The sequence below is a fragment of the Flavilitoribacter nigricans DSM 23189 = NBRC 102662 genome (assembly GCF_002646595.1).
Taxonomy (GTDB): Bacteria; Bacteroidota; Bacteroidia; order Chitinophagales; family Saprospiraceae; genus Flavilitoribacter; species Flavilitoribacter nigricans.
Map to the genome: position 1 here is coordinate 230,686 of NZ_PDUD01000022.1, position 57,671 is coordinate 288,356.

At 50.1% G+C, this 57,671-nt stretch carries 51 protein-coding genes (2 of these 51 only partly in view); 23 read left to right on the forward strand and 28 right to left on the reverse strand.

What is annotated here, in order from left to right; genetic code table 11:
• The 7 genes from CRP01_RS17520 to CRP01_RS17555 all read left to right on the forward strand — a co-directional run.
• Window positions 1-62, forward strand: partial view of a S8 family peptidase gene (locus CRP01_RS17520; RefSeq protein WP_099151375.1) — the 3' end only. 1,111 nt of this gene lie to the left of the window's left edge; 62 of the gene's 1,173 nt are visible here — the last part of the coding sequence; its start codon lies beyond the left edge, outside the window; it ends in the stop codon at window positions 60-62.
• Between the two features lie 12 nt (window positions 63-74).
• Entirely contained in the window at window positions 75-2,009 is a 1,935-nt protein-coding gene (locus CRP01_RS17525) for a hypothetical protein (protein ID WP_099151376.1), read from the forward strand.
• Window positions 2,010-2,098: 89 nt separating this feature from the next.
• Window positions 2,099-3,229: a pyridoxal phosphate-dependent aminotransferase gene (locus tag CRP01_RS17530; protein WP_099151377.1), complete on the forward strand. Its 1,131-nt coding sequence runs from the start codon at window positions 2,099-2,101 to the stop codon at window positions 3,227-3,229.
• A 79-nt stretch (window positions 3,230-3,308) separates the two neighbouring features.
• On the forward strand, window positions 3,309-3,605 hold the full coding sequence (locus tag CRP01_RS17535) for a hypothetical protein (protein WP_099151378.1): 297 nt from the start codon (window positions 3,309-3,311) through the stop codon (window positions 3,603-3,605).
• Window positions 3,606-3,802: 197 nt separating this feature from the next.
• Window positions 3,803-5,326: a hypothetical protein gene (locus tag CRP01_RS17540; protein ID WP_143473425.1), complete on the forward strand. Its 1,524-nt coding sequence runs from the start codon at window positions 3,803-3,805 to the stop codon at window positions 5,324-5,326.
• Window positions 5,327-5,567: 241 nt separating this feature from the next.
• On the forward strand, window positions 5,568-6,491 hold the full coding sequence (locus tag CRP01_RS17550) for a hydrogen peroxide-inducible genes activator (protein WP_099151381.1): 924 nt from the start codon (window positions 5,568-5,570) through the stop codon (window positions 6,489-6,491).
• Between the two features lie 591 nt (window positions 6,492-7,082).
• The gene (locus CRP01_RS17555; protein WP_143473426.1) at window positions 7,083-7,745 is read left to right on the forward strand and encodes an SRPBCC family protein; all 663 of its coding nucleotides are present in this window, start codon (window positions 7,083-7,085) and stop codon (window positions 7,743-7,745) included.
• 43 nt (window positions 7,746-7,788) lie between these two features.
• Here the strand turns inward: CRP01_RS17555 and CRP01_RS17560 are convergent, their stop codons facing one another.
• The 3 genes from CRP01_RS17560 to CRP01_RS17570 form a co-directional block, all read right to left on the reverse strand.
• Window positions 7,789-8,664: an alpha/beta fold hydrolase gene (locus CRP01_RS17560; protein ID WP_099151383.1), complete on the reverse strand. Its 876-nt coding sequence runs from the start codon at window positions 8,662-8,664 to the stop codon at window positions 7,789-7,791.
• Between the two features lie 273 nt (window positions 8,665-8,937).
• Entirely contained in the window at window positions 8,938-10,074 is a 1,137-nt protein-coding gene (locus CRP01_RS17565) for a DUF2911 domain-containing protein (RefSeq protein WP_099151384.1), read from the reverse strand.
• Between the two features lie 256 nt (window positions 10,075-10,330).
• A complete protein-coding gene (locus tag CRP01_RS17570; protein ID WP_099151385.1) occupies window positions 10,331-11,476 on the reverse strand; it encodes an ankyrin repeat domain-containing protein in 1,146 nt (381 codons plus the stop codon).
• Between the two features lie 863 nt (window positions 11,477-12,339).
• Between CRP01_RS17570 and CRP01_RS17575 the strand changes: the two genes are divergently transcribed.
• Window positions 12,340-15,294, forward strand: a complete 2,955-nt coding sequence (locus CRP01_RS17575) for a CBM96 family carbohydrate-binding protein (protein WP_099151386.1) — start codon at window positions 12,340-12,342, stop codon at window positions 15,292-15,294.
• A gap of 188 nt (window positions 15,295-15,482) precedes the next feature.
• Here CRP01_RS17575 and CRP01_RS17580 read toward each other — a convergent pair whose 3' ends face one another.
• The gene (locus CRP01_RS17580) at window positions 15,483-16,658 is read right to left on the reverse strand and encodes an ankyrin repeat domain-containing protein (protein ID WP_170110417.1); all 1,176 of its coding nucleotides are present in this window, start codon (window positions 16,656-16,658) and stop codon (window positions 15,483-15,485) included.
• 396 nt (window positions 16,659-17,054) lie between these two features.
• On the opposite strand from CRP01_RS17580, the gene CRP01_RS17585 reads away from it, so the two are divergent.
• A complete protein-coding gene (locus CRP01_RS17585; protein ID WP_099151388.1) occupies window positions 17,055-17,720 on the forward strand; it encodes an SPOR domain-containing protein in 666 nt (221 codons plus the stop codon).
• 99 nt (window positions 17,721-17,819) lie between these two features.
• Here the strand turns inward: CRP01_RS17585 and CRP01_RS17590 are convergent, their stop codons facing one another.
• The 4 genes from CRP01_RS17590 to mazG all read right to left on the reverse strand — a co-directional run bounded on the left by CRP01_RS17590 (window position 17,820) and on the right by mazG (window position 22,423).
• The gene (locus CRP01_RS17590; RefSeq protein WP_099151389.1) at window positions 17,820-18,122 is read right to left on the reverse strand and encodes a rhodanese-like domain-containing protein; all 303 of its coding nucleotides are present in this window, start codon (window positions 18,120-18,122) and stop codon (window positions 17,820-17,822) included.
• A 39-nt stretch (window positions 18,123-18,161) separates the two neighbouring features.
• On the reverse strand, window positions 18,162-20,696 hold the full coding sequence (locus CRP01_RS17595; protein WP_099151390.1) for a T9SS type A sorting domain-containing protein: 2,535 nt from the start codon (window positions 20,694-20,696) through the stop codon (window positions 18,162-18,164).
• Window positions 20,697-20,907: 211 nt separating this feature from the next.
• Window positions 20,908-21,504, reverse strand: coding sequence for a bifunctional nuclease family protein (locus CRP01_RS17600; RefSeq protein WP_099151391.1), 597 nt, complete (start codon window positions 21,502-21,504; stop codon window positions 20,908-20,910).
• 145 nt (window positions 21,505-21,649) lie between these two features.
• Window positions 21,650-22,423 carry a nucleoside triphosphate pyrophosphohydrolase gene (mazG, locus tag CRP01_RS17605; protein ID WP_233752704.1) on the reverse strand — a complete coding sequence of 258 codons (774 nt, stop codon included), beginning with the start codon at window positions 22,421-22,423 and terminating at the stop codon, window positions 21,650-21,652.
• Window positions 22,424-22,619: 196 nt separating this feature from the next.
• Here mazG and CRP01_RS17610 point away from each other — a divergent pair, with 196 nt between their 5' ends.
• Window positions 22,620-22,829, forward strand: coding sequence for a hypothetical protein (locus CRP01_RS17610; RefSeq protein ID WP_099151392.1), 210 nt, complete (start codon window positions 22,620-22,622; stop codon window positions 22,827-22,829).
• An 88-nt stretch (window positions 22,830-22,917) separates the two neighbouring features.
• On the opposite strand, the gene CRP01_RS17615 is transcribed toward CRP01_RS17610, so the two are convergent.
• Together CRP01_RS17615 and CRP01_RS17620 are read right to left on the reverse strand one after the other, a co-directional pair.
• Entirely contained in the window at window positions 22,918-23,313 is a 396-nt protein-coding gene (locus CRP01_RS17615) for a CoA-binding protein (protein ID WP_099151393.1), read from the reverse strand.
• A gap of 283 nt (window positions 23,314-23,596) precedes the next feature.
• Window positions 23,597-24,922 (reverse strand): pyruvate dehydrogenase complex dihydrolipoamide acetyltransferase, encoded by a 1,326-nt coding sequence (locus CRP01_RS17620; RefSeq protein ID WP_099151394.1) that lies wholly within the window; start codon window positions 24,920-24,922, stop codon window positions 23,597-23,599.
• A gap of 458 nt (window positions 24,923-25,380) precedes the next feature.
• Here CRP01_RS17620 and recR point away from each other — a divergent pair, with 458 nt between their 5' ends.
• On the forward strand, window positions 25,381-25,998 hold the full coding sequence (recR, locus tag CRP01_RS17625; RefSeq protein WP_099151451.1) for a recombination mediator RecR: 618 nt from the start codon (window positions 25,381-25,383) through the stop codon (window positions 25,996-25,998).
• A gap of 11 nt (window positions 25,999-26,009) precedes the next feature.
• Window positions 26,010-27,971, forward strand: a complete 1,962-nt coding sequence (locus tag CRP01_RS17630; protein WP_099151395.1) for a glycosyltransferase family 2 protein — start codon at window positions 26,010-26,012, stop codon at window positions 27,969-27,971.
• 819 nt (window positions 27,972-28,790) lie between these two features.
• Here CRP01_RS17630 and CRP01_RS17635 read toward each other — a convergent pair.
• Entirely contained in the window at window positions 28,791-29,132 is a 342-nt protein-coding gene (locus tag CRP01_RS17635) for a thioredoxin family protein (protein ID WP_099151396.1), read from the reverse strand.
• A gap of 133 nt (window positions 29,133-29,265) precedes the next feature.
• Window positions 29,266-29,874 carry a nitroreductase family protein gene (locus tag CRP01_RS17640; RefSeq protein WP_099151397.1) on the reverse strand — a complete coding sequence of 203 codons (609 nt, stop codon included), beginning with the start codon at window positions 29,872-29,874 and terminating at the stop codon, window positions 29,266-29,268.
• A 214-nt stretch (window positions 29,875-30,088) separates the two neighbouring features.
• Between CRP01_RS17640 and CRP01_RS17645 the strand changes: the two genes are divergently transcribed.
• The 3 genes from CRP01_RS17645 to CRP01_RS17655 all read left to right on the forward strand — a co-directional run bounded on the left by CRP01_RS17645 (window position 30,089) and on the right by CRP01_RS17655 (window position 31,715).
• Complete coding sequence (locus CRP01_RS17645; protein ID WP_099151398.1) at window positions 30,089-30,559, forward strand: Hsp20/alpha crystallin family protein; 471 nt, start codon at window positions 30,089-30,091, stop codon at window positions 30,557-30,559.
• An 87-nt stretch (window positions 30,560-30,646) separates the two neighbouring features.
• Window positions 30,647-30,847 carry a hypothetical protein gene (locus CRP01_RS17650; RefSeq protein ID WP_099151399.1) on the forward strand — a complete coding sequence of 67 codons (201 nt, stop codon included), beginning with the start codon at window positions 30,647-30,649 and terminating at the stop codon, window positions 30,845-30,847.
• 415 nt (window positions 30,848-31,262) lie between these two features.
• Entirely contained in the window at window positions 31,263-31,715 is a 453-nt protein-coding gene (locus CRP01_RS17655) for a hypothetical protein (RefSeq protein ID WP_099151400.1), read from the forward strand.
• Between the two features lie 163 nt (window positions 31,716-31,878).
• On the opposite strand, the gene CRP01_RS17660 is transcribed toward CRP01_RS17655, so the two are convergent.
• A complete protein-coding gene (locus tag CRP01_RS17660) occupies window positions 31,879-32,919 on the reverse strand; it encodes a helix-turn-helix transcriptional regulator (RefSeq protein ID WP_099151401.1) in 1,041 nt (346 codons plus the stop codon).
• 245 nt (window positions 32,920-33,164) lie between these two features.
• On the opposite strand from CRP01_RS17660, the gene CRP01_RS17665 reads away from it, so the two are divergent.
• The 4 genes from CRP01_RS17665 (at window position 33,165) to CRP01_RS17680 (ending at window position 38,527) form a co-directional block, all read left to right on the forward strand.
• Entirely contained in the window at window positions 33,165-34,322 is a 1,158-nt protein-coding gene (locus CRP01_RS17665; RefSeq protein ID WP_099151402.1) for a baeRF7 domain-containing protein, read from the forward strand.
• A 542-nt stretch (window positions 34,323-34,864) separates the two neighbouring features.
• Complete coding sequence (locus tag CRP01_RS17670; RefSeq protein ID WP_170110418.1) at window positions 34,865-37,135, forward strand: ATP-binding protein; 2,271 nt, start codon at window positions 34,865-34,867, stop codon at window positions 37,133-37,135.
• 272 nt (window positions 37,136-37,407) lie between these two features.
• Entirely contained in the window at window positions 37,408-37,923 is a 516-nt protein-coding gene (locus CRP01_RS17675; RefSeq protein ID WP_170110419.1) for a response regulator, read from the forward strand.
• A gap of 16 nt (window positions 37,924-37,939) precedes the next feature.
• A complete protein-coding gene (locus CRP01_RS17680; RefSeq protein ID WP_099151405.1) occupies window positions 37,940-38,527 on the forward strand; it encodes a biliverdin-producing heme oxygenase in 588 nt (195 codons plus the stop codon).
• Window positions 38,528-38,629: 102 nt separating this feature from the next.
• Here the strand turns inward: CRP01_RS17680 and CRP01_RS17685 are convergent, their stop codons facing one another.
• A complete protein-coding gene (locus CRP01_RS17685) occupies window positions 38,630-39,130 on the reverse strand; it encodes a hypothetical protein (protein ID WP_099151406.1) in 501 nt (166 codons plus the stop codon).
• Between the two features lie 179 nt (window positions 39,131-39,309).
• Here CRP01_RS17685 and CRP01_RS17690 point away from each other — a divergent pair, with 179 nt between their 5' ends.
• From CRP01_RS17690 to CRP01_RS17705, 4 genes are all read left to right on the forward strand, one after another.
• A complete protein-coding gene (locus CRP01_RS17690) occupies window positions 39,310-39,996 on the forward strand; it encodes a succinate dehydrogenase cytochrome b subunit (protein ID WP_099151407.1) in 687 nt (228 codons plus the stop codon).
• A 50-nt stretch (window positions 39,997-40,046) separates the two neighbouring features.
• The gene (locus tag CRP01_RS17695; RefSeq protein ID WP_099151408.1) at window positions 40,047-42,047 is read left to right on the forward strand and encodes a fumarate reductase/succinate dehydrogenase flavoprotein subunit; all 2,001 of its coding nucleotides are present in this window, start codon (window positions 40,047-40,049) and stop codon (window positions 42,045-42,047) included.
• A 73-nt stretch (window positions 42,048-42,120) separates the two neighbouring features.
• Complete coding sequence (locus CRP01_RS17700) at window positions 42,121-42,876, forward strand: succinate dehydrogenase/fumarate reductase iron-sulfur subunit (RefSeq protein ID WP_099151409.1); 756 nt, start codon at window positions 42,121-42,123, stop codon at window positions 42,874-42,876.
• 95 nt (window positions 42,877-42,971) lie between these two features.
• On the forward strand, window positions 42,972-43,604 hold the full coding sequence (locus tag CRP01_RS17705; RefSeq protein ID WP_099151410.1) for a MarC family NAAT transporter: 633 nt from the start codon (window positions 42,972-42,974) through the stop codon (window positions 43,602-43,604).
• Window positions 43,605-43,673: 69 nt separating this feature from the next.
• Here the strand turns inward: CRP01_RS17705 and CRP01_RS17710 are convergent, their stop codons facing one another.
• The 14 genes from CRP01_RS17710 to CRP01_RS17775 all read right to left on the reverse strand — a co-directional run.
• Window positions 43,674-44,351 (reverse strand): SCO family protein, encoded by a 678-nt coding sequence (locus tag CRP01_RS17710; RefSeq protein WP_099151411.1) that lies wholly within the window; start codon window positions 44,349-44,351, stop codon window positions 43,674-43,676.
• Window positions 44,314-44,919, reverse strand: coding sequence for a toxin-antitoxin system YwqK family antitoxin (locus CRP01_RS17715; protein ID WP_222845760.1), 606 nt, complete (start codon window positions 44,917-44,919; stop codon window positions 44,314-44,316). The genes CRP01_RS17710 and CRP01_RS17715 overlap by 38 nt, the downstream gene beginning before the upstream one ends.
• The gene (locus CRP01_RS17720; RefSeq protein WP_099151412.1) at window positions 44,906-45,724 is read right to left on the reverse strand and encodes a YHYH protein; all 819 of its coding nucleotides are present in this window, start codon (window positions 45,722-45,724) and stop codon (window positions 44,906-44,908) included. Before CRP01_RS17720 ends, CRP01_RS17715 begins: the two co-directional genes overlap by 14 nt.
• A gap of 45 nt (window positions 45,725-45,769) precedes the next feature.
• Complete coding sequence (locus tag CRP01_RS17725) at window positions 45,770-46,234, reverse strand: hypothetical protein (RefSeq protein ID WP_099151413.1); 465 nt, start codon at window positions 46,232-46,234, stop codon at window positions 45,770-45,772.
• Window positions 46,231-46,533, reverse strand: coding sequence for a hypothetical protein (locus tag CRP01_RS17730; RefSeq protein WP_099151414.1), 303 nt, complete (start codon window positions 46,531-46,533; stop codon window positions 46,231-46,233). Before CRP01_RS17730 ends, CRP01_RS17725 begins: the two co-directional genes overlap by 4 nt.
• Before the next feature lie 29 nt (window positions 46,534-46,562).
• Window positions 46,563-47,123 carry an RNA polymerase sigma factor gene (locus CRP01_RS17735; protein WP_099151415.1) on the reverse strand — a complete coding sequence of 187 codons (561 nt, stop codon included), beginning with the start codon at window positions 47,121-47,123 and terminating at the stop codon, window positions 46,563-46,565.
• Between the two features lie 49 nt (window positions 47,124-47,172).
• Entirely contained in the window at window positions 47,173-49,977 is a 2,805-nt protein-coding gene (locus CRP01_RS17740) for a heparinase II/III domain-containing protein (protein ID WP_222845761.1), read from the reverse strand.
• Between the two features lie 80 nt (window positions 49,978-50,057).
• Window positions 50,058-51,254 (reverse strand): alanine racemase, encoded by a 1,197-nt coding sequence (locus CRP01_RS17745; RefSeq protein ID WP_099151417.1) that lies wholly within the window; start codon window positions 51,252-51,254, stop codon window positions 50,058-50,060.
• 45 nt (window positions 51,255-51,299) lie between these two features.
• Window positions 51,300-52,490, reverse strand: a complete 1,191-nt coding sequence (locus CRP01_RS17750) for an aspartyl protease family protein (protein WP_170110420.1) — start codon at window positions 52,488-52,490, stop codon at window positions 51,300-51,302.
• Between the two features lie 58 nt (window positions 52,491-52,548).
• Window positions 52,549-52,950 (reverse strand): hypothetical protein, encoded by a 402-nt coding sequence (locus tag CRP01_RS17755; protein ID WP_233752706.1) that lies wholly within the window; start codon window positions 52,948-52,950, stop codon window positions 52,549-52,551.
• Between the two features lie 107 nt (window positions 52,951-53,057).
• Complete coding sequence (locus tag CRP01_RS17760) at window positions 53,058-54,656, reverse strand: alpha/beta hydrolase (protein ID WP_099151419.1); 1,599 nt, start codon at window positions 54,654-54,656, stop codon at window positions 53,058-53,060.
• A gap of 130 nt (window positions 54,657-54,786) precedes the next feature.
• Window positions 54,787-55,584 (reverse strand): TlpA family protein disulfide reductase, encoded by a 798-nt coding sequence (locus CRP01_RS17765; RefSeq protein ID WP_099151420.1) that lies wholly within the window; start codon window positions 55,582-55,584, stop codon window positions 54,787-54,789.
• An 89-nt stretch (window positions 55,585-55,673) separates the two neighbouring features.
• Complete coding sequence (locus tag CRP01_RS17770) at window positions 55,674-57,242, reverse strand: alpha/beta fold hydrolase (protein ID WP_099151421.1); 1,569 nt, start codon at window positions 57,240-57,242, stop codon at window positions 55,674-55,676.
• A gap of 69 nt (window positions 57,243-57,311) precedes the next feature.
• Window positions 57,312-57,671, reverse strand: the 3' portion of a protein-coding gene (locus CRP01_RS17775) for a Crp/Fnr family transcriptional regulator (protein ID WP_099151422.1). The gene runs 198 nt beyond the window's last position; only the last 360 of its 558 coding nucleotides appear in the window; its start codon lies off the right edge, out of view — the gene reads right to left on this strand; the stop codon is at window positions 57,312-57,314.

The following is a 57,671-nucleotide window of genomic DNA, read 5'->3' on the forward strand; positions in this document are numbered from 1 at the left end:
TCGAAGGGCTACCGACATCACGACTATTCAACCCTTTATTATTGGAAATAAATCATATGTAAAATTACAATTTCATGAAATATCAACACTTAATCTATTTGGTAACGCTTTTTCAAAGTCTTGCTCTATTTTCCGTTCAGGCTCAAACCTTACTGGATGATGCTATTTTTATCGGCAAATTTATTGATGGAGATGGCTTTCTGAATGGAGATCCGGATACCCTTAAGGAGTACGCGCCGCGTTTGGCTAAATACATAAGTTCGAAGGATCAAGATACCATTAACAGAGCGCAGCTACACGATGCTCTAAAAGAAAATCCTTTTCTGGAAAGCATCTTATTCGACAGAACGCTTGCTTTGGCGAGCTCACCTAATGCCAATATTTTCCAGGTAGAAAAATCGAATCCGCGTGTGCCTTTTGGCACTGGCATCCCTATAACTACTATTGCCGATGGACTCGCTAAATTTTTGGTCACTAGTGTTCAGGCAGAACTCAATATTGCCTTTTTCCGACATTTTCGAAAAGCTTTAGACAACCAACCGATATTAGGTCAACTTTTTCCTACAACTACCGAAGAGCTTATGCTAATTGGAGAAAATATCTACCGTTACCAAAGTTTTTTGGAAAACCTTCGCAGTAAATTCTTCTATGACCTTGAACGTTTAGATAGCAATCTCTCTACTGTATTAAGTAATCATCAAATTTTTAAGGAACAGAAAGTTAATGCAATAATAGCCGACCTCCTTTTTGTAAGTGGTGAGATCCGTCAGGGTAAATCCCCGCGTGATCTTATCAAATATCTAGCAACGGATGCTAATCTGCTAGATCCTGGAATCTCTGAATTTACTAATCTGCGTGCTAGTTTTAAAACTCTTCATATTTTTTCCGAAGCATTTGCGGATACTTCGTCCAAAAATGGTTTTTGGAAAGACCCCCAGACAATTAGGGAGGTACTTTTCACCCCAGCAAACACCATGACATTACGCATTTTTCATGGCCTTATTTACCAGAAATTCATACAGGATAATATCATCATAAAAAACAAGGAACTTGTCTCACTGACTCGATATTATCAACCTGCAGAAGTAAAAAAGATCGAAAACATTGTTCGCAATATTACTGCGGAAGCCCAAGCTGCCTCCACTGCAATAAGAACCATCAAGAAAAAAAATCCGGATAGCTTAAGTTTTCAAGACTACTATTCGTTTCTTAACCCATGTCTCAACCTTTTGGAAACCGGAAATGATATATTCATTGAACTAGGGATAAAACCCGATGATAAAATAACCGGATTTCAAAAGTTTACCCAAGGGTTACGCCATCTCAATGAGATGATCCTTAATGTTTCCACCAATCAATACAATGCGGCAGTCGCTGATGCATCACGCTTTCTAGGATTACTTGAACTTAAAAACAAAAAAGTAGCCATTAAAGCACTTCAGTACGGTAGCTTTATGGCATCTATAGTTGAAGCTGAGAGCTCAGACCAAATCGCTCAAATCATAGATGCTGTTACCCTTCCACCAGGAAGTTCTGCAATTAAGAAATATTCTTCTTGGAATATGGCAGTCAACGCTTATGTTGGTTTTGCCTATGGCTGGGAAGAATTGCAGATGTTAAACAGTGATCAAAGTGATAATAGGATTTTTGGCCTTTCTGCGCCCATCGGACTTACTCTGAGTAAAGGCTTAGGTAAGGGTGGGTCTTTAAGTCTTTTCGGAACAGCTATTGATATAGGAGCCTTGACCGCGTTTCGATTCAGTGATAATCAAACTAAAGACTTGCCGGAATTGGAACTCGTTAACATCCTTGCTCCCGGAGGGTACATCATATATGGTTTTCCCGCAGATCTACCGCTATCCCTAGGATTTGGTGTTCAGGATGGTCCATATCTTCGAAAAATAAGTGGGACGGGTACAGAAAGCTGGCGGGGAAAACGGTGGGGTTTCTTCCTCGCCGTTGATATCCCCATGTTCAACATCTTCTCCGGCACCAGGAAATACAAATAATTCCACAGGGCATTTCCATTGCCGCACGCAAATGGCTATATTTACTAGTGATCCATATTCATTTAAAAAGCACTCCAAGACTAGTAAATATGAAAAAACTCGATCGTCGTCAATGGCTACGCACTGCCGGAATGGGTAGTGCCTTGACCCTACTCAGTAGCCCGGCAGCCCTCGCCGGAAATATGCCGCTCAAAGATCCCTATCGCCCGCTCGGCCAGAAGGTAGATGACTTGGTGCGGCTAAGTTCGAATGAAAATCCCTACGGGCCGTCTCCTAAAGTAAGAAAGGCGCTGACCGAAGCTTTCGATCTGGCCTGCCGCTATCCCTTTGGATACGAGCAAAAGCTGCGGGAAGCCCTGAGTGAGAAGCACGGCGTACCGGCGGATCACATTATGATCGCCGCCGGTTCGACGGAAGGACTCAAAGTGACCGGTATGGTTTACGGGGGCGATGGGGAAGTGATTGCCGCCGAGCCGACTTATCTGTCGCTGCTGAACTACGCCGAAGACGTCGGCGGCTACATCCATATGGTGCCCGTTGACGATCAGATGGGGCACGATCTGGAAGAAATGGAAAAGCGGATCACCGCCAAGACCGGACTGGTATTCGTCTGTAATCCCAACAATCCGACGGGTACCTTACTGCCGGCCCAGAAGATGCGCGATTTCTGCCACTCGGTATCGAACAAAACGATGGTCTTTGCCGATGAGGCGTATTTCGATTACATCACCGAACCGGACTATCCATCGATGGTGGAACTGGTAAAAGAAGGGGCCAACGTGATCGTATCCCGCACGTTCTCCAAAGTATTTGGCCTGGCCGGCATCCGGATCGGTTACCTTATCGCCCGGCCGGATATTATCGATCGGCTGCAAAGTCTACGGATGGCCGGGCCCAGCGTGCTCGCCATTTTTGCGGCCTTGGAAGCTCTGAAGGATAAAGAGTTCTATCAGTACAGCCTGGATCAGAACATGCAGGGCAAAAAGGTGATCTACCAGGCGCTGAAGGACCTGAACCTGGAATACGTTCCATCGCATTCCAATTTCGTATTTTTTCACTCCGGGCAGGAGATCGGCAAGCTGAATGCGGCCATGCGCCAGGAAGGCGTGCTCGTTGGGCGTCCGTTCCCGCCGTTTACAGACTGGTGCCGCATCAGCACGGGTACCGTGGAAGAGACCGAAAAATTTGCCATGGCGCTGAAAAAGGTCATGAAGGCCTAGCAAATTTCCTTTATTTATACCAACCTTTAAGGCAGGAGCAACATCCGTGCTCCTGCCCTATTACGCAAAACTCGCTCTTATGAATGACCAAACCATCCACCAAAATCCGGACCGCTATATCTTACCGTCCGCATTCTCCTACGCGGCCCTACTGAATGCTTTATTATGGTCCCGGGAAGGTATCGACTCTTTTGACTTTTTGCTTTCCGGTGAGGTATTCCTCTTCGGTTTTCTCACTGCAGCCTGCGCGGCAATGATGATCGGTGCTTTTTACAGCCTGAATCGTTTTCGCCTGGAGCCGATTCTGCAGTACAGCCTGGGCCTGTTCATCGGCGGCATCCCGATCATGGCGCTGATCATATGGACTTTTAGCTAGTTCCGCTACAACCCATTTTTATTCATCGATTCGGTAAGCGGGGATCACTTCTAATGGGAAGATTTCCCCTGGAGGTGTTTGCTATTCCATTTAGTTGCTTGCAAAAAAATTCAGGGATTTGGGTACGTGTTGGGTACTTCTTTTTTAGTGCTGACACATTAAGCCGTACAATTTATTTTACCCTAAAAACCCAAATCATGAATTTTGTTAAAATCTTCCCCCAGTACCTTTTGACGTGCATGGTACTCTTTCTTTTTTCTTCAGTTAACGCCCAGATCGCTACCGTTGGCGGTTACGCACCTAACCCCGGTGCTCCCAAAGTAGCGAAAGTCTATGCCGGTAACGACGGTGGCGCCTATTACTGCACCGAATCCGGCAACAAAGTCTACTGCTTCGCCGAACACCCGGGACGGAATTATTCCTACGTGATCGAAGGAACCCGCAGCGGCAACGTGATCAACGCCAAATTTTGGGGCGTTCCCAAAGAAGGCGCTACCAAAACGGGTACGATCAAACTGCAGATCCTGCCGAATGCCAGTATGAAACTCATTTACCAGAGCGGTGGATTTCCTTCTTCAACCTTTAGTATCAAGACCATCAGCCAGATCAAGAATCTGCTGCCGCGCCCCTCTAAAACCCCGGCTTTCAGTACGCTTAAATTGAGTGACCTGGACGGCGGATTTAAAGACGCCAATGGATACTACTACTATTTCCGCCAGGTAGGCACCAAAGTGGTCATGTTCTGTGAGCGCGATTTCCAGAAAGGTCAGCAACCCGCCGGTGCATTCGTATTCATCGGTAGCCGCCAGGGCAATGGTGTACAGGGTACAGTAGTGTCCGTTCCCAAAGGCATCAAGCAGGGCAAAGGCAACTTCGGTGTCCAGGTGATGTCCAACGGCAGCCTGAAAAAATTCTCTGCCATCAATTTCGGTAGTGATCTGCTGAGCATGATCCTCGATATCAAGGACATTCCCATCCCCATCAACCACGCGGTGGATGTGCTGGACAGTCAGCTGAAATATACCAAGATCAAACTCGATGGTTACGATGAAGGTGGTAAGGCACTCACAGACGGATCCTACGTACAACTCAAAGGTATGCCGGCATTCAAATTCTCTCTGCCTTATCTGCAGGTAACGACCGGTTCCAGCCGGTTCCCAAGACTGCAAACGCATCGCCGCAGTTTCATCAACGATATGTCCAGTGACATTATTCAGCTCAAATCTCTGGGCGGTAACAAAATGCGCCTGACCGTGATCTTTGAAAACGGCGGCCGGGAGATCAAACGCTACTGCCGTCAGTGTGCCGGAAAACCCGGAGACGGTGGTCCGCAGGACAACATTATGCAGGACTGGGATCTCCAGAACCCACGGGTGGACATCGAGATCGAACTGATCAATAAGAAGACCTCAGGTGGTAAGAACAGTATCAGTTTCAAAACTACCAATGTGAAGCTGCACGCCTGGATCGACGCTCCGGCCCTGTGGGATAAGATCGAGCAGTGGATCATGAACAAAGTGCGCCCGGAAGCCGAACAACGGATCATGAACTACCTGAACGATCCTAAACTGCAGACGATGGTAGCCGATAAGATGTACCAGGGCCTGCTGTCTGCCTCCGCTTACGTCAATCAATACGAATTGCTGGGTTACAATCTGCTTAATATCCAGCCGAAAGGAATTGTGGTGAGCAACGGAAAGGTCGTTTTCCAGTTCAAATAAGGAACCGACTATCTCCTAAAAATTAGCCATAAAAAGCGCGTCCTTGCGAGTCCAGATTCGCAAGGACGCTTCCTTCATAATAAACATCAAAACCATATTATTGTAACATACTAATCCAGGCGCACAGCCAATGGGAATGGATTTCTTTAAGTTTTTCCGGTAACCGATCACAAAGATGACGCTAAAATCACAATAGATCAAACTGATAATATTTATCTTTATATAGATAAAATCTATCAGCATGAATTTACAACAGCTTGAATATCTCCTGGCCGTCAACAAATACCGCCATTTTGCCCGGGCAGCCGAACACTGCCACGTTACGCAGCCCACCCTAAGCATGATGATCAAAAAACTGGAAGAAGAATTGAATGTGCTCATTTTTGATCGTTCCATTCAACCGGTCGAACCCACCAATATCGGTCGGAAGCTCATCGAACAGGCCCAGACGGTGCTCAGTGAAGCGGCCGGTATGAAGGATCTGGTACGCGAAGAACAGGTGACCGTTTCCGGCCCGCTGAAGATCGGAGTTATACCAACCCTGGCGCCCTATCTGATACCCTCCTTCCTGCCAAGGTTCCTGCATACCCACCCCGGTCTGCAGCTGAAAATATCCGAACACACTACAGAAGATCTCATCAAACAACTGAAAGTACGCCACATCGATATCGGTATCCTCGTCACTCCGCTTAACGACCGGTCCGTCCGGGAAATCCCTCTTTTTTACGAATCTTTCCTGGTCTATACTTCCGATCCTTCCGAAAAGGCCTACATCATTCCGGAAGAGATTGATCCGAATGATCTCTGGCTCCTGGAAGAAGGGCACTGCTTCCGATCCCAGGTCGTGAACCTCTGCGAGCTGAAGGATCAGCGCCAGGTGGCCATGCAATACCAGGCCGGCAGCTTCGAAACCCTGAAAAGGCTGGTGGAAGAAGAAAAAGGCATTACCATTCTTCCGGAACTGGCCACCCTACATCTGAATGGCCGTCAAAAAAAATTGCTGAAACCTTTTGCTCCGCCGCAGCCGGTGAGAGAGGTAAGTCTGGTCATCCGCAAGAATTTTGTGCGGCAGCGCCTGGTCGAGATCCTCAGCACTGCCATCCTGGACAACCTACCGGCCCAGATCCAACGCGAAAACCCCGGACAACGGGTGGACATCTATTGATGGGAAGGTTTAAATTTCCGGGTGTTTGGTTGGAAATAGGACGGTGCGCTGCACCTTAACACATCACAACATTCATACTTTAGCACATTCAAACGTTTCCACATTCATTTTAATTGATGATTTTCCGGTCTGGAAATAGAACGGTGCGCTGCACCCAACGCATTCAAACATTCATACTTTAGTCTGGAAATAGGACGGTGCGCTGCACCTAAACACATTCAAACATTCATACTTTAGCACATTCAAACGTTTCCACCTTAGCCCATTCAAACGTTTCCACGTTCATTTTTAATCGATGATTTTTCGGTTTGAAAATAGAACGGTCCGCTGCACCTTTACGCATTCCGACATTCATACCTTAGCCCATTTACACGTTCACACCTTTGCTAATTCACAAATATTGATTTTCACTAATACCTCGAAATTTTAATCACCCCGTTCAATTTTAATTGATAATTTTTAGTTAGTATTAGGTGTTTATATTGAAATGAAATTTTGCCACATTGAATTCGCGCGTATCCCTTTGATGCAGATCATATCCGCTTTGACCATGATCTGTGCTGACCACGGAGCGAGTCCAATATTCACCAGATGATAAAATTCGTTCCCATGCAGGTCCTCCGCATTTCGTACTATGACTACCGCTATCTGTTACTTTCTTTATCGGTTTTGGTTTTATCTTCCCTTTCCGCCAACGGCCAGGCCACCAACTGGGAATTGCAGATCGATAAAGAAGGCATCAAGATCTTTTCCCGCTGGAAAGAAAAAACCGGAGATCATAAGGTAAGGGAGATCAAAGCTACCTTTACGGTAGCCGCCCAGCCCGAAAAACTGATCGCTATTTTGAAGGATGCCGATAAAGCTTCCGATTGGATGGTGGGCGCCAAAACTTCGGCCATGCTGGCCGTCCACAGCCCCAAAAGCTGGTACGCTTATACGGAATTTGACCTGCCCTGGCCTCTGCAAAACCAGGATCTGGTAGCGCTCTACAAGATCGAACCGGTCGGCAGTCAATCCACGCGGGTAAACATCAACGCCCATCCCGATTACCGTCCCGAATACGATAAGATCGAACGCATGCAGCACTTTGAAGCCAGCTGGACCTTTGAACTTCTCGGCGAAGGAAAAACCCGCGTCAGCTACAGCGCTTTTACCTACCGGAAACCTTCGGCTCCCCGCTGGATATCCGATCCCGTAGTGCAAAACAGCCTCTGGAAAACGATGAGTGGTTTCCGGGAAGTTGCCGAGGATTGATGATGGTGAGTAGACAGAATACGAGAAATATGCCGGCAAATGCCTAGTGCCGGTATTGCTCCAGGTACTGCATCACCTCCCGCACTACCCCGTCACCCGGCAGACTGTGCCCCAGGCCGCTGGTCGAAAACAGAGAGGAACCCGACCAGTTCCGGTGGATCTCCAGGCTACCGGCATAAGGAGCAATGGTATCGTCACGATCGTGCACGATCAGCCCCGGCAGCTGTAATTCCCGCGCAAATTTAGGAATGGAAAAATCCGACATCGGGAAGCCGAAATGCTGATTGAACGCATCTTTCAGCCCCGTAAATACCAGCTCGTTCATTCCCACGATCTTCCGGAAGGTATTCATCAGATCTTCCAGTTCGTAAGGAACCGCCATCACCACCATCGATCGGAAAGCCCCCGGATCTTTTTTTGCCAGATGGTAAATACCCGCCATGGCTCCGGCCGAGTGCCCGATAAAAATATCCGGAGGAAAACGCTGAAAGGCTTCCTGAAAAACTCCTGCGTAGAGCGGTACATTAAAAACCGCTCCACCGGAATAACCGTGAGCCGGTGCATCCACTCCAATGATCCGAAAACCGGTGTCGCGCAGCCCCCGGATCAGCAATTGCCAGCGACTGGTATTGCTCTCCCAGCCGTGTGCGAGGAATACCGTCGGCCCGTCTCCCGGCCAGTGAAAAAGACTTACCTGGTCCTGCCCGTCCGGCGTTGGATAATAGATCAGTTCTGCGGTATCGAGAATTTCGGGATGGTGGGTGCTGCTTTTACTGGACCGGGGTCTGGAAAATAACTTCAGTGCTAATTCGCCGGCCATGGGTGGTGAGATCCGGGCCACCGTATTGAGTGACCAGCCGATAGATTTCAAAGCAGCTGAGGATAACTGCTCGCGGACAGCTTCTGGAAATACCGGCATCTGGATCGTTTTCTTATTCGAAACGACAATGTAGGGAATAATGTTGAGACGGTGGGAAATGGGACGTTTGGATGTCGGGATCTATAAGACGTCCAAACGTCCCCATCTGCTGATTAATTCAGGTTACGAGACTTGCTTGAATGGTAGAGAGTCGATGGTAGAGCGTATAGAGACTGCAACCATTAAAATGAGCGATTTTGCTCCATTTTTACGATAGGTAATCCCTCTACCCTCCACCCTCTACTCTCTACCTAAATTGCGAAGCAACCTAGACTAATTAATATCCTCCTTCTTTTTCAGTTTCTCAACCGCCTGGGCCAGCGCGTCCTTATTCAACTGATCCGGCGCCTGTTTAGCTGCTTTTTCGGCGTGTTTCAGTGCTTTATCGTACTCGCCGACGGCCGAATAGCCACGGGCCATGCCCACCTCCGTCGGCCAGGCTCCGTCAAATTTTTCGTAATTGTATTTAAAGATCTCCATCGCTTTTTCCTTTTTACCCTGGGTGATCAACTGGCGACCGTAACCGTGGATCTGAGTCGCCGAGGCCGTCGGATGCTCGATGGCCTGCTGCATGCTGGTCATGGCCTCCTCATTTTTTCCCATAGCCTGTAGGACCTGAGCTTTAGTAGACAGAGTGGTATAGTTCGGCTGACCGATGAACGGCGCACTAACGGCGGCTTCCGCCCATTCCAGCGCCTGGTCCAGGTCGGTACCGCTCTGGGCGGCAAAATTGGCCGCCTGTACGAGGTTTTGCCAACTGAATCCGTCCGAGCCCCGCAGGTCATCCTTCATTTTGCTCAAATAGATCTCGTTCATATCCGAAACTTCGATGGTGAAAGGCACCATAAGCTCATCCCAGAACAGAGCCACCGTAGTCGATTGTGGCTGGCGATCGATAAATTCATAGGTCAGCCATTCGTGGTAGGGAGCAGCTTCCGGCCGGGTTTCCACGCGCAGGGCATCTTCGCCTTCATCGTAAAAATAGCTGCCCCAGGAAGAGGTATTGTGGGAAAAGATCAGGGTCCAGGATTCATTTTCCCGCGGAATAATGTGAAAACCGTAAGCTCCGGCGGGTAGATCTTTGCCCTGCACCTTAACGTCGTGGGAGAACTTGATCACGGTGTTCTCATTGGCACCGGCGCGCCAGGGCATTTCCTTGGCCGTACCAAAGTTGTTGGCGGCCAGACCGTAAGGCACCAACTGGCCCCAGATCTTGCCCTTCCGGTCATCGCCGTTGGGGGCCGTGACATCCGGGCTGTGGTAGATGACGCTGACGGTGGCCAGCGATCCGATGTACTGGGTAACTACGCTTTTTTGATTATTCCCGCTGGGAGGTGTACTCAATTGAGCCTGGAGGCTCAGGGAAAAAACAGATAACAATAAACACAGTGAGGTGATTTTAGAAAACATAAGCCGATTTTTAAGTTAAATAATAGATGTGGGCAATTTTAACCGGCCGTCCATAAGAAGCAAAACAAACTTAATAAGATATTTTGAATTATTCGGGCTAATAGCAATTCTAAATTCAGCTGGATAAGCGCAAAAAAAAGGGGGCCGCGCGGGCCCCCAAGAAATTCCCATCAACAAGTCGCACCTAAAGTGTTGACCTATCGATCCAATTGCAATCTATTCTTCGTGGTTTTGGTGTTTGCTATCGGTTGCGGTATCAATAATCTTCCGTGACTTCCAGGACGGCGTCCACAATATCCGGATCGGTCAAATTTTCAAAATTTCGGTTATCCGTTGCGGCGAAACCTTCAAAGTTGCGTACGCCCGGATTGGCGCCGGCCTGGGCCAGCAGATCCGCCAGATCACCGTGTCCGCCCTGGGTAGCGGCGGTGATGGGTGTTGTTCCCAGCAGATTGGCGTGGTTGGGATCAGCGCCGCGGTCCAGTAAGATCTGTACCAGTTCCGTATCGCCTTTTTCCGCCGCCAGGTTCAGTCCGGTATTTTCCAGGTAGTCCATATTATAAGTATCCGCTCCAAAATCGAGCAGAATGCGGGCCATTTGCCCCTGGTCTTTCTCAATAGCCAGATTCAGCAGCGGTTCGCCCATTTTAGTTTTCCAGTTAGCGTCTACCGAGGGCTGACTGCTCTTTTGCAGCAGAATACCCGCGATCACGTTGTATCCGTTGCGAACGGCAATGTACAGCGGAATATCTCCGTCGTCATTAGCCTGACTGGGATCCGCTCCCTTTTGTACCAACATGGCTACCGCCCGTACATCATTCAGAGCAACGGCCCGGGCAATCGGGGTCACGCCGTTAGATTTCCGGTTGACCTGGGCTCCCCGGTTGATCAGTTCCTGCATCAGAGCCAGGTCCTGCTGTTCGAGCGCCAGCATCAGGGGGGCGATGCCCGCATCATTTTTCAGTCCGGGTTTTGCCCGTTCCATGATGATGCGAATGATCTCGGGGTTCTGTCCCTTGATGGCTAAAGTTAACGGCGATTCTCCGGATTTATTTTTTAGATTGATCACGGCTTTTTCTTCCAGCAGCTTTACCATGTCCACATCATCCTGCTTGATCGCCAGGGTCAGGGCGGTCTCGCCTTCACTGTTGAAATCGTAGAACCATTCCGGCTTCAGCTTATCCGTCACACGGGTTGTATCGCCCCCTTTCACGGCGGCAAAAAAGCCCATACGTTCGGCCTCTGCGTCTACCTTATCTTTCTTGCGTTTTTTCTTTTTCTTTTTGGTGGGTGTTTCATCTGCGGTGATGGTCGCTTCTTCCGAGGTGTTCTGGGTTTGAGCCATAGTACTTACGCCGGGCAGCAACAACAACATCATGACGAGGATCGTGTAGTATCTCATGTTGTTTAATTTTTGTCAGTTGATTAAAAGGCATTAAGTACTGGTGCTGCATCGGCGATTACATCGATTTTTGGTGATGAATGGTATGGAATAAAGCGTAGAGAATTGTCCGTAGTCTGAAGCTGGATGCGGCAAATGCAGTAGAACGTATCTATTGGGCGTCCGTTTAGTGCCGCAGTCGGTAATTAAATGCGCGGAAGAGCTGTTTTATTTTCCAGGTTGCCGGCCGGAAAACAAAATCACTCATAAATAATTGAAATACAATTGATTGAACCCGTGTTAAGGAATTCAAAAAGTTTTCTACTGCAGTTTTTCTTCTCCCCGTTCTCTTGCGCATTTTCTTAAAACAGACCATACATTAAAAATATTTGTCAATTAATTTTATGGGATGCAGTGCCTGCTTGTCAGGGGACAGGGACCAATCGCAGGTCAAATAATTAATCTAAGTTGTAATGCAACTTAGGTAGAGGGTATGGGGATTTCCTATCGTTAAAATGGAGCAAAATCGCTCATTTTAACGGTTGCAGTCTCTCTACCATCTACGCTGTACAATTCTCTTGAATTAATTAATTCCAAGTTGTTAGTTAGCCGGCAAAAAATAATCATTCAGCAAGGCCCGGTTTGAGATCAGGCGATCGAGCCGCAAAAGTGATCTGACACGCCTGGAAATTCTAATCGATAACTAAAGGTTCACTTTCCCGCACTACAGCTGACCACTGGCCTCTGGTTACTAACATCGTGAATTAACAAACCCGGTAAGCAATGCCTGTTTTTTCCGCCGCCCTTTCCAAATCTTCACATAATCGGTTGGCAGTCTGAACTTGCACAGAAATAGAATTTTTCACATTCTAAAACCAATCAAGATGATCAGGCTAATTGCTTTTTCCTTTGCACTATTTGTCATTTTTTGTTCCTGCTTAGAACCGTCCAATTCCCTGTCGGCTCAATCAACCAGTTCCCTGGTTTACATGAATGGTGGCAGTCTTACCTATGCCCCCTTTGCAATGAAGGACCAGACCAATGCAGTGAATGTCATTCCGGATTTTTCCCATGCGGGCTACAAAAAAGGTGGGGTGCCGTTACCCGATGTACCGGTTCAGTTTACCCTCACCCCTACCGCCGGAGACAACCGGGCGGCCATCCAGGCCGCTATCGATCAGGTGGAGGCTATGACGCCGGATGCCAATGGCTTTAGAGGGGCCGTACTCCTCAAAAAAGGAATTTACGAAGTAAATGGTTCTCTGACTATTGAAGCGAGTGGGGTCGTCCTGCGCGGTGAAGGTCAGGGAGACAATGGTACCGTGCTTAATGCAAGTCTTGCCCAAAAACATGACTTTATTCTCGTTCAGGGAACGGGAAGTGGAATAAATGAAGACACCCTTACCACCGTAGACATAACGACGGCTTACGTGCCGGTAGGTACTACCAACTTTAATGTATCCAGTGCATCCGGTTTTACCGTCGGCGATCTCGTTTCGGTAAAACGGACCCCTAATCAGACTTGGATCGACGCACTGGCCATGGGACAGTACGGCTGGACGCCCTCTGGATATGTCGTCAAGAACGAAAGAACGATTACCGCTATTAACGGCAATACCATCACTGTGGATCTACCCATTGTGGATGTTATAGAAGACCAGTATGGAGGCGGTACGCTATCAAAGGCTTCCGTGCCGGGCCGGATCAGTAATTGCGGGGTAGAAAACCTAAGGATAAAGTCGTATTACGCCTCCGATACGGATGAGAACCACGTCTGGATAGCGGTCAAACTGATCAGAACGACCGACTCCTGGGTCAAGGGCGTGACCGCCCAATATTGCGGTTACTCCTGTGTGAGTATTCACAGTGAATCCAATTTCAATACGATTGAGGAGTGTGCCATGAAGGATCAAAAGTCCCAGATCACGGGAGGACGCCGCTACTCCTTTAATATTACCGACGGATTGGGCAATCTTTTTCAACGGTGCTATACTTCGGATGGAAGACATGATTTTGTGACCGGCTCCAGAGTGGCCGGCCCCAATGTCTTCCTGGACAGCTACGCGACCAACACCTACAGTGATGTCGGTCCCCACCACAGATGGGCGACCGGGCTATTGTTTGATAACGTTCGGGCTGGACAGATCCGGGTGCAGAATCGGGGCGCATCCGGCACCGGACACGGCTGGGCCGGCGCGCAGACTATGTTCTGGAACCTGAAATCCTACAAATCCGATATAAAAGTGGCCAGCCCGAAAGGAGCCCGCAATTGGGGGATCGGCTGCGAGGGCTCCACCCAAAATGGAGATGGTTTCTGGGAGCACTGGAACAGCCCTGTACTGCCCCGTAGCCTATACCTGCAACAGTTAGAGGACCGGCTGGGTACCACGGCCGTTGCCAATATTACCATACCGGAACAATTGACGGGAGATATTTACAGTATGCTGGCAGACTGGGCGGGTGACGGTCCCCTGGTGGATACCTCCACCAACAAACTGCGAATAGTAGCTACGGAAGATGCTTTCGTAAGGGGAGGGACCTACGCCGGTGATAATTACGGGCAGAGTAGCACCTTAACGGTTAAGGTCAATAGCAACGCAGATTACATCAGAGAATCCTTTCTGAAATTCGACCTGTCTGCGATCAATCAGGTGGTGGGTAAGGCGACGTTGCGACTTAGGGTGACCAATGACGACGCGGGCCCCACTCATGTCGTCCGCTTTGTCAGTGATGATAGCTGGTCCGAATCAACGATCACCTGGAACAACAAACCCTCCACCGGCGCCAGCCTGGGCTCGGCAGTATCGCCGCCGATCGGGGAATGGTTCGAAATTGACATTACCAGCCAGGTACAGACCGAATTGGCGGGCGACGACCTGATCAGCCTGAACATTCACGAGATCACCAATAACCAATTCGTGCAGTACGGCTCAACGGAGCATGCGGATTCCACCTATTGGCCGGAAATTGAAATTATTTACGCCAATATCAGTGAATTAACCACTACTGACGATGCTTTTGTAAGAGGTGGGACTTATGCGGGTGACAACTACGGAACAAATTCCAGCCTGGTCGTTAAAGGACACAATACGGATAGTTACCGGAGAGAATCCTATCTGAAATTTGATCTTTCCGGCATCACCGAAACGGTTACGAATGCAACACTTCGACTCAAAGTAAATAACGATGATGCGGGCCCCACTCATGCGCTCCGGTTCGTAAGTGACGATAGTTGGTCCGAATCGACCATCACCTGGAATAATAAACCAGCAACGGGTACCAGCCTGGGCTCGGCGACATCCCCGGCGATCGGAGAATGGTTCGAAGTTGATATTACCGCACAGGTACAGACCGAATTAAGCGGTGACGGCGTGATCAGTTTGAATCTACACGAGACCAGCAATAATAACTACGTATCGTACCATTCCAATAATGCAGCCGACTCCGACAATTTTCCCCGACTGGTACTTACCACGATACCACAGGCGGCCAACCGGATCGCTTCTGCGGAGAGCAGCGAGACTGCTTTAAGGGATGTTTTGAAAAATGAGGACCGGCCCGAAAAATCCCCGATCTTGTATAGTTACCCCAATCCCTTCCAGCATCTTACCAATATTGTTTTCACACTTGAAGATCCGGAGCCCGTGAATTTATTGGTATATGATCTGAGAGGCCGACTGGTGAATACTTTGCTCAGTGAATCCTTAGCGGCAGGGTCCCATCGGGTGAATTGGAATGGAACGGATAGCCGTGGACGGAGATCTCCCGCAGGGATTTATTTACTGCGCCTGAAAACCGCTAACAGGCAGGTTGTGGAGAAAGTTATGTTACTGGAATAGAATCTAATGTAGGAATTCAGAGAAATTCCTGCATTCTGCTATAGGTTGCTAGAATTAAAAAAGGGGCGCTCGGCGCCCCTTCTAATTCCAGACCAATAAGTGTCCAATCGAGTTGGATGTGGACTTATAGATCCGGACAACTATTAGGATAAATATACTTTTAATCAGTATTGGGATATACTGTAGGATTATTCATAATCATCGGTCACTTCCATTACAGCATCAATAATTTCAGGATCGGTCAGTCCGCCGAAATTATGGCGATCCGTAGCTGCAAAACCGTTGAAATCTTTCATATTGGTATCGGCACCGGCTTCGGCCAGGATATTGGCTATTTGTCCGTGTCCTTTACGGGAAGCGGTCAGTAGTGGCGTTTCACCGGTAATGTTGCGATGGTTGGGGTTAGCACCCTTTGCCAACAATATTTTTACCAGTTCGCTGTCGCCCTGTTCGGCCGCCAGGTTAAGCGCGGTGTTTTCCAGGTAATCAGTTCTGTGAACGGTAGCGCCAAAGTCCAGCAACATTCTCGTCACCTGATCGTGGTTTTTGTTGATCGCTACGTTCAGCAGTGGTTCACCTTCTTTGGTGGTCCAGTTAGCGTCCACATCGGGTTTGCTGCTTTTGTGCAACAAAATACCGGTAATAATATTCTGTCCGTTGCGCACAGCGCGGTACAGTGGGATTTCACCTTCTTCGTTAGCAATACTGGGATCGGCACCGTGGTGGGCCAGCAAAGCTACCGCTTTCATATTGTTCTGTTCCACAGCGTAGAACAGCGGTGTCATTCCGTGGGATTTATCGTTCAGATCTGCTCCTTTGGTGATCAGTTCCTGCACCAGATCCATATCGCCGTGCTTCAGTGCGGCCATAATCGGACTGGTTCCGTGGCTATTCTGCAAACTCGGATTAGCCCGCTTGACAATAATGTCGATAATTTCTTCATTTCCTCCTTCGATGGCCAGGATCAGTGGGGTTTCACCCATTTCATTATCGAGATTGATCACGGCTTCTTTTTCCAGGAAACGCACCATCTCTACGTCTTTGTTCTTAATGGAGCGGGTCAGTGCAGTTTCTCCTCCGTCGTCAAAAGCGTAGAAATACGGGGATTTTACGGATTCTTTTACTTCATCGAGATTACCGGCCTTGACAGCTGCCATAAATTCTACCTGGTTCTCGATACTGGTCTCTTCGTACCTGGTCAGTTTTTTTCCTTTCTTTTTCCGAGCTTCTAGTTTCAGTTCCTGAAGTTCAGTTTCAAAAGTTGTTGTTTCATCCGGAGTCGTAGATGTAGGGTTCTGGGCAAATACATTCATCCCGGTTACCAACAACATTACCGACAGCGCATAGCTAATAGTGGATCGCATGTTGTTTTCTTTTAATTTAAAAAATATTATGTAGTGTAAGTACCGGCACATACCGATAAGTACTAAAATTCAATTAACTGTAAATTAGATGTTTATGAAGCGTGTCCTGTGCGAACGAGAAAATTGGGAATTTCTCTTATTCTCTTGTGTTACATTTAAAAAACACCAATTTGGAGTTTCGTGTTTGGTAAAAAAGTAGTAAAAACGCTATAATCTGTATATATTAGAAGCCTGATATTGGTTGCAGCAACGGATTAAAGCACAAAACGGCCGAAGATTTTTCAGAAAAAAGAACAGCCAGGTGCCAGCATTTGCGTACACTCCGCGTTCTTCCTCTTTTCTTTTATCTGCAGGTTTTGTAGCTTGCGTTCAACTCGCAAAAAAACAAATGATCCTATGTCCAGATTAGATTGGTTCACCATCCTTATAGTCGGTATTTGTGTTATTGCCCTCGGATTCCTGGTTTACAAAACAGTTCAGCTGATGGGTAATGATCAGCCGGATCTTGACCGTTCCGAAATTGCCGATGATCCCACAGATCGCAACGAACACCAAATGGCGTACGAGTCCAGCGGCTCCGCCCGGACCGATGATGCCACCACTCCCGGCGCCGATGACCAGGACCTCGATGACGATGAACTCCCCTACGATCCGCAGGAAGTCGAAGCTCCGCAGGGTGAAGAAGTAAGCACTCCGGAACCACCGAAATCCACTACTACCAAATCTTCAGAATCTTCTTCCGCCAGTAAGACGGCCAGTGAGCCCCGCTCCCAGCCTACCGCCAGCTCCACCACCCCAAAAGGCGGCACACCAACCAGCTACAGCAGCAGCAGTGGTGATTTCATGGTCGTAGCGGGATCTTTCTCCATGCGCCAAAACGCCGAAACCCAGGTAAAAAAATTAAAACAACTGGGCTACGATAATGCCCGGGTAGAAATATTTAACGGAGGCGCCCTGGCGACTGCGCTGGTGGATCGCTTCGATAATTACGATCGCGCTAAGAATCTCGTCACCGAACTGAAAGGCAAAGGCGTGGATTGCTTCGTTAAGAGAAAAGAATAAAAATTACGAAGCCCTGCCGGATCGGTTCGATCCGGCAGGGCTGATCAAGAAGTGATTGTCACTTCGAAAGCTTACCAATTCAGGCGGCAGAATAAATGCCTAGCCTTCAAATTCATCCTGCCAGGCCAGCATACCACCCGTCAGGTTACGCACATTGGTAAAGCCGTTTCCCTGCATAAAGCGCTGCGCCATTCCACTGCGAGCGCCGGAGCGGCAATAAACCACGATCTCAGCATCTTTTTTATCTTCCAGATCGGAGATCCGGGCCGGAATGGTGTTTACCGGAATAAGTTGTCCGCCTACATTGAAGGCCTCGTGCTCGTTGGGCTCACGCACATCGATCAGTACGAAATCATCGCCACGATCTAGTTTTTCCTTCAATTGCTTTGGTGTAATATCCATTGTTGTGTGTTTTATATCAGTTTATTTGTGCCGTCAATTTTACCGCAGTAAGGATATCTTGCTGATCTGAACGATACCCGTTCGGTTGTTGCGGATCTGTAGCGTATAAAGCCCGGCGGGATATTGTCCGAAATCCAGTTCGGATCGAACCGCACCCCGGTCTACCAACTGGCCCACCGGATTATAGAGTACATAGGATAGATCCTCCATGCGGCCGTCGAGGGTACGAAGATAAAGTTTTCCACGGGACGGATTCGGAAATAAGTTAACAAAATCCTGTTCGGCGATCGGATCTTTCGCTTTAGTCGGTACGGGCGTTTCCGCACCTACGATCGGACGAATCATCAGGGAGCCCTGCTCCGGCTCGGAGATCAGGTTCCAGCCCTGCCCTACGTTTACGTAGGTAAAAGCGGCCCCCTCGGTACGGTTCCGGTCGTAGCCTACCGGAACACACTGGTTGAAAGTACAGGGCGTGACCTGGTTCCAACCGACGTAAAAAGGTCCGGCAGGAATGGGTACGGGAGCCAGCTCACCGTCCTCATCCAACAGGGTGTAGGTGGTAAATCCCTGGATCGTATCAAAGCTGACGTCCGCAAAGAACGGGTTGATCACCATGCTGTATTCGGGCGTATCATCCAGCGTACCGATCCAGATCAGGATCTCAAATTCCTGATCGGATACATCAATATTGGAACGCGGATGCATAAAACGGACCGCCCGGATGGAATCCGCCACGCCGGCTTCGAAAGCAATGGCCACTTCCGTGCCTTCCTGGGCCACCAGACCCTGTTCGGCGCTGCCGTCGTCGTAGGCGAAATAGTCTTCAAACACCGTTACCGATGAAACCATATCGTTTTCCTGTACACTTTCGTAGCCGGGAGTTTCCACCTGACTGTCGTTGGTGAGCCGGTAAGTCATCCGGAAGCGCAGATCGGCATTATCCGGATAGTTGGGCCCGAACATCGCTGCGGTGTAAGTCGCCCAGATATTCGCAAAGCGCGGATCACCCTGCAAGCCGTAGGTCCGGTCAACCGTCATTCCGTTCGGAATGTTGGCTTCCTGCCCGTTGAACAGGGTCAGCGGCGCTCCGAAGGGGGATACCGCCGTATTTTGCTCGATCAGAGTTACCGAAGAAGGGATCACACTCAGGGTCTCATCCGCGTGGTTGAACAGACTGACCTCCAGGCTGTCCGCCAGCAGGCTTTCGTCCTGGGCCCGGAAATGATTCCAGGGCATGGCCGAATAATTCTCGAGTATCGGCTCCGGAGGTTTGGTGAAAGCAACATCCGCAAAGATACTATCCGTCTCTTCGGTGCTCATGCGGATGTAATCCAGATGCCAGTTGTCTCTAACTCCCTGGCGATCGGAAATATTCACAAAACGGAACTGGAAACTGTCGTGCCGATAATTGGCCGGTACGGGCGTGGCGTAAAACCGGAAAGGCTCGGCCACGGTATTCGGCTGATTGGCGGGAACGCCGCCGTAGGCGACAATGCGCTCCCAGTTACCCGTCTGGGATTTAAATTCCAGCCGTAAGGAATCGCCGGCCTCGGGTTTATCGCCGTAACCGCGGCGCTGTACCCAATAGGTCAGCACCACATTCCCGATCTCTCCTTCCAGATCGATGTAGGTGGACGTCAGCCGGTCGGCTTCCCCGGGATCTCCTCCGTAGGGTTTGCCATTGGCACCGAGACCATCCATCGTGGCGACCCCGATAGAAGGCGGGTCAATGGCCATGGTCTTGTTGACGTACACTTCCCGGTCCAGCCACAACATCGGATCGGTAGCCGGTCCGTCGTAGGAAAAATCGTCCATGAAGGGCAATCCGAGCACCGTAGGCGCAATCTCAAACGCTAAATGAAAGGTATCGCAAACCGCATTGATATCACAGATACCGACACAGATAGAATCGACGCCCGGATAGCGGGAAGCCCGGTAAATGACCTTGTTGTCGGGTCGATTGTAAGCAGAGAAGTAGGTCAGTTGATCCCGGCCGATGTATTCATCTTCGCAATCCACGAAGTAGTTACAGCTCAGTGCGGCCGGCAGTACGTTGGTATCCATGGTGTATTCGGACAGTCCCCCGGGTGTGACCGAGAGCGCCGGAATATAGTAGTGCTGACCGGGGCGTTTGGCTACGATCCGGTAGACCCGGTTGCGCTGACAATCGCTGGGATCGCTATCGCTACAGTAGCGGATCTCGATCGCATCTTCTCCCAGGAGTACATCTTCATTGGCGGTGTACAGCAGGGTATCTCCGGTAGCGCTCAGGCGGGCCTGCCCGTACTGGGCGGTTTCGCAATTGGCGCAGGTGAAAGTCCCTCCCTGGGGAAAAACATTGAAAGTGTCGATATCGATAATGATCAGGGCGGTCTGCCCCGCTTCTACGTAGGTTTTATCGGGATCACTGGGGTCACAGGCGGCTTTTTCGAGCGATCGGCTGTATCCCTTCGGTAACAGAGCGGCCCTCTCATCTTTTACCGTCGGATAGGATTCCAACGGTATCCGGCTGACCTGTGCGGAAATTTGCTGAACAAAGGTCAGCAGGAATAGAAAAGTCGCTATTCGGTTCATGTTTGGCGTCTTGATATTATATACGTTCACGGTGCTAATTCCTAACGATGAACGCCAGGAACAGGGCAATATTTTTTAAGCCTTGATTTTTAAAGGATGCTACAAGACCGAAAGACAACTAAGCGTGTGGTTGGGATTTTTTCTTTGTGGCGTTTGCAGCCCAATTAATAATTTCCAAACACATGCTAGATGTGGGAATTAGCAATTTGGATCAACCCGCCTGCTCCCGGCGTTTGATCTCATCGCGGATCTCAGCAGCTTTCTCATAGTTTTCTTCGCCCAGCACCTCATCCAGCATTTTGGATAAAGCCTCTACGGAATAAGAGGAAAGGCCTTTCTGGCGCTTACCGCGGCCGCGGCGACCGGTGCCGCCCTCGGGAGCAGGTCCGGCGCTCTCTTCTTCCAGTACTACTCCGGCTTCGTCCATTACGAAGTCATAGGTGTAGATGGGGCAGTTGAACCGTACGGCCAGAGCCAGGGCGTCCGAAGTCCGGGAGTCGATCTCCACCACTTCACCCGCGCGCAGGCAAACCAGACTGGCGTAAAAAACACCTTCTACCAAATTATTGATAATGATCTCCTGGAGATCGATCTGAAAAGTATCCAGCGTATTTTTGAACAGGTCGTGGGTCAGGGGCCGGTTGGTGGTCATGCGCTCCATGGCCACCGCAATGGCCTGTGCTTCAAAACTCCCGATGACGATCGGCAGCCGGCGCTGGCCTTCTCTTTCGGCCAAGACCACCGCGTAATTATGGGACTGTGAAACACTATGTGAAAGGGCAACGATGTCCAGTGCTATTTTTTTCATATTGAGATAAATATATCTTCCTCAGTGGTACAAATTTATTTTTTAATTAGGAAAAACGGTGAAAATCCCTCATGATTCTATCCGGCCTTATCGGGGCCGGAGCATGATCCGGATCATGGTATTCCACCACCGTTCCCCTGCGATTTTATTTTTTCGCTTCGTTCCAGAGCGCATCCATTTCCTCCAGCGACATTTCCTGCAGGTCTTTTCCAGCATGGGCTTCGATGTATTCAAATCGCTTTTTGAACTTTTGGTTCACCCGCTCCAGCGCCGTTTCCGGATCAATCCCCTGAAAGCGGGCATAATTGACCAGGGAGAACAGCACATCACCGAATTCTTCTTCCCGTTTTTCCTGCGTAAACTCCGGGGACAGGGTTTCCTTGAACTCTGCGATCTCCTCTTCCACTTTTTCCCAGACCTGTTCGGCGTTTTCCCATTCGAACCCAACCTGTTTGGTCTTTTCCTGCATCCGGTAGGCCTTCACCATCGCCGGCAGCGAATTGGGCACTCCGGCCAGTACCGAGCGCTTGCCTTCCTTGAGCTTGAGTTGTTCCCAGTTCCGCTTGACGTCTTCCTCACCGTTTACCTTTACGTCGCCGTAAATGTGCGGATGGCGCTTGATCAGCTTTTCACAGACCGCGTTCAGCGCATCGGCAATATCGAAGGCGCCTTTTTCGTCCGCGATCTTGGCGTAGAAGACCATATGGAGCATAATATCCCCCAGTTCTTCCTTAACTTCATCCAGATCGCCGGCCAGGATGGCATCCGCCAGTTCGTAGGTTTCTTCAATCGTCAGGTTGCGCAAACTTTCCATGGTTTGCTTGCGGTCCCAGGGGCACTGTTCGCGCAGCTCGTCCATGATTTTCAACAAACGGCCGAAAGCCTCCAGTTTGCGTTGATCCTGCATCGACTTTTCCATGATGGATAATTTATTTTATTTAATTTTGCGCCGCTCACTTCTGCGCTCCTAACGGCGGCAAAAGTAAACTTTATTCGCCGATTGGGCGTTCAAAGGGAAAAGGAAATTTAGGGGGAATGCGTGAATTTACGGGCAAATAGTCCATATACGGGTTTCCTTCGGACTACTTATTTATAAATTTTGATAATCGATCCTTATGGAATTCTTATATGTGTTAGCCATTGTTTTTGGCGTCTTTGGTCTTTCTTTTATTCTGATCAATATTCGCCACATCGTTACCGGCAATGAGTTCCGCGGTACCTGCGCGAGTAACAATCCCATGCTCAAGAATCAGATCGGAGAGTGCTCGGTATGTGGAAAAAAGCCGGAAGAAGAATGTAAAATGCCGGAAGTCCAGAAAGGTTAGGTTGATGATACGATGCCGAGATACTGTGAGCATGATAACTTCTCAGTATCTCCGCATCGTAAGATCGTAGTATCGGCTTATCCGATCATCAATAACTCCCCACCGACAGCATCACCAGCGTACAGCCCACCTCTACTTCAATTCCTTTCTCCCGGGCCATATTCATCAGTTCCGGATTCACGGTTCCCGGATTAAAAATGATGCGTTTCGGATTCATCGCCATGATATAATCGTAATATTCCCGCTGCCGTTCCGGATTCAGGTACAGGGTAACGGTATGCACGTCTTCCAGATCGGGGCGATCATTCAGAATATCGATACCCTCGATACTGCCTCTGCGGATCCCGACCGGGACCGGCTCAATTCCGTGATCCAGCAACATTTCTACCGCGCGGTAGGCGTAGCGGGACGGATTATTGGTTGCCCCCAGTACAACCGTCTTTTTTTCGGAGGTTACCTGGGGTTGACTGCTATATTGGTTCATGGTTTGGTTGTTCAATCGTTTGAAAGAATGTGATCGCCCGCTCAGTTCGTTTCCTCTCTGCACTGTTCCGGCGAACGTCTCGTGGCGGGCAGCTCCCGAAGGCGGAAGCAATGCCCACACTTAAATAACAACCAGCCGCGCCCTCGGGTTTACTTTTTCCCCGGAACGGATCACTCCTAAAACAGCGATCCCGGCTGATCCACCAGGGACCAGCCGGGACAAACTTTTATACGATATACTGTCGGTAGGTTGTACCAGGTACCACCCGCCGGGACAGATCTGATTATACCATCAAACGGATCGGGTTCTCCAGGATCTCCTTGAAAGTGTTCAGGAACTGGGCACCGGTAGCGCCGTCTACAACGCGGTGGTCGCAGGACAGGGTTACTTTCATCATATTCCCCACCACGATCTCGCCGTCTTTAACGATCGGCTTCTGGATGATGCCACCGACCGCCATAATACAGCTATCCGGTGGATTGATGATCGCCGTGAATTCTTCGATACCGAACATCCCCAGGTTAGAGATGGTGAAGGTATTGCCGGACATCTCATCCGGTTGCAGTTTGCGATCCTTGGCTTTGCCGGCCAGGGTCTTCACCTCCGTGTTGATCTGGGACAGGGTTTTCATATCCGCGTAACGGATCACCGGTACCAGCAGGCCATCGGGGACGGCTACCGCTACTCCGATATTGACATCCTTGTTCTGGCGGATCGTATCTCCCATCCAGCTCGAATTGATCGCCGGATGCAGGCGCAGGGCCGCAGCGCTGGCTTTAACCACAAAGTCGTTGAAGGAGATCTTGGTCGGTGCGATCTCGTTGACGCTTTTGCGCATACTCACCGCTTTGTCCATGTTGATCTCTACGGTCAGGTAGAAGTGCGGCGCCGTAAATTTGCTTTCTCCCAGGCGACGGGCGATCACTTTGCGCATCTGGGATACCGGAGTATCCTCGTACTGCGCCTCGCCGGTAGCGTAAGTGAACGGAGCCACCGCCGGAGCTTCCGGTTTGGCCTGCTTTTCGGCCGGAGCCGGAGCGGGTGCCGGAGCCGCCGGTTGAGCCTGCGGAGCGGACTGTTGTTTTTCCAGATAAGCTTCCACATCCCGCTTAACGATACGGCCGTGGTCTCCGGAACCGGAGATCTGATTAATATCCACACCGGCGTCTTTGGCCATGGTCTTGGCCAGAGGCGATGCTTTTACGCGCTTATCGTCCGAGGCGGACGCTGCTTCCTGGGCGGGCGCCGTTTCAGCCGGAGCACTGGATTCGGCAGATTTTTCTTCTTCTGCCTCCACTTCGGGCTCTTCGGACTTCGCGGCTCCATTTCCGCCGCCGTCACCGGCAGCTTCGATGGCAGCTTTCCAGTCTTCGCCTTCTTCTCCAATCACGGCAATAACGCCATCGATAGGTACCGGACCTTCTTTCACAGCAATATGCAACAGGGTACCCTCCACGAAGGCGTCGAGTTCCATGGTTGCCTTATCAGTTTCCACTTCCGCCAGGGTCTCACCCGGTTCTACGGATTCCCCCTCTTTTTTTAACCAACCGATGATGTTGCCCTCTTCCATCGTGTCGCTCATCCGGGGCATGCGAATGACTTCAGCCATATCTTAGGTGTATTTTAACAAGTTTGCAAATGAGATTCAGGTAGAACACCTGTATAATGTGTGGCAAAGATAAGGGTAGAGAGACCAAAATGGCGTAAGTTAGTTATCGTTTGTTTTGGCTTGCTTCTATATCTTTACTCACCATAGTTTACAATTAGACTGCGTTGCGCAAAGTTGCAATATTTAATCGAATTTTTGCAATCAGCAGTTTCGAATCTTCCGGAAATCCAGTTGTAAGGGCTCCGGTAATGCGACAAATCTTTCCAGATCTGCGTTCCGGCCGGTCCTAAGACGCTAAAATACGATAATTTCCCCTTACGACAGCTTCCTACAAATACCGTCCGGAAACAAATTCCGGGGGGCTCAAACTGGAAATTAAATCCTGAGCTATAACACTATTAAGAAAAAATAAGTTGAAAACCACAACTTTATCCCGCTCCGGGTATAAATTTGCCAATATGAATTTTTCATCTAAACTTTTGGAAAACGCCGTGGATGCGTTTGCATCTTTGCCCGGTATCGGCCGGAAAACGGCCCTGCGACTGGTCCTGCATCTGGTACAACAGGCACCGGAAACCAGCGAAGAATTTGCCGACGCTATCGTCAAGCTGCGCAAAAATATCAAAAACTGTCAGGTCTGCCACAATCTGTCGGACGAACCGGTATGTGAGATCTGTTCCAATAACCGGCGTGATAAGTCCGTACTCTGTGTGGTGGAAGGCATCCGGGACGTCATGGCCATCGAGGAGACCCAGCAGTTTAGAGGCCTGTACCACGTGCTGGGTGGCATCATCTCCCCTATCGAAGGTATTGGCCCCAACGATCTGCACATCGATTCCCTCATCGGCCGGGTACAGACCGGCGAGGTCAAGGAACTGATCATGGCCATCAGTCCGACCATCGAGGGAGATACCACGATCTTTTATATTTCGAAAAAACTACGCGATCTCGACCTGCCAGTTCAGTTGAGCACCATCGCCCGCGGGGTCTCTTTCGGCGGGGAACTGGAATACGCCGACGGGCTGACGCTGGGACGATCGATCGTATCGAGGATTCCCTACCGGAAAGATGAATAGTGCCTCCTTCCATGAAGTTATCCGTAATTATTGTCAACTACAATGTGCGCCATTTTCTCGAACAGGCCCTGCTGTCGGTACGCAATGCCTCGCACGGGCTGGAGGTGGAGGTTTGGGTAGTAGACAATAATTCCGTGGACGACTCGGTGGCGATGGTGCAGGCGAAATTTCCGGAAGTCCGGCTCATCGTCAACCAGGATAACCCGGGTTTTGCCGTTGCCAACAACCAGGCCATCCGCCGATCTACCGGAACGTATGTACTGCTGCTCAATCCGGATACCGTCGTCGAAGAAGATACCTTCAGCAAGTGCATCACCTTCATGGACGCCCATCCCGACGCCGGAGGACTCGGCGTACACATGATCGACGGCGCGGGAAAGTTCCTGCCCGAATCGAAAAGAGGTTTTCCTACCCCCTGGGTAGCCTTTTGCAAGACCTTCGGACTATCCCGGCTGTTTCCGCGCTCCGCATTTTTCAACCGCTATCATCTCGGCTATCTCGATGAAATGGAAACCCACCCGGTAGATGTACTCTCCGGAGCGTTCCTCTTCATGCGCCGGTCCGTGCTGGATAAGATCGGCCTGCTCGATGAAGCCTTTTTCATGTACGGAGAGGACATCGACCTCTCCTACCGCATCGTTCAGGCCGGCTACCGCAATTATTATTTTCCGGAAACAACCATCATCCACTATAAAGGAGAAAGCACCAAAAAGGGAAGCCTCAACTACGTCCGCACCTTTTATAAGGCTATGATCATTTTTGCCCGGAAGCATTTTCGCGGACGGGGAGCCAGCGGCTTTATCTTTATGCTGCAGGCAGCCATCTATTTCCGGGCCGCCCTCAGCCTGCTGAGCAGCTTTTTCAAACGCATTTATCTGCCGCTGTTCGATGCCGTACTCATCTTCACCGGTTTGCTGTTCCTGAAGGACTTCTGGGCTGCTTACCACTTTCAAGATCCGGGTTATTACGACAGGTCCGTTGTTTATTTCAATTTCCCGCTGTATACGCTGACCTGGCTGGCCGGTATTTTTTTCAGCGGCGGTTACGACCGGACCGCCCGGTTGCGGCAGATCATCAGGGGAGTGCTCTTCGGAACGGTCATTCTGGCGGCCATTTACGGCTTCCTGGAGATGAGCTATCGTTCTTCCCGGGCGCTGATCCTGCTCGGTACCGCCTGGGCACTGGTGGCCACGGTCGGTCTGCGGCTCCTGCTGCATTTTCTGCGCTTCGGCAATTTCCGGATGGACCGGCAATCCGCTCCCCGGCTGGTGATCGTGGGTTCTGCGGCTGAGAGCAAACGCGTCCAGGATGTACTTCAGCAGATCGGGGTACAGAAGAACTTTATCGGCACGGTAGCTCCCGCTGAAGAGGCGAATGAAGATGCCTTTTTTCTCAGCAATCAGTACCAATTGAACGAAGTGGCGGAGGTTTATAAAGTAGACGAGATCATTTTTTGTTCCAAAGACATTCCGGCCGAGCGGATCATGTACTGGATGTCCCGACTGGGTCCCCGCATCGCCTATAAAACCATTCCGGAGGAAAGCCTGAGTATTATCGGCAGTAATTCCCGCAATTCCGTTGGCGAACTGTACACGGTGGATATCTATTTTGCGATCGACCAGCCCGCCAACCGCCGCAATAAACGCCTGCTGGATATCGGATTGAGTGGTCTACTACTTGTGTTCAGCCCCTTGCTCTGGCTGATCAGCTATCGTTCTGCCGGGAAATTATTCCCACAGATCTGGTCCGTCCTGCGAGGGCATTCCACCTGGGTGGGCTACGCCGGCGAGGATCAGGATGCTCCCCTTCCTCAACTGAAACCCGGTATTTTCAGCCCGAAAGACGGCCTCCCGGCCTTTCCCCTGAATCAGCAGACCATCCGGCGCCTGAATTTCCTGTACGCCAAAGATTATCACTTAGGCACCGATCTGGAAATTATCCGGAAGGCGCTTTTCCGCACAAAAAGAGACTGATCCGAACATCTTCAGATCAGTCTCGAAATAGATTGAGGGGACTCAAAAATTTCTTTAACGCAGATAATGTTTTTCCTTTAGACTTTAAAAAGTATAGCGTAGAAGGATTTCCTCAGGGGGGAGAATATGGATCGGGATCCATACTTTTCATCTATTCCTTCATCACGTCCTTCTACCTGCTATACGTTTTCCGGATGATCGTGCCGTCCGGAACAGTTTGATTATGTAAGGGGGAACTCTTATCCGGAGGATCCACTTCCTCCAATAGTTCGAAAATGCGAACCGCCGGCACGTAGCGGAACTGCATAAAATGGACGATACACTCACAAGTTGTACCTAGCGGCTATACGGAATCCTCATTCCGCATGACCAGAACAAATTTTAAAATGGTTTGAATCACTGAGTGTGCAAAATCAGCACTAGTCTGGATGGTTAGGAATACCCATACTAGCCAGATCGAACGAACGGCGCACAACGAATCACCAGCTCTGCCTAACAGAGTCAGGAATATCCAACGCCTTTTACCAAATAATAGGAACAGGCATCAACTTCTAATCCATCCATTAAGATGGGATGTCGATCATGGGTATAGTAAGAAGGTAAACTGAAATGTGTATTGGAAGCGTTTTGTGTTCGGATTTCTCCAGGTTTGGGAAAGTTACCTAAATATCGTTGGGTACTTTAAGGACTAAGTGAAGCTAGTGTTGAAGTGTTTATCTTATACAAATATAACTATATTTTCATAATAAGCAAGCAATTCCCCAAATGATTTACCGTTAGGCAGTTTGAAGTTCAGGAGGATAGATATAGTCGTTCAGTTCAGGATTCGTCCAGCAAATTCTGAAATTTTTGACGGAGCTTCCTTTTGCTCAGTACACCAAGAACATATTCCCGGATCTCTCCGTCACGGAGAAAAACGGTAGTCGGAACCTGTGAGATACCAAATTGAGTAGGCAGATCCTGATTGGAATCAACGTCCACCTTGTAGATTACGAGCTTGGGATATTCCGGAGCAAGCTCCTTGAAAAACGTCTCTAGTATATGAGCGCTCCCAAGCCATTCTGCTGTAAATAAAAGAACAACAGGTTTTTCCTCACTTTCCGATATTATTGGTGACATACTATTACCCTCAAATAACCGATATGGGGCTCTATTATTCAAGATTTGTCAAATTTTACCATTGAACAACACTTAAGCCAGCATGTTCGATGAAAAGAAAAAAAAATTTAATGTGCGGAGGAATTACCTTCGGTAAACCCTCTGCAGGTTTACCAAGTATAATTTATATAGGTATTCAGTTGTTGTCTTCGGGCCACTTGCCTTCAGCCGAAAATGACGCCTGGGGAATTCTTGTTCGCTCTGCCTGTGCGGATTCATAGAGAGATTCCGGCAGCTCCTCTGCCGACCCACCGTAATAACCGACCGCAATGGCGGTGGCGATATGGTATCCGGCGGGAACGTCGAATTTTTCATGAGCCTTTTTCCAGTCTACACCGGCCATGTGGTGTAAGGCGATGTCCATGGATTGCGCCTGGACAGTCATGTTGCCCAGCGCCAGACCGAGATCATGCAGTGCATGGAAATTGTCCTTTCCGGACTCAAACTTCTCCTTGTAGCCGGCCAGTATCAGAACCGGAGCATTGCCGGCCCACTTTCGATTAAATTCAGAAAGGCAACTCATCATACGCTCGTAGGCTTTGGAGCCGCGATGAGCGTATATCAATCGCCAGGGTTGTTCGTTCCGGGAACTTGCCGACCACCGTACTGCTTCCAGAAGCTGGTTCATATCCTCTCCGGTAACTTCTTTATCGGAGAAAACCCGTGGGCTCCATCTTTGCGCGATGAGCGGATGCACATCGTAGCGGGTGTCAGCAATTTTATTTTCAAGTGTAGAAGTTATCATCTCTTTTTTAGTTTACTAGTTGCTTCCTCTATAACTCGGCCCGGTACGGGCGTGTTCGCTGGCTTCGTTTTTTTATCGCATTGTTTAGTCCGGCAAGCCGGCTAAACCGATGCACAGATAACGAACATCGTCCGAAAACCACCTGTTTTAAAAGTGAACAACGACGAGTTGATCGTCCCTGTATTCCCTTAACCAAATTTCAAAAGCTCAAACCATGGTTTCCTTTACCAGAGGATTTTCGCCGGAACACGGTTTGTCAGGATATGCCGACCGTTTCTTTAACCAGTCGTTCCGACGTGCCTGGGGCCATGAAAGTAGTATCGATCAAAGTGAGATCACCGTGCCGGTTATCCAGGTTCGGGAGGAAGCAACCGGCTTTTTGCTGGAGTTTACGATTCCTGGTCACCAAAGATCAGATCTTAATATCCAGGTCAATGACCGGATATGGACCATCAGTGCCAAGCTGGAAAAAAGTATGATCTCTGGTATAAACGGAAATACTGATTTCCATTTCACCAGACGCGAGTTCCATTACCAGACGTTTTGCAGGAGTTTTACCCTTCCGGAAAATGACAAGGAAGACCAAATTGCAGCAAACTGCAATAACGGCATTTTAGTCGTAAAAGTACCGGTTGACGGTAGAGTTGAAGAACAGGAAAGTCCGCGGAGTATTTCCGTAGGCTAGTTTTGTGCTGCTCTCATCTCCGGATGAGTGTTTGTTTGTTTTATGCGGATTACATCCGTTTGCAAAATTCTAAAAAATTATCATCATATGAAAATTATCAGCCTTTTAAATCAAAACGGACCGGGCCCCGGACCGGGAAAACCCATCCAACCGGTACCCGAACCGCCCAGCAGGCCGGGTATCGGAGAACCGGTACGTCCGAGACCGGAAAAGCCCTCCAGTCCCGACATCGGTGAGCCCAACCGGCCCCAACCGGAACAGCCGACGGAACCACCCCTGACGCAGTGAAGGAGCGATTCTATATAATCTAAGTTGCGATGTAACTTAGGTAGCGGGTAGAGAGTAGCGGGTAGAGGGATTACCTATCGTTAAAATGGAGCAAAATCGCTCATTTTAACGGTTGCAGTCTCTCTACGCTTTACCATCTACTCTCTACAATTCAAGTATCGCAACTTGAATTATATAGTTTCCCGATAAACCAGCCCGGCGTGCTGAGTGATCAGCAGGGCGGAAACGGGACGAACCACCAACTCAAACGTATGCTTCATACCGGTAAAGCGATCTTTCCCGGTGAAAAAATACCCGGAAGGAGAGCACGTAAAGGTGGGCTTCTAACGGATCAACCATATTTATCCACCCTAATTTAAATACCATGAAGCCGAACAATTTATATCAGAACCTGTCAAAGGAAAATTCAACATCTATGTTATTTCACCTGTATAGCCGCCACGACGCGGCAGCCTCCGACTACCGACAGATCGTAGCGGACCTGAAAGATGACAACACCCTCAAAAACTGGTTTAACAGTCTGGCCGAGTTTCGCCAGGAACTGGCCAACGAACTGCGACCACTGGTTGAAGACAACGGCAGCATTCCGGTTAAACCCAGTAAGGAAATGAGATCCTACCTCCACGATCGCAGCGATGACATTATCGAATTCATCAATAAAGAGAACGAAGTCGGTCTGCTCGAACTGAGCCTGGAAGCCGAAGAAAGTGTAGGAAAGTACTACCAGAAGATCGAGGCAAACAAGGATATTCCCCTGGAGATCCGGGAAAAACTCGAGAAACAACACGATCGCCTGCTGGAAGTGATCGAGAAAGCCCAGCGCCTGCAGACGGTGCCCGAACAGGATCGGTCCGATTTTGTGGTGTAAAACCGAGGGTATCAAAACCCCGAAAAAGATGGGGCTTTGCCGGATTCCGGCAAAGCCCCATTTTCTTTATTGAACAGAAGATCCGAAACGGATCGCTGGTGCGGGACTGCAAGCGGTCTGGAAAACCAGCACCGCTTGTCATTCCGCAACCTATTCTATATTCCTAATTCTTCTCTTTTTGTTTAGACATCTGGATGGAATTTGCCTGGAGAGCATCCTTGGGCAGGAGTCCGTATTTTTCCCGGAACTTCCGGGCGAAGTGCCCCCGGTTGCTGTACCCTACCCTTTCGGCTACATCCTGAATGGACGACTTTCCGTCCATGATCATGTATTTGGCCGCTTCCAGACGGGCGTCCCGGAGGTAGCGGTTGATGGTTTTACCGAACACCTGTTTAAAACCGCGCTTCAGCTTCTGCTGGTTCACGCCGCTCATTTTAGCCAGATCCTGAATGGTGGGTGCATTCTGCAGATCACTCAGCAGGATCTCCTTGGCTTTCAGGATCTTGTCCAGGTCGTATCTTTTCAGGGTGACGAAACGGGTTTCCGGATCGAGATCATCGGCAAACTGTTTCAGTTGCAGCGCCAACAGCTCCAGCGACTTGGCTTCGGCGTAGGAACTGCGCACCAGATCTTTGTACCCGTTGCCGGCGATGTGCTTGATACATTCGGCGGTAGGCACACTGTAATTGATCTCGTGCAAAAATGAATTCTCGCCTTCCTGGTCCCGGAAAACATTCGTTAGTTTGGAATGCATCTCTTCCAGATCACAATCTACTTTCTTGATGTATTCCGAACGCAGGATCTGCAAATTGGTATGTACGATCTGAATATTAGGTGAAATGTGCATGGTTTGGGAACATTCGCTGGGATTGGCGGAGATCGAACCGTTCAGCGGATTGAGCTGGTAGGCGATCTGTTCATCGCAGATCTCGTGCCGGATCTCTCCTTCCACGCAGAAGTTAAAATGCAGGGGATGTACCCGCTCCGCAGTAAAGACTACCGTTAAATCTTCGTGGAAAGTACAGTGGAAGTAGACCAGGCTCATACCGTAGTCAAAATCGTAGGCGGAAATATATCCTTCTCCAATATCTTCCGGAATTTCCAGTCGGTATTCTTTACAATCTCTTATATAATCAGTGTCGAAAGCCTTGGTCAATGCATCGACAAATGCTTCAGCTCCGTTTTTTTTAATCCGGATTTCCATTAGGGTGTGGTGTTTAAAAATGTGTAACAATATTTAGTTACCGGCTACCCTTTTTGGCGCTTTCGCCTGCTGGTGACCCTTTTAGCTGGTCCTGCAAAACTATTTCTTTAGACCGACCTCCGGGTTTCTTCTGAAAACCGGCAACATGCATTATTTATTATTTTAACCTGTTCCAAATCGGCAGTGTTCGATTGCGGGCGAACCCCGGGCGGCAAAATCCTGTTTTAAAATAAAGAAAAGACCATATGATAGACCGCAAAAAATTTGATTCACTCACCCAGGTAAGAGGTGAGCAATGTATATCCCTCTACCTCCCCACTTCCCGCGCCGGACAGGAGCAGGAAGATAGAATTCGTTATAAAAACACCTTAAGCGAAGTAAAGAACCAACTGATCAATCACGGCCTGTCTTCCCAGGAAGCCGATAAAAAGCTACGGGAAGCCAGCAGCAAGATCGATGACATGGAATTCTGGCAGCATCAGTCCGACGGACTGGCCGTCTTCATCTGCGACGGAAAGACATCATTCCACAGTTTGCCCGTCGATTTTGAGAACTATATGTTCGTCGGAGATCATCTGTATCTCAAACCCCTCATTCCCCTACTGACCGGTAACGCCAAATTTTTCCTGTTGGCCATCAGCCAGAATGAAACCAAATTCTACGTCGCTGAGCGGTATTCGATCACGGAGATCGAAACCAATGAGTATCTGCCTTCCAGTATTCAGGACCTGATGAAGTACATCGACGGAGAAGAGCAGCTACAACACCACAGTGGACAGGGCGCCCAGGACCAGGCCATTTACCACGGTCACGGCGGAGGCAAGGACATGGAAGATGTCCGACTTCGTGAATATATGCGTATGATCAACAAAGGCATCATGGAAATGATGTGTGACGACGATACCGAACCGCTGATCCTGGCCACCGTTGAAGAAAATGCCGGCATCTACCGGGAGGTAAATGAGTATAAAAACCTGCACGAATCCTATATTCCCGGAAATCCCGAAAATGAAGATCCCGTCGTATTACACGAAAAGGCCTGGGAGATCATCGGACCGGATGTAGAAGCTGATGTGGAGCAGGAGAAGGAAGGCTTTGGCCTTGCTTTATCCAATGACGAGGCTTCTTTTTCCATTCACGACATCGTTCCGGCCGCTATTGCCGGCCGGGTAGAGACGTTGTTTATCGCCCGTAAGGATGAGGTCTGGGGTACCTACAATGAGTCGGACCACAGCATTACCATCCACGAAAAACGGGAGGAAGGCAGCATCCCGCTGATCAATCACGCGGCGCTGCAGACGCTCCAGAACGGTGGCACCGTTTATCTGATGCCCCGTACGGACCTGCCGCGACCAACTGGTAACGTAAACGCCATTTATCGCTACGCCAGCGTTCCGGCCTAAGCGACCATTTAAGTCCGTCTCTAAGCCGTTTTGATCATCGTAAATGATTAACCAGACCGACAGCCATTCCGATTATCTTTTTCAATTTATCAGAAAAAAAATCCGGAATGGCTGTTTGTTTTTAGCCCGGGTGGTGATTTGCCGCCGCCGTTCAGACGACTGTATCCGCAAGTTTTTCCAAATCAGCGCTTTTAAACTTGAAAAATTAACTTCATCTGCGCATCAGTGCATCCGATCGTTTGTCCAAAAAAATGCTCCGAATGCCCCAAAATCCCTGGTACATCTTTGATCCCCATTTGACATAAGCCAAAAAATATATTATAATTGTGGGCTCATTTTTGAATTACTGTTCGAGCCCCGAACAATTGGTTAAACTTCTATACCTCTTAAGAAATTTTAAGCTTCGGTCTTTTTACCGTGTTATCCGAGCTTTCGTTGAATGCTGCCATTTTCTGGAACAGATCAGCAATGTTAGGATGCACGCTGGCCGGGACTTGTTTTTTTTATTGTTTTCACTGGTAAACGCTGATCCGAAAATTTTTATGAACAATGCATCCAACGGGGCTAATCGTTTCTACACGGTTAATTATGATCTGAATAACTGTGACCAGGAACCCATTCACATTATACGGGTGGTTCAGAGCTACGCCTGTCTGCTCGGCGTAGACGTTCAGTCCTTTTCCATCATCCATGTTTCCGATAACAGCCAGCAGATCCTGGGCCTGCCGCACGAGGAAGTGCTCTCGCAGAATCTGGCCGACCTGCTGCATCCGGAGATCATGGAACAGATCCGATCCGGATTACAGGAAAATGATTTTCTTTCCATCAACCCGATCATTATAAAGAGTTTTGGTGGCCACATACTGGACACTACCTATCACCTGATCGCTCATCTCCAGGACCAGACGATGATCCTGGAATTTGAGCAGCGGGACCCCCTGGTATCTTCTTCCCGTTTTTTACAAAGAAGTGATCGTGCGGTCCAGAAGATCCAGTCGGCCCGCGATGTGAATAATCTTTTTCACGAAACGGCCAGCGAGATTAAGGTCCTCACCGGTTACGACCGGGTCATGATCTACCAGTTCGACGAGGAATACAACGGTATTGTCATTGCGGAGGCCAAGGAAGATCATTTGTCGCCGTACTATCAGCTACGCTATCCGGCCAGCGATATTCCCCGACAGGCCCGGGCGTTGTTCCTGCGCAATCAGGTACGGATCATCGTCGATGCCCAATCGGAACCCGCACAGATCATTCCCGCTGTGCATCCGGAGACCGGAACGCCGCTCGATCAGACGGACAGTGTAGCCCGCGGTGTATCCCCGATCCATATAGAATACCTCAACAATATGGGCGTACGGGCCAGCATGAGCGTGGCCATTGTCAAGGAGAATAAACTCTGGGGGTTGATCGCCTGCCATCACTACCAGCCTAAGCTGGTGGATTATCGGGTGCGCAATATGATCAAATTCCTGAGCCGGATCATTTCCGGGCATCTTGCGCTGCAGGAGGCCCACGATTTCCGCGAACAGGGGCTGCAGACCAATATCGTGCGCTCCCACCTGCTGGAACAGATGAGCCGCAACTGGAGTGTGCTCGAAGGGTTGATGCAAAATAAGTTCACCCTCCTGGACCTCAACCAGGCTTCGGGTGCCGCCCTGCTGCTGGACGGACGCCTGCATACCATCGGCGAATGCCCGTCCGAGGAAAAAATAATGGAATTAATTGACTGGCTGGAAAACAATACCGACTCGTCTGTGTTTGAGACAAACGAATTGTCCGCACACTGGCCGGCCGGGCTCGAAATAAAAGATGTAGCTTCCGGCCTGTTATCTCTCCAAATAGCCCATACTCCGCCGGAATACATTTTGTGGTTCCGTCCGGAAATAATCCAGACCGTCAACTGGGGCGGCAATCCCGAAAAGGCCGTTACTTTTTCCGGTGAACAAATGCGGCTCAGTCCGCGAAAATCGTTTGATATCTGGAAAGAACAGGTCCAGAACACGGCCAAACCGTGGGACCGGAACGATATCAATTCGGCCATTGCCCTGCGTAATGACATCAAGGAGATCATCATTGAAAAGTATCAGGAGATCAGAAAACTCAACCAGAATCTGCTGGAAGCTTACAAAGATCTGGAAAGCTTCAGCTATTCGGTGAGTCACGACCTTCGCATGCCGTTGCGGACGATCGAAGGTTTCTCTCAGATCCTGGAAGAAGATTATAAAGATAAACTCGATGATTACGGGCAGCAGGTGATCCAGACAATCTCCAGCAGTATTGGTAAAATGAACGGTTTTATCAACGATCTGCTCGCTTTGTCCAAGATCAGCCTCAATGACCTGATCATCAATAAACTGAATCCGGCCAGTCAGATCGAACAGGTTTGGAACAGTTTTCCGGAGGCCGAACGCCAACGGGTCCAGTTCCAGTTAAAAGATCCAATGCCGCCGGTATACGCGGAAGTCACTTCCCTACGGCAGTTGCTGAGTAATTTGTTGTCGAATGCCATCAAATACTCCCGGCACCAGGAAATCCCCATGATCGAGGTAGGTGCCGACAGCGACGGTAAAAGTACCGTCATCTACGTGCGGGATAACGGTATCGGTATGGACCCCAAGCACCACCAGCGGATCTTTGATGTGTTCTCCCGCCTGGTATCGGATAAAGATTATGAAGGCACCGGAGTAGGGCTCGCTATCGTCAAAAAAGTAGTGGATAAACACCGGGGGGAAGTATGGGTAGAGAGTGAAAAAGGAGGCGGATCAACCTTTTATTGCCGGTTCCCCATCCACGAGCTGGAGGTCCTGTAAAAGGATTACTATTAAAAATTTTAGCGTTTTTTCTTTTTTTTTTTGAAAAACTGAACCTCGGAATAAAAAAAATGTTCAAAAAATCGCAATACAGCCGTCTTTGGTATGCCCGGAATAATTAGGAGCATCCGAGCATACTAGACAGACTTTGGTGGCGCAGGCTTCTGGAATATTCCCCCATAGGGAATTGCCCCGTGTCCAACAAGATCAAAGTTATTGGTTGATCTATAACAAGTATTTGTAAAATGATTGAGAGAACTCTTAAGGTTCTAATGTTAGAGGACCTAAAAACGGATCAGGAGCTGATCAAAAGGGGTGTATTGAAAGCTGCACCAGAGGCTGTCTTCATTATCGCAAGTAATCAAGAAGAATTTGAAGACAAGATCAATTGGGTTGGCCCGGATATTATCCTTGCAGATTACAACGTTCCCGGTTACAATGGATTGGAAGCGCTGCTGCTCGTACGGGAGAAAATGCCGCACGTGCCTTTTGTATTCGTTACCGGCAGTCTGAACGACGAGGAAAAAGTAGCAGAAACTATCCTCAACGGAGCTTCCGGTTATATCCTGAAAGGTAACCTATCGGAATTACCGGACAAGATCGAACACGTATTGGTCCGGGAAGAAAAACGTTTTAAAGAGCGCGAAGCTCAGGTACAGAAACAACGACGCAAAAAATTACTGCTACAGAAATTAAATGCACTTATTGAGAATTCTTCCGAATTCTCGAACAAAAAAGACGCTGTAGATATCATGCAGGAAGTGCTGCAGATCACCGGCGTCCAGTAAATTATTTCTCCCTTATATGCAGGCAGCAGCCTATTTACGACAGAAGACCCAGGGTCTTCACCAACAAACCGAAGCGGTAGCTCTTGGTCGGGAAATTATGGACCAGACTTTGAATCTCGACCAATACCGCAGTCTGATCTCCAAAAACCACTTTCTCCACAATAATCTGGAGCCGTTGCTCTTGAACGGTCTTAGGTATCACCATCTTACTGATTTTACTCACTTCCTGCATCCGCGGATGGAGGCTCTACGGGCCGATGCCCATCTACTGGAACTGCCGGAAATAAATTACGGCGTGAAACTGCCGGAACTACGATCTTCGAATGAAGTGCTGGGCGGGCTCTATGTTTTACTGGGCTCCAATCTGGGTGGCCGGGTCATTTATAAAGCACTGAAGGAAAATCTGCAACTGCGGGAACTCCCCGATTTTCACTTTTACGGTTCCAGCGGGAACCATCCGGCTAAAGAATGGCCGCAGTTCTGCCGTATGCTGGATAGCTATCTACTTAGTGAAAGTGATCTGGCCGGGGCCAAACTCGGAGCCGAAGCGGTGTTCAGGCTGGTGCGCGATGTGCACGCCACACCCGCTTACAGCGAAAGCTGACCCATACTCGACGGACCAGCTTCCACTCCAACACCTTTTACCCAAATGCGGACCTGAATACATCGCCCGGGCGTCAGCCACCGGGCCGGTAAGTCTGTGGGATCAGAGATTGACGATCTTACCTTTCGTACCGATCTGTACGCGATAGGCCGTAGTACTGGCCGCTTCGAAATGTTCCTGATGCGGATCGCCCTGGCCGGAAGCGATGATCACCTGGCCGTCTTCCTTGATGGTGGCTACGGACTGGGTCAGTTGTTCTCCGTCGTAGTACGTCCCCCCGATCACCCGCTTATCGATCAGCTTTTCGTCTTTGCCAAAAGTAGCCAGCATGTATTGGTAATTGAGCAGCCCTGCTTTCCAGTACACGATCGCCTGGTATTCCTTTTGGGCCGGCATTCGAAAGCAGGCAATAAACTCCGTAAACTCATCCGACTCCTCTTCTTCCAGCGGTAAAATGAACTGTTCGATCATCAGCGGAGGTATCGGATCGTTCTTCTGACTGAAGGCGTGATGGGTGTCTTCTCCCAGCGTAATCGGTAGTTCTACCTCGGGAAATTTCTCCAGGAAGTGCTGGAAACTTACTTTTAATTGTTTTTCCTCCATTTTATTTTATCATAATTTTGAATGATTCTAAATAATCCGTCGATAATTAGCTGAGGCCAACAATTGTTGGGCAAATCCGCTTTATCGGTTAGCTTTGTGCACCAAATATCTCGACCTTCCAACAACGCTTTTCATACCTTTTGGGTTGAGTGAAAGGTCACACGAAAAAAATAAAATTTATGAGTTGGTTTTCTACTTTCCTTACGTCCTCTGTCGGGCGTAAGTTGGTGATGAGCCTCACCGGATTGTTCCTGATCATCTTCCTGGTGGTTCATCTCATTGGCAATTTACAGTTGTTGTTTGACGATGGTGGAGAGAAATTTAATCTCTACGCGAAGTTCATGACGACAAACCCGGTCATCAAGCTGACCTCTTACCTGCTTTACGCCGGCATCCTGCTGCACGCCATTCAGGGCTGGCTACTGTGGCGGTCCAATGCGAACGCCCGGGAAACCAAATACGCGGTAAAAGTAACGCGTACCGTCAACACCAATTCATTTGCATCCCGCAATATGGGCTGGCTGGGTACGATAATCTTTATTTTTATCCTGATCCACCTGTATCAGTTCTGGCTGCAAATGAAAATGGGGGTACTTGAAATGGTGACTTACGAAGATGTGGAAGTGGACAACCTCTACTACGTAGTGGCTCAGGCCTTCCAAAATCCCCTCTATGTGGTTTTCTACGTCATTTGCATGGTCGTTATTGCCTATCACCTTCTCCACGGCTTCCAGAGTGCATTTCAGACCCTTGGTTTGAACCATTCGAAGTACTCACCGTTGATCCGTACAGTAGGACGTATCTACGCGGTGGTCGTTCCCCTGGCTTTTGCGTTCATCCCCGTGTATATGTACCTGCAGGGGTAAGATAGCCCGACCGAGAACCAGATTCATTTAACAATTATCATCAGAAAGATATGAAACTTGACGGAAAAGTACCTGGCGGACCACTGGAAGAAAAATGGACCCAATACCGGTCCAGCATGCCACTGGTAGCCCCCAACAATAAAAGACGTCTGGAAGTAATCGTAGTCGGTACCGGTCTGGCCGGTGCATCTGCCGCCGCTACCCTCGGCGAACTCGGCTACAACGTGAAAGCCTTCACTTTCCACGACAGTCCCCGCCGGGCCCACTCCATCGCGGCCCAGGGTGGGATCAATGCCGCAAAGAATTACCAAAATGACGGCGATAGCGTGTATCGCCTGTTTTACGATACCATCAAGGGTGGTGACTACCGCTCCCGCGAGGCCAACGTACACCGGCTGGCGGAAGTGAGTCGCAACATCATTGACCAGGCGGTTGCGCAGGGCGTGCCCTTCGCCCGCGATTACGGCGGACTGCTGGCCAACCGCTCTTTCGGCGGGGTGCAGGTAAGCCGTACCTTCTACGCCCGCGGACAGACCGGTCAGCAATTGCTGCTGGGTGCCTACCAGTCGCTTTCGCGGCAGATCTCCCTCGGTACCGTAAAGATGTACAACCGGCACGAAATGCTGGACATCGTCCGGATCGACGGCAAAGCCCGGGGCATTATCGCCCGGAACCTGATCACCGGCGAACTGGAACGCCACGCCGCCCACGCCGTGGTGCTGGCCTCCGGAGGATACGGCAACGTATTCTACCTGTCTACCAACGCCATGATGTGTAATGTATCCGCCGCCTGGCGCGCTGTACGCCGCGGGGCGCTGATGGCGAACCCCTGCTTCACCCAGATCCACCCTACCTGCATTCCGGTATCGGGCGACTATCAGTCCAAACTGACGCTGATGTCCGAAAGTTTACGGAACGACGGCCGGGTATGGGTACCCAAAAAGCAGGAGGATGCCAAAGCCATCCGCGAGGGTAAAAAGACCGGACTCGATATTCCGGAAGCCGACCGGGACTACTACCTGGAGCGCCGCTACCCGGCCTTCGGTAACCTGGTACCCCGGGACGTAGCCAGTAGAGCTGCCAAAACCGCCTGCGACGAAGGACTGGGTGTTGCGCCTACCGGACTCGCCGTATACCTCGATTTCTCCGACGCCATCATGCGCTACGGAAAATCCAAAGCTCACTCCTCCGGCAACGACCATCCGGATGAGAAACTGGTCAAAGAACTGGGTACGGCCGTGATCTCCGAAAAGTACGGTAACCTCTTCGAGATGTACGAAAAGATCACCGGTGAAAATCCCTATATCTATCCGATGAAGATCTACCCGGCGGTACACTACACCATGGGTGGCCTGTGGGTGGACTATAATCTGGAAACCAACATCCCGGGACTGTTCGCCCTCGGAGAATGCAACTTCTCCGACCACGGCGCCAACCGTCTGGGTGCTTCTGCCCTGATGCAGGGTCTGGCCGACGGTTACTTCGTGATTCCCTATACCATCGGCACTTTCCTGTCCAAAGAGATCCGGACCCCGAAATTCGATCCGAACGGCGAAGCCTTCAAGGCTACCGAAAAAGCGGTGAAGGACCGTATCGACAATCTGCTGAGCGTACAGGGCAACCAGTCTGTGGAAAGTTTCCACCGTCGCCTGGGTTCCATCATGTGGGACTACTGCGGCATGTCGCGGAACGCAGAAGGGCTGCGTAAGGCCGTACAGATGGTACGCGAGCTGAAGGCCGAATTCTACAATGATGTGTTTGTACCCGGCGGCAACAACGAGTACAATCCGGAACTGGAAAAAGCACTGCGCGTAGCGGACTTCATGGAACTGGGTGAGACCATGATCCTGGATGCACTGAACCGCGACGAATCCTGCGGCGGTCACTTCCGCGAGGAATACCAGACCGAAGACGGTGAAGCGCTTCGCGACGACGAGAACTTCACCTACGTCGCTGCCTGGGAATACCCGGGTAACGGCCAGGAACCGATCCTCCACAAAGAAGAACTGGTCTTCGAAAACGTTGAGCTTAAAACCAGATCCTATAAATAAGCCCGGTGATCTCCGGTGGTGCTTCCGGGCACCGCAGGCAACACCATCACTGATCGCTTAAAAACAAAATTAGATGAAACTCACACTCAAAATATGGAGACAAGGTGGCAAGTTCAAAGGGGAATTGGTCACCTACCAACTGGATAATGTCAGTGAACACATGTCCTTTCTGGAAATGCTGGACGTGCTGAACGAAGAACTGGTCCAGAAGAAGGAAGAGCCGGTCGTGTTCGAGCACGATTGCCGCGAAGGTATCTGCGGTACCTGCAGCATGGTGATCAACGGTTATCCGCACGGCCCGATGCAGGGCACCACGGCCTGCCAGTTGCACATGCGTCACTTCAAGGACGGCGATACCATCACGATCGAGCCCTTCCGCGCCAAGTCCTTCCCGGTGCTGAAAGACCTTGCCGTAGACCGCGCCGCTTTTGACCGCATCATTCAGGCCGGCGGTTTCGTTTCGGTGAATACCGGCCAGGCGCAGGATGCCAACTCCATTCCTATCGAGAAAGAACAGGCGGCTGAGGCTTTTGATGCTGCAGCCTGTATCGGTTGCGGGGCCTGCGTAGCGGCCTGCCCAAACTCTTCGGCCATGCTGTTCACCTCGGCCAAAGTAGCCCACCTCTCCCTGATGCCACAAGGTGAGGTAGAGAAACAACGCCGGGTACAGGCCATGGTCCGTCAGATGGACGAGGAAGGGTTCGGAGCCTGTTCCAACATCACGGCCTGTGAGGCGGAATGTCCGAAGGAGATCTCCGTGGAATACATTGCCAAACTGAACCGGGATTACTTTGCTTCTTCCCTGGGTTCGGAGACCAAAGTAAAATAAATCGTCACCACGTGACCACCGAAAGTCGTTAGCCGGTGAAAATTCGGGCTAATGACTTTTGGTGGATGGTTCTACGCTACTACTCAAACACTTCTATGCTGGAGCTTTTCATCACCGTACTGGCTTCCCTGTTTTCCGTGGTCAATCCACTCGGAGCCGTACCGGTATTTCTGGCCATGACGCCCACCTACTCCAAAGCCGAACGGGCCCATACCGCCAGAAATACCAGCATTTATTTCATCCTGATCCTGACGGTCTTCTTTTTGGCGGGTACACTGATCCTGAGCTTTTTCGGTATCAGTCTGAGCGCCATGCGGATCGCCGGCGGCATTGTGATCTTCCTGTCCGGTTTCAGTTTGCTGAACGGTAAAATGGCCGAAAGCCGGGCGGTGGATAAAAAAGTGAAACACGAAGCCCTGGAAAAGGACGATATTTCCTTCTCCCCTATGGCTATGCCCCTGCTGTCCGGCCCGGGATCCATCAGTTTATTGATCAGTTTATACGCCATCCATACCGAATGGTCCCAGCGGTTCCTGATCATCGGGGTGATCATCAGTCTGGGCGTTATCATTTTCCTGATCCTGCGTTCAGCGCCTTACCTGTTCCGCATTATGGGGGAAGGCGGCCTGAAGGCTCTGTCCCGCATCATGGGCTTTATCGTAATGGCCATCGGTATCCAGTATATCATTACCGGTATCTACGATCTGATCCGTACGATGCAGGGCTAATGAATGCCGGCGGATCGGCTTGGCACGGGAGCTTTTCGGGGCTTCTGAGCGCCCTGTTTCCCAATACAGTCATTGCTCCATCCGCAAAGTATGAATATCGGTGATCAGCTGAGCGATGGAAGCCTTATTCAATCCATTATAGATCCCTCGGATATGGCGTTGCGGATCAATCAGAACGAAGTTCTCCGTATGTAAAAATTCTTCCGGGTCTTTTTGCAGCCCCAGATCCTCCTCCACGAAGTAATCCTGCCGCCCGAGTTTATAGATCTGTTCCCGATCTCCGGTAAGTAGGTGCCACTTCCGGGCATCCACGCCCCTGGCCAGGGCGTAGTCTTGTAGTACCGGGACCGAATCGTGTTCCGGAGTTACGGAATGAGACAGCAGTAAGACGCCATCATCCTCCCAGAACGCATCCTGCAGCAAAGCCATATTGGTGGTCATTTTGGGGCAGATACCCGGACAGGAGGTGAAAAAGAAATCCGTCACGTATATCTTCCCGGCTACGGAGCGCTCCGTAATGGTATCGCCTTCCTGGTTGATCAGTCGGAAAGGAGAGATCCGGTGGAACTGAGCCAGGGAATCACTGCCCGCCTCCAGCCAATGGGGGGTAAAGGTGGCTTCATCGTAAAAGGGCAAGGAAGCTTCCTGATCTTGCTTCTTGGAACCATTACAAGCCAACATTACTAGCAGAACTAAAAAAAGCACGCCTTTACTCAGCATATTGAATTTCTTCTTTATCCAGTTCATAACATAAATTTGCTCGCTTTAAACCAAAGATCCGACCGTTTTTGGCCTCGTAATTATTGTAGATCTTTCCATTCTCGCGCCAGGCTCGCTGCGGGCCCTCTTCCCGACCGTACACCAGTTGTATTTCTTTAAACTTTGCCCCACTGCTGTACCATTCTTCCTGCAGGCCGTGCGCCACGCCCCGATCGTAGTTGGACGCGCTTCTCAGTTTTCCGTTGGACCACCAGCTTTTGGCAGCGCCCTGCTTTTTACCATCCCGGTAAAAGCATTCAAAACTCAACTGACCGTCTTCGAACCACTTTCGGTACGGGCCTTGTTTTTTTCCGTTTGCGTAGGCGATGGAAGTCGCGATCTGTCCGTTCTCGTACCTGGAGACCGAAGTCCCCGTGAAAGGCTGATCCCGAAAGTAGATCAGCCCCTCAGCGGGTCGAAGCTCCAGTAATTCTTTTGGTACCCTGATGTCCTCAACAGCAGCAGTGCCCGCTATAAAGGCCCGATCTGCAGCCAGGAACTGGCCGGCTAAGACCACGGATACTATTCCCAACATGAACGCTCTACCGAATCGCATTGGGAGTCCCTTGGTAATTTCCCGGAAACAGAATATAGAATTGGTTCAGGTACTTTTCGTTCTGGATATGGTAGTGGTATTCCGCTTCGGTAGTGTGCTGTGTGGTGCTGGTATGGCCACCGGATGCATCGAGATCGGTTGGGTAAGTCCCCGTAGCATTACATTTCCGCCCGTACAGAAAAAAACCGTCGGAAATGATACCGATCAATTTCTCATCGTCATCCGACCAGGCTTTGGTCTCCAGATGGTAATGGTAACTCTGGGGCCCGGTGTGGGCCGCCGTGTAATCCAGGGAGGGAATGGCATTATCCAATGGAACATTGGGACCTTCCTGATCGTCGTAGATCATCGATCCGCTGACCGCCATACCGATCGGTCCCAGGCCGGTGGCCGAACTGGTAGTCGCCAAAACCGGGCTGGCCGGCACCCGCAGAGTATAAGACCCGTTAAAATCATCGATATTCCCCGGCGCCATCTGCTCGAAGGAAGTCACACTCGGTTCCACGAATAGCGGATGATTGGAAGCCGCTGCCGGTGTAGTGAGCGTATTTCCCATCGGATCGACGGCCGTCCGTGCCGTCGTATTGGACCAGTACGGAGAGGTATGATTGGGTAATCCGTTGGATTCCAGGACGACCTCGTCCCCATCTAAATAAATGGTAAAATTATCCGGATCGAATTCCGCAAAAGCAGCGTGAAGTTCGGGTTCCCCGACCGGATCGGTCAGGTCATCATCCTGCTGGCAGGAAAAAATAAGGATAGCGCCCAGCGGCAGTAGTAAGCAAGAGAAAACCAGGTATTTCATAATTTGTTTTTCCCTTTGGACCACTACCGGCTAAAAATCCTTCGGTTATTCGGAATTTTTTTTCAGATCCAGTAAGATAATATCCAAGGCTTTACTCATAAAGTCCTCAAAATAAACCGCTTGCTCTTCCTTTAAAATTTCTTTTACTTTTTGAAAATGTTGGTAGGTTACGTTGATCTTGCGGCGTTCCAGCGCCTGAACCTGGTCCAGGATCGCTGCTTCGTCCACATTTTCTGCGGTGGAGGTAAGTTGAAAAAAGTAGGGTTTCAGCAGGTCGCTTTGTTGGCGGTCAATCTCATCCAGGGCCCGACTGTGCCGACGCGCCTCCCCTAAAAAAATCTTCCTTTGCTCATCATCCAGATCCAGGATGGCGATGGCCTGATCCAAAAAGCCGTAATCCGCCCTATTAACCGGTGGTCCGGGTCTGCTGAACAGGAAGACGGCAATAAGCGATACGTTCAGGAACAATAAGGCCCAGGTTGCTGATCTATAGAAGGCTTGTGATTTCATAAGTCGTAAAGTCTGTAATTTGAAATAAGTTGGCGGTCGGTTTCCGCTTCCCACCCGGATCCATCCGATCGGGTTTGATCGGACGATATGTACCCGCTAACGGCCCAGATATTGAGCAACAGCAAAACCGCTGCGGCCACCGCGGCCAGACGCCACTGCACTACAGGAATAATCTTCGCCTCCCGGGTACCAAGTCCGGCTTCGATCCGGGCCAGCAGTCCGGGATCGGGACTTGCCTTTTTACTACCCTCCAGGCTATCAAATGCGTTGTCTATCCAATTTTCCAAATCGTCTTTCATCGCTGTCATTTTTCTTTAGACTATTAAAATCATTTTTTCCTACGCTCCAGATACATTTTTTCTAATTTGATCCGCAAATTCTTTTTACCTCGCTGCAATAGCGACTCCACGGCTTTGAGGGAAATTTCCATAATATCGGCTACTTCCTGACGGGGCAATTCCTCCACAAAACTTAAGATAAATGCCGTTTTCTGCGTTGCAGGCAGGGTATCGATGGCCCGGAACAAGGCTTTTGCATCTTCCTTCTTTTCCAGCAATATCCCCGGATGGTCAAAGTCGGCACGGTTGCTCGGGACGGAGGTGCCCATTCCAAATAGCGAAAATCTTTTTCTTTTCTTGAGCCGGGAAAGTGAGGTATTTACGGTGATGCGATAGATCCAGGTGCTCACACCGGACCTCCCTTCAAACTGCGCCGCATTCCGGAATACTTTGGTGAACACGTCCTGCGTGATCTCTTCCGCATCCTCCTTGTTTTGCGCATAGCTCAGCGCAGTATTGTAAACTTTGTCAGCGTACAGTTCATAGACGGCCCGGAAGGCATTTTGGTCTCCCTGACTAATGGATACGATTAATGCTTTTTCATTTTTCAAAAGCCTTGGTGCTTTGCAGGAATAATCTAACGGTCAGCCTTGGTTTTTGTTAGCGCTTAACTACCACTTTTTCGTAAGCTTTTGCCAGGCGAAATTCAACCTGCTCCGGATTCAGCCGACTGATCACGCCTTTCCGTTCGGCGCTGAGCTCACCGTTCTCGTACAACAAAATAGTCGGCATTTCGTCAGTTTCCCCTTTCGGGATCCGGATCAACACCGGCTGGTCATTTTGCAGGTATAGATCCTCCCCTTTCACTTCGATACTCACCGTTACAGCCGTTCCGACCGAGATCACCTGCCATTGCTCGTAATCAAAGCGATAGACGCCCGAAACGAAGAAGAAGACCGGCTGCCGGTCATCCAGTCGTCGGCGCACAATGGAAAGCAATCCTTTCTGATAAAAATCGTCGCCACCGGCCAGTTCGTTAACCGAAGCGTTGGCAACGATGTGGTCCTCCACGCCCTGTTCGGCCAGGCTTACCACAATCGCCTGTGCCCCCGCCGGCTGCAGCGCGGTAGAAAAATCCACCGCACTGACGGCATTCGCATCATCGGCCAAGTAGGGATTGTAGATCACGGCGAACGGATCCTCCCAGGCCGCCTGCTCTCGCCGGAGGACCAGGGTGGGCAATTGTGCACCCAGCATGGAATCCGGAGCGGTCCTCTTGGAAATAGCCCGCGAGGGTGGTGCCTGCACGGAAAATACCGACTGATCGGCACTGCCCTTTACCCACAGTTTCATCAGATTATCGGGCTGATCGGAGGTACTCAGGCGAAATACCGCACTGAGATCTTTATCGGTCGCCGTGCCTTGCTTATCCTGGAAATAATCGTAGGCTTTATGATCGCCGGCCGCAGAAGACAATTTATCGGTAGACTGCAGGGCCAGCGGATGATCTTCGGAATCCCTTATCTCCAGCGTTTGCCCGAGGTTGTGGTAAAAATAATCGTGTCGCTGCGCAGCTGATCCGGCTACAGCGGAGCGAAAAATATCCAGTACGTAAGCCTGCTCCGATTCGGTTTGCACGATAGCCGTCAGGCGCTGCTGCTGGGCGTTGGTAGCCGGCTCCACGAAAGAAGCTTTGGAGAAGGTGACTTTATCGAATTGGGATGCCGGCTGCCCCGAGACCGGAAAAGAATTATCCAACGTATAGGGATGATAGCTCAGCATGGTCCGGTAGGTGGATTGGCCGTTCACTGCAACGGTATTGTGGGCCGCAAACTGGGAATAATAATCCCGGTGATCCGGATGCCAGTAGCTGGGACCGCGCCCCATATCCGGGCCCAGCACGTAATTGTTGGCGAATAATTCAAGGCCGATACCATTGGCGTGGGCGTGATTGCCGTAGGCACCGACGGTGGAAGCCATGATGGCGTGCCGGCCGGCACCCAGTCGCTGCAGGAACATACTCACGCTGGGGGCGTGAAAGGTTGGCGTCATCAGGCCCATGGCGACGGGATCGATATCGGTTTCCGCGTCGCTGTCCAGTTCATCTACGTAAAAGAACAAATGAAACAGATCACCGGCCTTACGCGTGTACTCGCCCCGGTCGATCAACTCCTGCAGCATTGCGGAGATAAGTTGCTCCTTTTCCCGCTCCTGGTATTTGTCATAATGGGCGATCAGCATTTCAAAAATGTCGGGCGAGATCGGTTCGTGCTTAGAATCTCCGAAACCAATGATGTGACCGCTGGGAAAAAGGTACTGAAACGAGGCCAGGGTGGCTTTCTCTGCGATCGGATAGTCGGCAAAGGCGTCGGTCTCGGTGGCCTGATCGTAGAGGGTGAGCACTTCGAGCAGACTGGTGATGACGTGCAGGGAATAGGAAGCCGATTCCGGCCAGATCCCCGTTTCCTGGTCAAAGACCAGGACCGACTCCTTGAGCGCGACCTGTCGGTCCGTGGTCACTTCAAAGATCTGATCCAGGTAATATTCCTGCCCTTTTCCGTTCGCGTAGCTGGCGTTGTTTTCCAGGGCAGCGGCGAGGTAGATCAGGAAATGAGCCTGAAAGAAATTCCAGTTGTTCTCCCCTACCCCATTGACGATGATCTGATCGGCCCACCGCTGAAAGACTTCGATGGTGTGGGATTGGTCCGATCGGTGCTTCCGCAAATAGTCGTAGAGAAAATCGTAGGCCACCGTCAGGTAAATGGTGATCTTTTCGTGGATCACCTCAAAAGTTGCCAGTCCCGAGAGGCGTTGCTGGCCGGTCTGGTCTATATCGTAGGGCGCTTCCCGGTGATACATGCCTTCGATGTACTGGGTAAATACCGGCTCGGCAAAGCGCGCGTAGCGCTCCTCCCCGGTCAGCCAGTACAAAAAGGCCGCATCCTGCACCAACTTCATGATCTTTCGATTGATCCCCTCGATAATATGTCCGGATTTGGATGGATGGATCCACTCCTTTTTCCCGCTTTCTTTATGCACCAGATGCATACCGCGCGGATCGTCGAAATAGGGCTCCACGTCGGCGATAGCCGGTTCCAGGTAATTCGTTGCCCAATCCCGGGTACCGGAAAAGCGGACCGTCGGCACGGGAGCTTTACCCTCCGAATGGGAGAAGTTCCCACCTTTCAGAAAAACCTTATCGTGTCTGGTCTTCCAGTTCATCTGAAGCCGGGAAACCATCCATTCCGGATCCTTTTCGCAGAGTGCCACGTAGTGATCTACCTGGGCTTTCAGCTCTTCGACATAGGTCTTTTTCCAGGCTGTATTTTTCTGGGATACCAGGAAAGCCTCCCTCGCACTATCCTTGATGTAGATCCGGGGGTGCTGCGGTTGGGCTAAGCAAAGCTGACTGAAGGAGAGAAGGACAAATAAAAGGGCGGGCAGGAACGGGCGCAGGGTCATCATTACGGGTTTTGGTTTAACCTACAGACCCACTTGCCGATCGTTCGCCCTTACAGGATAGCAGCATATAAATTGCGGGCCGTTTACTGGGAAAGCAGCGCCCAACGCTCTTCGATCTTACCCTTATGGTAAACCAGTAGATCGCCGAACTGCAAGAACACGAATTCACTCTGGTGGGGTCGCAAAAAAACGAAATCATCTACCTCCAGTTCCGCTCCCGGCGGCAGATTGATCATGGATTGGTTGGTACTCGGCCCGAACAGCGGATTTTCTTTGGCTCCCGGCGGAAAAACATAATCAGCCCGCCAGTAACCCCCGTAGATAAAATAGGCATTGCGATAGGACGGTTTAATTCGGCTGAGCCGACCCGCTACCTTTTCCAGTCCCGGTAAAGTAGTGTCCTTCAGTTTCTTCAGTATTGGTGTGGCAATAAAAGCAGCGGGATGAAAGTCCTGCAATTCAGGCGTATCAAAAGTCGTTGGTTTTACCAGGCAGGAACCGGCCGAGATCTCGTTCAGTACGGAAGCCCGGCTACCGTGTAACGCAAGAGTAGGGCTCCCCCCTCCGTTGAAGGTAAGCTGCTCGTTCCAGAGGGCGGGGAACTGTTCCCGAATGGTCTGAATGCACGACCGGTAACGATCATCGGCCATCTGAAAAGCACGATCCGGGCTGCGGAGTATTCTCGGCAACTTGACCACGTGCGGTTCGTAGCCCATCAATCCGCTCAGCCGGAGTTGTTGCGGATGATCGCTGATCAGTTGTAAAACTTCTGCCAGCGCTTCCGGTCCGGAAAAGCCGCCGCGGTGCAATCCGACATCGATTTCCAGATTCAATCGCAAAGTCCCGCCCAGGCTGCGGGCCAGATCGAGGTATTCCCGGGCTCTTTCCCGGGTGTCGATCAGCCATTGCACTTGTTTATAAGGATCAAAACCCCGCTCGGCAAGAACGTTCTGGTAATAATAAGCCGCAGTCTTCACCGGCATGGGTTTACCGAGTAAAATATCCGCGCGGGAATCCAGCCAGCGGGAGAGATCCGAAAGGAAAGGCTGGTGAAAGACCATCAGTTTTTGGCTGCCGCTTTTGTCCATCAGGTAGCGGAGCAGATCGGAAGATGGGAGTGATTTTACCACTATTCGAAAATCAAGATCGGGACGCAGCGTGGATAGCAGGGTCTCGATATTCCGGTCGAGCCGTTCCCGGTCGATGATCAGACTGGGAATGGCTCGTGGCTGATCTTTGAGCGTTCGGTTCAGTTGCTGGAAATAGCCGGCATCCTCCATGTGATACAATTAGTTTGTGAGATCTTTTATACCTGATCGGCACTCTTATTTCAGCACTGTATTTTCAAGACGAAGCTCCAGGTGCTGGCCTTGTGCATCGATAAGCTGAATAAAAAATTCATCGCTGAGTTCGTGCTGCACATAATCGCAATAATCATTTCCATTTGCAAAATCCAGCCCGTCGATTTTCAGGACCTGCATATTCGGCCGGATACCCGCCCGATCGGCTTTCGAATTTTCTATTACCGACTGGACGTAAATCCCTTTATCGACGGCGTAGCCCAGACTGAAACCGCGCGAACGGGCCGGATCCCGCGTTTTCCCGCCGGGCTCCATATAAAGCACCTGATTTTCCCAATCAATGGTTACCCGAAACCTGGATAACAGCTTATTGCCTATGGATACCGTTTTTCCGGTGCGCAGCATTACGTCCTCCGGTTGCAGGCGATCCATACGGAGTGAATCCGTAAAGGCGATCTCCCGATCCAGGGGAACGGAAGTCCCAATGATCCCGGTCTGCCGAACGCCCTTCTCGGATAGGGTTTCCCGGATGATCCCCCGGTCTTTAAGTCTACTAAATATATCCCGGCTCAAAGAGACCGATCCGTTGGAGCCGTAATCCAGCAATACCTTACCCACCGTAGCCGATCCCAGATCCACATCCAGAAAAATATTATACTGGTAATCGGTCTCGAAAAGGACGATGGCGTAGGCATTCAATGCCTCCTGGTCAATGGTACTGAACAGGGACAAAGCTCCCTGCTCCTGATCAATGATCCAGTTACTATGTCTGATCAGATTGGAACCAATAATGCCGTCGATTCCGATGCATCCCAGAATTGGATTGGCGGCAAAATCCCCGACAAATGCGGTCTGCTCCCGGAAGGAAATACCTCCGATATCAATAGCATCAACCTGCACCCAGTTGACCTTTTTTCTATTGTGGTCGCTGTCTACGATCGTTCCCCTGCTCACCGTTTTAAAACCAAATTCCCGCTGCAGGCGATCCGAGATGCTGAAAGGCGCTCCCGAATCGAACAAAAACCGGTAAGATTTTCCCTGGATCGAGACCGGCACCAGTATCAGGTCCTTTTGTATTTCAATTGGAACAGTCGCGCGGAACTCCTCCTGCTCCACCTCACCGTATTGGATCGCCTCCGTCCATTTAACGGTACATCCGCTGATCAAAAAGCACCAAATGCCCGGGAAAAGCAGGATGAGCAATTTATTTTTCATATTTCGGGTATTGTCCTTACCGGAAGATAAACTGATTGTTTTAGAGGCAGCTACCATTTCAATGATGTTTAGCCACCTTCAGTTCAAGGATGGCTAAAATGCTCACGATCCCTATTTCGCCCAGAATATAGATCCAACCCAGATAGGTAATGACGGACCGGTGGTATATGGCCAGTCCGATGGACAAAGCGCAGTAGGCCAGGTTGGCAATAGCGATTCCCGTTAAAAATCGTCCGATCTTTTCGTTCACCCGGAAGTAACAGTAAAAATCGTACAGCGCGAAAAGACAGGGCAGCGCCGCGAGCAGATACAGGGTGGATACCGGGATGCCAAAAAACCGTTCCAGGCGAACCAGTACAACGCCCAGGAGCAAGGCCGATAGAATCGCACCGAATCCGTCAATCTGAAATATTTTTTTCGGATGGGTGATCCCCCATTTTACGAGCGGTTCGATGATCATGGCTGCTGATTGAAAGTTTAGACTTTTAGGCTTTTAGACTTTCTAAGTTTTCGAAACTTAGAAAGTCTTTCTGGAAAACTTAGAAAGGCTAATCCCCTTATTTTAGCTTATTCTTTGCCCGTTCCAATCAGGGAAATAAGCCCATCGGCCAGCGTTCCCCGCCAATTTACATAATTGTGTCCACCTTTGAATTCCCGGTAATCTACTTCGTATCCCTTGACCTCAAGAATATCCCGAAATTGCCGGTTCATACCGAGCATCGAGGCGCCGGCATCGTAAAGCCCGATATCCATATAGAACTGGATCGGTAAGGTTTTGCTCTGTTTGTACAGCTCGATGAGTTTGCCGTTCTCCTCCGGGTATATCCAGTGGTTTTCATCCTCTGTCCCCTTGATCCAGTAAGAGCCGGACTGGGAAAGCACCTTGCCAATGACCTCCGAATGGCGAAAAGCGATATAACTGGCCGCAAAACCTCCCCGGCTCGAACCGGCCAGAATAACCTTCTCCGCTTCCGGATGAATATGGTATTCCGAACGCATCCGGGGGATGAGTTCCGTGGCGATAAAATCCCCGAATTTATCACTGATGAGATCCTTACTTCTTTTGCCCATGGACCAGACCAGAACGGTTACCGTCGGACTTATTTTACCGTCGGCAGCCAGGTTGTCCAGTATGGTCGGAGCCGGTATCCTGGACCGGCGACCGGGCCTCGCGCCGTAAGCTTCTCCGTCAAAGATGATCAACAGGTTATGGGGCACGGCGGCATCGTAACCGGCCGGAATATGAACGCTTATCTGGCGTTCTTCCTTTAGGATCTCACTTTTCACCGTGGTGGGTACTAACTTTCCCTGCGGGCTATCCTCCCTTTCTAAAAGATAGACTTGTTGGGGAGCATCCGGCATTTCGACGGTTCCATCGTAGGCGTGTTTTACATTCCTCGATTCGATCTCTCCCTGCGGGCCGGCCTTGTCCAGGTTAAAATAATTGAATCCGTAATTGAAGCGGGCGTCCCGGGGTACACGCTGGGTGACAAAAAATAATTTCGTGCCAGGCAGTCGCTGAAAGCGTAAACCTAAAAAATCGGGTCCGCCGCTCAACATCACATATTCCGTATTGGCCCTGGGTACACAGAAATAAGTAACCAACATCTCGTCCGCATTCCCTTCGATCGGTTCGATGATGTGCTGTTGCGTCTGGTCGGCCAGGAAAGTATCAACGGCCTGACTGTCGCTTAGGGAGGATTCCCAGAGTTGGTATAAGGTGGCGGTCGGAAGTTCTTTTCGGGTAATGCGTTTGGCGTTTTCCGCGAGGCTGAGGATCCGCTCGATCTGCAAGGTGTAGCTTCCCGTTTTTGCGTCCTGATCCAGGCTGTGAACGGTGAAGGTATAGGTTCCGGATGCTTTGGCCGTGATATCGATGGGTTCGGATCCCTGGGTTCCGTTCGGACTGTCGATCTGTTTCAAAAGTTGCCCATTTGGATGATACACATCGATCACCAGATCGATCCCTTCCTGCCTGAGTTCGCCGACGATCGCCATACCATTCTCCAGATTGGCCGTGTAATTATGCGCTTCTGACGCAGCAATGTTTTTGGCGATCTTTTCTCCGGCATTTAGCGCTTCGGTACGGTGAGTTTGCGCAAAAACGGATTGGGTAATGCCCAAAGCAAAAAGCAGCAGGCAGGGAATGGAGATCTTTGAATACATGTTGGTTGGTTGGAATTTTGAGGCTTTAAAAGACTAAGTAACTGAGGTTTAAGACTTTCTAAGTTTTTGAAACTTAGAAAGTCTGTAGAGGAAACTTAGAAAGTCTGTACTGGATAGAAAACTTAGAAATCTAGGTCCTGCCAAGAAAGGCAATCATTTCTGACGCCTTATTGACCACTTTGGTAATGATCCCATTTTCATCCACCACGATATGGGTCGGATACGATTGCAAGCCAAGATCCCCGACGATCAAGGATTCCTGGTCGGGAACCACTCCGTAATCAAACTCCCGTTTCTGCAGGAATTTTTTCAGATCGTCCTGGTCATCCAGCGCCAAACTTACGAAGATCACGTTATCCTGTTGCCCATAATCGGCCACCAGTTCGTTCAGTTCGGGAAATTCGGCCACACAGGCTTTGCAGTGGATAAACCAGGTTTTAAAAACTACCGTTTTCCCGCGCGTATTCTCGCTAGTGTAATGATTCCCCTTCAGGTCGGTAAGATCAAACTGGGGGAAAGGTTGCCCCTCCAGCTCAAAAAGTTTGAGTTTGTGGAGTGATTCGTTCTTTATGGTAGATCGGATGCTTTCCTCGGTGGAAGGCGGTAGCTGAACGAGTTTGTAAGTCTCTTCCGCGGAATTGGAAGCCAATCGCAGCGGAATAAAATCCCCAGAAGATAATTGCTCCAGAAACAATTTCTTACCAATCGTATCCGACGTTGCGTTCAGACCGATAAAATCCTGGGATAAGGCGATGTTGGAGCTATGGTAGGTCCACCATTCCATAAACTCCGTTCCGAGATCGTTGGGATCTACTGCCGGTTCAAATCTTTCTACTTTTTCAGCGGTAGTCTGTTTTTCGGGCTGATCCTTGCAGCTGAATGCAAAAGCGGAGAGGATCAGGGCGACAATAAGTATGGTTCTATTCATTTAGTCAGCGTTTCGTACGAATCTTCAATTCGTAGATGCGCAGTATAACCATTTAGGTGGTTATGTCGCCTATAAATTGTTACAAACTTTTATTCCAGTTTGAACTTTGGATTGCCTATGGCTTCAAAACAAGGATTATCGGGCATTTCGGTAGGGGTATTGAAAAACGCATTGGCTACCTCCATCGCACACGGATTGCCCCAGTTGGTAGTTGGCGTATGCATCCAGCCTTTAAAAATAAGATGATAGCTGTTGCTTAGATTTTCCTGCATTGCAGCAGCCCATTGGGGTGGAGTCTCGTTATCGTATTCCCCGTTGATCAAAAGTACGGGAATGTCGGAACGGATCGCCTGGTTTTCCTGGTCGGGCACTTTTTCCACTCCCCAGATATCGCAGATCGAAGCGTCGAATACGGCCGGCGATAAGCTGGCAACTTCCGGAAAGCGATTGGTTTCCGCTTTTATCCTGCCGTAGTCGTTAAAGGGATATTCTTCGGCGCACCAGACCGACAATCGCATGCCCATGCCGGCCCCACTGCCGGCTGGTTCAAATAAAGCCGACAACTGTTCCTGCAGACTCCGGAGATCGCCGTTCAACAGCTTATTGATCTCATAGGGCACCTCGTTTACCGTCCCGGTGGAAGCAGAGCTGAAAACCGTGATCAGGTCTTTTCCCTGGAGCCGGAAGGTCTCCAGTTTTCCGCTTTGTGGGTGCGGAACGCTTACTTCCAGAGGGTGACGCGTCTTTTCCCGGAGGTAGCGGTAAAAGCGTTCTTTTAGATCTGGGAAAGCTGCCTCACAGGCAGGATCGGATGCACAGTCATAAAGCAGGGCCCCGACCGATCGCAAAAGATTGCCTACACTTTCTTCATCATAATTTACCGCCAGAGGCAGGGGCGAGTCCATTACCACACTTCGGATCCGCCGGGGATAATCCCTCATCAATACCTGGGCTATTTTGGTACTGTAGGAGATGGTCAGCAGATTGTATTGTTCAATGTCCAGCACCTCTACCAGGTCGTTGATATCCGCCGCTATTGCGTTGGTATTGTATTGATTCAGATCAATTCCCGCGGCGGTCAACTGTTGCCGGCATGCCTTAGCGGCCCGTTCGAAGAGGCTATCGGATTCACCCGGATCAAAATCCGGAAGATTAGAGGTATAAACGGCTTTCGACCATTCGGGACAGTCCAGATGGGGCTTTGCGTAGTAGTTACCCCGCTGTTCGATCAGAATGAAATCCCGTTCATCCAGATATTGGTAGTAATTCATATAGGGGGCGGAAGGCATGGTACTGGCGCCCGGTCCGCCGACCGTATAGATGATCGGATCGGGTTTGGGATCAGTACTTCTGCTCTGAAAGATATAAACGGGTATTTCAATCGTGCGCCCTTTGGGCCGACTTCGGTTCTCCAAGACCTCCAGGTAGCCGAAGGTAAATTGCTGACCCGGCGGGATCTTGTGGGTCGTTTTTTTGGAGACTTTAAATTTTGGCTGGAATGCAGTGTTTTTGCTTGCTCCCCCATCGGAATCTAGAACAATCTTGTCCACTGCCTCCGTGGCGGTAGTAGCGAAAAACTGACCCTCCGGCCCGGATTGCACGTTCACTGCCAGCAGGCAAAGGACCGGAATAATCCCCAAAACAATTACTGATCTCATAGTCTGCGCTTTTTACGGGGACGAAGGTACGCGCCGGTCCTACTCCAGACATTCACATTTGTTAAGAAATCACCTTCCCTTGATCCGGCTCAGGCTTTGTTCGGAAACGCCCAGATAGGAAGCGATGTATTTCTGGGGTACCTGTCGGAACAGTTCGGGATTTTTTCGGGTGAGGTTCTGGTACCGGCCTTTCAGATCGAGTGTTTGCAAATCGGTCAGTTTTTCCACAGTAAACAGGTAGGCCTTTTCGGCAATGATCCTTCCGAGCTTTTCCAGAGCATGGTGCTCTTCGTACAGCCGGTACAAGACTTCCCGATCGAATTCCAGATAACTGCACCGGGTCAGGGTCTCGATATAAAGCGAAGCGGGGCGATTGGAAATAAAGCTTTCAAAATCCGTAGCGAACCAGCCCGGCGTAAAAAAATGGTG

What these genes read in the sequence shown, in the direction of transcription:
- CRP01_RS17585 (WP_099151388.1), top strand. Translation starts at nt 17,055, where the DNA reads ATGTCCAGATTAGATTGGTTCACCATCCTTATAGTCGGTATTTGTGTT.
- CRP01_RS17570 (WP_099151385.1), bottom strand. Translation starts at nt 11,476, where the DNA reads ATGAGATACTACACGATCCTCGTCATGATGTTGTTGTTGCTGCCCGGC.
- CRP01_RS17600 (WP_099151391.1), bottom strand. Translation starts at nt 21,504, where the DNA reads ATGAAAAAAATAGCACTGGACATCGTTGCCCTTTCACATAGTGTTTCA.
- CRP01_RS17565 (WP_099151384.1), bottom strand. Translation starts at nt 10,074, where the DNA reads ATGTTTTCTAAAATCACCTCACTGTGTTTATTGTTATCTGTTTTTTCC.
- CRP01_RS17540 (WP_143473425.1), top strand. Translation starts at nt 3,803, where the DNA reads ATGAATTTTGTTAAAATCTTCCCCCAGTACCTTTTGACGTGCATGGTA.
- CRP01_RS17700 (WP_099151409.1), top strand. Translation starts at nt 42,121, where the DNA reads ATGAAACTCACACTCAAAATATGGAGACAAGGTGGCAAGTTCAAAGGG.
- CRP01_RS17630 (WP_099151395.1), top strand. Translation starts at nt 26,010, where the DNA reads ATGAAGTTATCCGTAATTATTGTCAACTACAATGTGCGCCATTTTCTC.
- CRP01_RS17660 (WP_099151401.1), bottom strand. Translation starts at nt 32,919, where the DNA reads ATGGAAATCCGGATTAAAAAAAACGGAGCTGAAGCATTTGTCGATGCA.
- CRP01_RS17555 (WP_143473426.1), top strand. Translation starts at nt 7,083, where the DNA reads ATGATAAAATTCGTTCCCATGCAGGTCCTCCGCATTTCGTACTATGAC.
- CRP01_RS17695 (WP_099151408.1), top strand. Translation starts at nt 40,047, where the DNA reads ATGAAACTTGACGGAAAAGTACCTGGCGGACCACTGGAAGAAAAATGG.
- CRP01_RS17535 (WP_099151378.1), top strand. Translation starts at nt 3,309, where the DNA reads ATGAATGACCAAACCATCCACCAAAATCCGGACCGCTATATCTTACCG.
- CRP01_RS17745 (WP_099151417.1), bottom strand. Translation starts at nt 51,254, where the DNA reads ATGGAGGATGCCGGCTATTTCCAGCAACTGAACCGAACGCTCAAAGAT.
- CRP01_RS17595 (WP_099151390.1), bottom strand. Translation starts at nt 20,696, where the DNA reads ATGAACCGAATAGCGACTTTTCTATTCCTGCTGACCTTTGTTCAGCAA.
- CRP01_RS17550 (WP_099151381.1), top strand. Translation starts at nt 5,568, where the DNA reads ATGAATTTACAACAGCTTGAATATCTCCTGGCCGTCAACAAATACCGC.
- CRP01_RS17725 (WP_099151413.1), bottom strand. Translation starts at nt 46,234, where the DNA reads ATGAAATCACAAGCCTTCTATAGATCAGCAACCTGGGCCTTATTGTTC.
- CRP01_RS17670 (WP_170110418.1), top strand. Translation starts at nt 34,865, where the DNA reads ATGAACAATGCATCCAACGGGGCTAATCGTTTCTACACGGTTAATTAT.
- CRP01_RS17620 (WP_099151394.1), bottom strand. Translation starts at nt 24,922, where the DNA reads ATGGCTGAAGTCATTCGCATGCCCCGGATGAGCGACACGATGGAAGAG.
- CRP01_RS17755 (WP_233752706.1), bottom strand. Translation starts at nt 52,950, where the DNA reads ATGATCATCGAACCGCTCGTAAAATGGGGGATCACCCATCCGAAAAAA.
- CRP01_RS17730 (WP_099151414.1), bottom strand. Translation starts at nt 46,533, where the DNA reads ATGAAAGACGATTTGGAAAATTGGATAGACAACGCATTTGATAGCCTG.
- CRP01_RS17680 (WP_099151405.1), top strand. Translation starts at nt 37,940, where the DNA reads ATGCAGGCAGCAGCCTATTTACGACAGAAGACCCAGGGTCTTCACCAA.
- CRP01_RS17750 (WP_170110420.1), bottom strand. Translation starts at nt 52,490, where the DNA reads ATGAAAAATAAATTGCTCATCCTGCTTTTCCCGGGCATTTGGTGCTTT.
- CRP01_RS17715 (WP_222845760.1), bottom strand. Translation starts at nt 44,919, where the DNA reads ATGCGATTCGGTAGAGCGTTCATGTTGGGAATAGTATCCGTGGTCTTA.
- CRP01_RS17580 (WP_170110417.1), bottom strand. Translation starts at nt 16,658, where the DNA reads ATGCGATCCACTATTAGCTATGCGCTGTCGGTAATGTTGTTGGTAACC.
- recR (WP_099151451.1), top strand. Translation starts at nt 25,381, where the DNA reads ATGAATTTTTCATCTAAACTTTTGGAAAACGCCGTGGATGCGTTTGCA.
- CRP01_RS17650 (WP_099151399.1), top strand. Translation starts at nt 30,647, where the DNA reads ATGAAAATTATCAGCCTTTTAAATCAAAACGGACCGGGCCCCGGACCG.
- CRP01_RS17525 (WP_099151376.1), top strand. Translation starts at nt 75, where the DNA reads ATGAAATATCAACACTTAATCTATTTGGTAACGCTTTTTCAAAGTCTT.
- CRP01_RS17615 (WP_099151393.1), bottom strand. Translation starts at nt 23,313, where the DNA reads ATGAACCAATATAGCAGTCAACCCCAGGTAACCTCCGAAAAAAAGACG.
- CRP01_RS17720 (WP_099151412.1), bottom strand. Translation starts at nt 45,724, where the DNA reads ATGAAATACCTGGTTTTCTCTTGCTTACTACTGCCGCTGGGCGCTATC.
- CRP01_RS17665 (WP_099151402.1), top strand. Translation starts at nt 33,165, where the DNA reads ATGATAGACCGCAAAAAATTTGATTCACTCACCCAGGTAAGAGGTGAG.
- CRP01_RS17655 (WP_099151400.1), top strand. Translation starts at nt 31,263, where the DNA reads ATGTTATTTCACCTGTATAGCCGCCACGACGCGGCAGCCTCCGACTAC.
- CRP01_RS17575 (WP_099151386.1), top strand. Translation starts at nt 12,340, where the DNA reads ATGATCAGGCTAATTGCTTTTTCCTTTGCACTATTTGTCATTTTTTGT.
- CRP01_RS17765 (WP_099151420.1), bottom strand. Translation starts at nt 55,584, where the DNA reads ATGAATAGAACCATACTTATTGTCGCCCTGATCCTCTCCGCTTTTGCA.
- CRP01_RS17770 (WP_099151421.1), bottom strand. Translation starts at nt 57,242, where the DNA reads ATGAGATCAGTAATTGTTTTGGGGATTATTCCGGTCCTTTGCCTGCTG.
- CRP01_RS17640 (WP_099151397.1), bottom strand. Translation starts at nt 29,874, where the DNA reads ATGATAACTTCTACACTTGAAAATAAAATTGCTGACACCCGCTACGAT.
- CRP01_RS17710 (WP_099151411.1), bottom strand. Translation starts at nt 44,351, where the DNA reads ATGAACTGGATAAAGAAGAAATTCAATATGCTGAGTAAAGGCGTGCTT.
- CRP01_RS17705 (WP_099151410.1), top strand. Translation starts at nt 42,972, where the DNA reads ATGCTGGAGCTTTTCATCACCGTACTGGCTTCCCTGTTTTCCGTGGTC.
- CRP01_RS17760 (WP_099151419.1), bottom strand. Translation starts at nt 54,656, where the DNA reads ATGTATTCAAAGATCTCCATTCCCTGCCTGCTGCTTTTTGCTTTGGGC.
- CRP01_RS17560 (WP_099151383.1), bottom strand. Translation starts at nt 8,664, where the DNA reads ATGCCGGTATTTCCAGAAGCTGTCCGCGAGCAGTTATCCTCAGCTGCT.
- CRP01_RS17740 (WP_222845761.1), bottom strand. Translation starts at nt 49,977, where the DNA reads ATGATGACCCTGCGCCCGTTCCTGCCCGCCCTTTTATTTGTCCTTCTC.
- CRP01_RS17690 (WP_099151407.1), top strand. Translation starts at nt 39,310, where the DNA reads ATGAGTTGGTTTTCTACTTTCCTTACGTCCTCTGTCGGGCGTAAGTTG.
- CRP01_RS17685 (WP_099151406.1), bottom strand. Translation starts at nt 39,130, where the DNA reads ATGGAGGAAAAACAATTAAAAGTAAGTTTCCAGCACTTCCTGGAGAAA.
- mazG (WP_233752704.1), bottom strand. Translation starts at nt 22,423, where the DNA reads ATGGAAAAGTCGATGCAGGATCAACGCAAACTGGAGGCTTTCGGCCGT.
- CRP01_RS17645 (WP_099151398.1), top strand. Translation starts at nt 30,089, where the DNA reads ATGGTTTCCTTTACCAGAGGATTTTCGCCGGAACACGGTTTGTCAGGA.
- CRP01_RS17590 (WP_099151389.1), bottom strand. Translation starts at nt 18,122, where the DNA reads ATGGATATTACACCAAAGCAATTGAAGGAAAAACTAGATCGTGGCGAT.
- CRP01_RS17610 (WP_099151392.1), top strand. Translation starts at nt 22,620, where the DNA reads ATGGAATTCTTATATGTGTTAGCCATTGTTTTTGGCGTCTTTGGTCTT.
- CRP01_RS17675 (WP_170110419.1), top strand. Translation starts at nt 37,408, where the DNA reads ATGTTAGAGGACCTAAAAACGGATCAGGAGCTGATCAAAAGGGGTGTA.
- CRP01_RS17530 (WP_099151377.1), top strand. Translation starts at nt 2,099, where the DNA reads ATGAAAAAACTCGATCGTCGTCAATGGCTACGCACTGCCGGAATGGGT.